The organism is Nonomuraea sp. NPDC059023, from assembly GCF_042740095.1.
Classification (GTDB): Bacteria; Actinomycetota; Actinomycetes; order Streptosporangiales; family Streptosporangiaceae; genus Nonomuraea.
On the sequence record NZ_JBHYIO010000015.1, the window covers coordinates 57,250 to 113,161 of the forward strand.

Here is a 55,912-nt window from a genome sequence, read left to right on the forward strand (position 1 = left end):
AGAAGCCAGCCGTCCGGCGGTGATCCGCCCGGTGAGCGGAGCCGGGGCCACCCCCAGCCGCCACAGCCGCCCCGCCCAGAGCGGCTGGTCGCCCCAGACCGGCATCGTCACCGCGGGAACCCCCGCCCGCAGCCCGGCCGCGGTGGTCCCGGCGCCCGCGTGGTGCACCACCGCCGCCATGCGCGGGAACAGCCACTCGTGCGGCACTTCTCCCACGCCGAGCACGTCGTCGCCGAGCGGCCCCGTCACGCCGGTCTGCACGACTCCGCGCAGCCCGGCCAGGCGCAGCGCGGCCAGGGCCAGTTCGGTGAAGCGCTCGGCCGCGGCGCCGCCATGACTGCCCGAGCCGACGAACACCGGCGGCGGCCCGGCGTCGAGAAAGCCGGCCAGGTCGCCCGGCGGCGTCCACGCGGGCCGGGGCGCCGGCCACCAGTAGCCCGGCACCTCCAGCCCGGGGCGCCAGTCCGCCGGGCGGGGCAGGACGCTCGGGCTGTAGCCGTGGAAGACCGGCCAGCGGCTCGACTCGCGCCGCCGGTAGACCGCCCGCGAGCTCATCGGCGCCAGCCCCAGCCGGGCGCGCAGCTCCTTGGCCGAACCGGAGTGCGCCGGTGAGGGCCCGGCGAACATGAGGCGGGCCGCCGCGCGGTTGCCCCACCTGCCCAGCGAACGGCGGGAGGCGCCCATGACCGGCGGGAAGTCGCCGGTCGGCTCCACCGGCTGCAGGTGTACGCCCATGCTCGGGATGCCCATGGCCTCGGCCACGTGGTACCCGGCGGACGCGGAGACGCCGAGGAGCAGCAGGTCCGCGCCGGCCGTGGCGACGTCCACGATGCCGTCGGTCACCTGCCTGGCGTATGCGGCGAAGGCGGCCCAGTTCATGGTGCCGAGCAGCGCCGACGGGTCGCCCGGTATCGCGCGGAAGTCCAGCCCCGCGTCGGTGACCAGGCTTGAATAGGGTGCGTGGGCGGCGATCGCCACCTCGTGGCCCGCCGCGCGGATCCGCGCCCCCAGCCCTGTGTAGGGGGCTACGTCACCCCTCGTGCCCACTCCTATGATCACAACGCGCATGCTTTTTACAATGCAGTCGCATGGCAAAGGAGTCAAGATGCCCAAAGTCGTCGACCACGAGCTACGGCGCCGCCAGATCGCCGAAGCGGTGCACCGGCTCATCGACACCCACGGCATCGACGGCGTCAGCCTGCGCGAGGTCGCCGCCGAGGCCGGGGTCAGCATGGGGCTGGTGCAGCACTACTTCACGACCAAGGACGAGATGCTGCTGCTGGCCATGGACCATCTGCACCTGCGCATCACCGAGCGGATCGGCGAGGTGAGCGGCTCGCCCAGGGAGATCCTGCGGGCCGGAATTCTGGAGCTCCTGCCGCTGGACGACGCCCGGCGGACCGAGGCGCGGATCGGGATGGCGTACCTGGCCAGGTCGGTCGTTGTGGACGACCTGGCCGAGGTGCTGCGCAACGGCCTGCCGTTCGTGCTGGGGTTCTACGCGAGCGTGATCAGAGCCCTGCGCCCCGACCTGGACGCGGAGCAGGAGGCGAGCGCGTTGTTCGCCATGGCCCAGGGGCTGGTGCACCCGGCTCTGATCGGCCACTACAGCCCGCGGGCGGTGGAGACGATCGTGGACCGCTACCTGGACCGGCTGCTGGACTAGAGCGGGAGGACGGCCACCGCCTCCACCTCGACGAGCTGGTCGGCGTAGCCGAGCGCGGCCACGCCGAGCAGGGTGCTGGGGGCCTCGTGGCCGCCCATGTACTCGCGGTAGACCTTCCACGCGGCGACCAGGTCGGCCTGCCTGGTGGAAGCGATGTACACGGTGGTCTTGGTGATGTCGGTCAGCTTGGCGCCCACCTCCTCCAGGGAGATCACCAGGTTGCGCATCACCTGGTCGGCCTGCCCGGCCACGTCGCCCACCGCCACCGTCGCGCCGTCGCGGTCGAGGGGGCAGGCGCCGGCCACCCAGATGTTGCGCACCGGGGCGTCGGCCACCGAGGCGTAGGCGTATTCGACCCGCGCCAGGCGGTCGCTGTACTCAAGACGAACACTCATGATCTCTCCTTAGTCCGGCCAGACAGGGGAACGGCCCAGCATCGCGACGATCCGGTCCAGCCGTGTACCCCCGGGCCACGCTACCTCCGGGGCGAAGGCGGCGCCGGGAGCCGTACGGGCCTGACCTCCGGGTACGGCCGCGGCCACGGGGAGCGCGGCGTCGAGCAGATCGGCATCGAACTCCACGGCCACGCCCAGCGCCCTGGCCACGTCCCAGGCGTGGACGACGTAGTCGATGAAGTGGAAGCCGATCGCCCGCTCCGCGGGCACGACCACGCCCAGCTCCGGCAGCGGGAACTCGGCCACGACGTCGCCGGCGAAGGCGGCCAGCACGTGTCCCGCCGCCGCGCGGTAGGCGCCGGCCGGGTCCTCGCCCAGGTCGCGGAGCCGCCACCCGTCGAGCCCTTCCTCGCCTCTGGAGGCGGCGGCGAAGCCGTAGTGCTGGGCGGTCATGTGCGTGAGCAGGTCTCGCAGGGTCCATCCGGCGCACGGGGTCGGCCTGGCGAGGTCGGCCGCGCGTACCTGGTCCACGAGCGCGACGCCCGTCCGGACGGCGCGGGCGTCCATTTCGATAAGCATGTGCCTATCATCTGCATGGGCTTATCGTAAGTCAATCGATATCGTGGCGGGGTGACCGAACGCCGCGACCTCGCCGCGATGCTCCATCCGCTGGTGAAGGCCCTGATCGCCGCGGAGATCCGGGTGCTGGAGCCGCATGGGATCTCCATGTGGGCCTATGTGGTGCTCAGCGCGCTGGACGACGGGCCGGTGCGTACCCAGGCCGCGCTCGCGGAGGCGGTCGGCGCGGACAAGACGCGCATCATCGGGACCCTCGACCGGCTCCAGGAGGCCGGGCTGATCACCCGTGAGCCGGATCCCGGCGACCGCAGGGCCCGGCTCCTGGCGATCACCGACGAGGGCCGGCGCCGGCGGCGGGCGGCGCGGGCCGACATCCAGGAGGGCGAGGAACACCTGCTCGCGGCCCTGTCCCCCGGCGACCGCGAGGCTTTTCTCCGGGTGGCCGAGACGCTGGCCAATAATGTGGCCCCGTGACCCAGGACCCCACCGAGATCAGCCATTGGCGGGCCCTCCGTCTCCTCCAGGCCCGCATGGACGAGGACATCGCCCGCCTCTACACCGAGGCGCGCATCGACGGGCTCAAGCCCAGCTACGTGATGGAGCTGATCAAGCTGCATCTGCGGGGGCCGATGACCATCAAGGAACTGGCCGAGGCCGTGCGGCGCACGCACTCAGCGCTCAGCCAGAAGGTCGCCGCCATGCGGCGGGCGGGGCTGGTCGAGACCGTCACCGGCGCCGACGCCCGCAGCAAGCAGGTCATGCTGACCGAACGCGCCACCGGCATGATCGACCGGCTGATGGCCGAGTGGCGCGCCACCGAGAGCGCCCTGGCCGAGCTCGAGTCCGAGATCCCCTACCCGCTCGGGCAGGTGGTCCTGGACATCGAACGGGCGCTGGAGCGCCGGAGCTTCCACGACCGCATCGCGGAGAAGCTCGCCGCCGACCCCGCGTGGATCAGCCAGGAGGGCTGAAGACGGCCCGCATGCGGGCGCGCAGCCAGGCGTGCGCCGGGTCGGCGTCGTGGCGGGGATGCCAGGCCTGCGAGAGCTCGATCGGGGGCAGGTCCACCGGGATCGGGAAGGTCACCAGGCCCAGGAGTTCCACCGCCGACCTGACCTGCCACTCGCCCGCCATGCCGACCAGGTCGGTCTCCCGCGTCAGGAGAAGGGAGGCGATGAACGTCGGGACCGTCCCCCGCACCCGGCGGGAGAGACCCACGGCGGCCAGCGCGTCGTCGATCGGGCCGCGGGTACGCCCTCTGCGCGAGGCGATGACGTGCTCGGCGGCGGCGTAGCGCTCCGGTGTGACCGGGCCGTCCAGCAGCGGGTGCCCGGCCCGCACCACCCCCACGGGACGGTCGCGGACCAGCGGCTCGACCAGGGTCTCCGGCTCCGGGTCGGTGATGACGGTGACCTCCAGGTCGGCCAGGCCCTCGCGCAGCACACGCTGGTCGCCCGGCCCCTCGGGGATGAAGCGCAGCCGTACCCCCGGCGCCGTGACGGCCAGTTCGGTCAGCAGGGGCGCGGCCGCGGCCTGGATCACCGCGTCGGAGGCCCGCACCACGAAGTCGCGTACCAGCGTCGCCGGATCCGGCTCGCCCGGCGGCGTGAACACCCGCCGCGCCGCCTCCACGACCGCGCGCACCTCCGCCCGCACGGCCAGCGCCCGCGGCGTCGGCACCATCCGCTGACCCGACCTGACCAGGATCGGATCGCCCATCGCCACCCGGATCCGGCCGAGCGTCCTGCTCATCGCCGGCTCGGACAGGTGCAGCCGCCGCGCGGCCCCGGAGACGCTGCCCTCGTCGAGCAGCACGTCGAGCGCGATCAGCAGGTCGAGACTCGGTTGCGTTTGACGCATATATCCCCTGTCAAAGTTGCATTTGAGGTTAAGCCGGACTCCACCCTACGGTGAGTCCGCGGAATCCATCCACCTCATGCCAAGGGGACATCCATGCCCGTCACCAGGCCCGGCCCGGTTCTCGCCGTCATGTCGGCCGCCGTGGTCGCGGCGATCGCCCTGGTCGCCGCCGTCAACCTCGCCCTGCCCACGCTCGCCGCGAGCGGCCTGCACCCGTCGCCGGCACAGCTCGTCTGGATCGTCGACTCCTACGTCCTGGTCTTCGCCTGCCTGCTCATCCCCGCAGGCGCGGCGGGAGACCGCTTCGGCCGCAAGGGCGTGCTGCTGACCGGGCTCGGCGTGTTCGCGACCGGTTGCCTGGCCGCCGCGCTCGCCCCGAACGTGGCCGTCCTGATCGCCGCCCGCGCGCTCAGCGGTGCGGGCGCCGCGATGATCATGCCCGCCTCACTCGCCCTGTCCGTCCACGCCTACCCGCCGGAACGACGCGGTCACGCCGTCGCCGTCTGGACCGCCGCCACCGGCGTCGCCGGAGTGGCCGGCAACGTCGGCGGCGGGCTGATCATGCAGTTTCTGCCCTGGCAGGCGCTCTTCGCGGTGATGGTGCCGGTCGCCGCGGTCCTCGCGGTGCTCGCCGCCCGCCTGGCGCCCCGCGTGACCCGGCACGAAGCCGCACTCGACCTGCTGGGCGCGGCGCTGCTGACCGCCGCCTCCGTCGCGCTCGTCGGCGGCATCATCGAGGGCCCCGAGGCGGGCTGGACCAGCCCGGGGGTGCTCGCCGCCCTCGCCGGCGCGCTGCTGCTGCTCGCCTGGTTCACCATCCACCAGACCCGTACGGCCCAGCCGCTCCTCGACCCGAGGCTGTTTCGCGCCGCCGGGCTGCGCGCGGGCACCCTGGGCGTGGCGGTGACGTTCTTCGGGATGTTCGCCCTGTTCTTCGTCAACGCCCGCTATCTCCAGGAGATCAAGGGTTTCTCCCCCTTGCTGACCGGGCTGGCGATCCTGCCGATGACGGTCCCGATGATCGTGCTCTCGCGGATGTCGGGCCGCCTGCCCCGGCTGCCCGCGGTGGCCGCCGGGCTGGCCGGGAACGTGGCCGGGCTGGTCCTGCTGTCGTTCGCCGACGCGGCGATGCCGTACCCGGTCTATGCGGCGGGGCTCGTGGTGATGGGCGCGGCCATGGGGTTGTGCCTGCCCGTGCTCTCCCACGAGATCATGGCGGCGCTGCCGTCCGAGCGGGCCGGGCTCGGCTCGGGGCTCAACAGCGCCGCCCGCGAGCTGGGCAGCGCCGTCGGCGTGGCGGTCATGGGAACGGTCGCAGCGGCGAGCGGCACCGGCGCCGCCTACCTGGTGGTGGCCGCCGTCGTGCTGGCGGGCGGCGCGGTCTCGCTGGGGTGGCTCGCGAGCCGGCCGGCGAGACCGCGTTCGGGTGATCCCGTGGCTCAGTACTCGTAGGCGCCGGCCTCGATGGCGCCGTCCTTGCCCACGGCGGCTCCGGCCAGGTCGAGGTCGTCGAACTTGGTGGCGCCCAGGCCGATGGCCGGGCTGCCGGCGCGCAGGCGCAGCGGATGGGCGGGGTCGAAGCGCGGGTCGGCGTACTTGCTGTCCGGGCTGTGCGGCATCTGGTACTGGCCGCCGAAGAAGACGTTGCGGTGGTTGTCGGTGAAGCCGGACTCGGAGTACGCGCTCTTCTTGGCCGCGTAAACGATGTTCTGCGACATCGACAGGTGCCGGTTGGTGCAGCCGGCGTCGCAGACCACGCCCTCGGCCGCCGGGTTGGTCAGGTGGATGGAGTTGTTGTCGAAGGCGGTGGCGAAGACCGGGCCGTTGGGCTCGGGGCGGCCGTCCTCGTGGACGGGACCGCGGGTGACCAGGCCGCCGCGGCCCTTGGCGCCGGAGATGGCGTTGTACTCGAAGACGTTCCCGGTGGAGACGCCGTCCTTGTCGTCGCTGTAGGTGCCGAGTTCGGTGAAGGTGTCGTTGTCGACCGAGATGTTGTGGTGGACGCGGTTGCGGGAGCCGTAGAAGATCTCGACGGCGGCGCCGTCCCACACGTAGTCGTGGCTGGGGGCGATCGAGCCCTTCATCGTGTTCCAGCCGATGTTGGAGTCGTCGCCGTGCACGAGGATCGCGAACGCGCCGGAGTCGTCGTTGTCCGGCACCGGTGTGTTCTTGCTCATGTGGTTGTTGTTGACGAACTCGTTGGCGGTCACCGCCGCGTACTTCGTACCCTCTTCGATGAAGACGCCCGCGGCGGCGCCGGTGATGTAGTTGCGCTCGACCACGTTGTCATCGCCGCGCACCTTGACGCCCGCCCAGGCGCAGCGACCTTCGTCGCCGTCCACGCCCACCTGGAGGTTGTAGACCTCCAGGTGGTTGCCGGCGAGATCCACGCAGGCCTCGCCGTCGCCCTTCACGACGGGCCTGGCGCCGGTGCCGTAGGCGTCGATCACGATGGGGGCGGCGGCGGTGCCCGACTCGGTGACGGCCAGCTGGCCCGTCCAGGAGCCGCCGCGGCGCAGCAGCAGCCTGGCGCCCGCGGGCAGGTCGGCCGCGGAGGCCTTGGCCAGGGTCTTCCAGGCCGTGGCGGGCGAGGTGCCGGCGCCGGAGTCGTCGACCGCGGCGCTGTCGAGGTAGTAGACGGGGGCGGCGGACGCCGAGGCGGAACTTGCTCCGAAGCCGGCGCTCGCCAGCGCGAGGGCGACGGTCACGCAGATCCTTAACACGGAAGGCCTCACCTTCTCGACAAAGATCGGTCAGCCGCCACCCTAGGCGATATCGGGAGCGCTCCCAAAGGTTGACGCGTCCGCCTCGAAGAAGGCCAGGATCACCGCGGCCACCGCCAGCGCGGGCTCCGACCTCTCCGCGGGCTCGGGGGCGCCGAACGGGCCGAGCGGTGAAACCCCTCGAACTCCCGCCAGGCCAGCCCGCGCGGCGCCTCCCCCGCGCGGCCTCCTGCTCGCGATCGCGGCCGTGCCGGTCCTGCGCTACAACCTGCGGAGCAGGTAGGTGTCCATGATCCAGCCCTTGCTCTCGCGAGCCTCCGCGCGCAGCCGCCGGATCTCGCCGGCGACCTCGGGCACCGGCCCCTCGACCCGGATCTCGTCCGGCGTGCCCAGGTAGGCGCCCCAGTAGATGTGCCAGTCCGCCCCCAGGTCGCCGAAGGAGCAGTGCGCGTCGAGCATGACCAGGACGTCGTCGGCCGGCGGCCCCTCCGCCGCCAGGCGGCGGCCGGTGGTGATCTGGACCGGACGTCCCACGCGGGTGAGGCTGGCGCGGTGGGTGGCGGTCAGCGCGGAGACGCTGGTGATGCCGGGCACCACCGCGTACTCGAAGGCCACCCGGCCCGCCGCGAGGATCTCCTCGACGATGGCCAGCGTGCTGTCGTACAGGCCCGGATCGCCCCACACCAGGAAGGCCCCGGTCTGCCCGTCGGACAGTTCCTCGGCGATCAGCCGCTCGTAGATGGCCGCCCGGCGCGAGCGCCAGTCCTCGACCGCGCCGGTGTAGGCGGGCGTGGTGCGGTCCCGCTCCGGATCCTCCGCCTCCACGATCCGGTACGGCTGCCGCCCATGCTCCTCGATCATCCGCTGCCGGAGATCGACCAGGTCGTGCTTGGCCGCGCCCTTGTCCAGGACGAAGAAGACCTGCGCCGCGGCGATGGCCTTGACGCCCTGGAGCGTGAGGTGGTCGGGGTCACCGGCGCCGATGCCGATGATGAGGATGCGTTTCACCGGAGAGAATCTGCCTTCGGAGGAGATGTCGGGCGCGATTACGATATCCCCGGTCGGCCAGAAGGAGACGTGTGAACCTGTTCGAGCAAGGTGACGGCTTTGCAGCATTCTGGGAAGAACGTCACCTCTGTACGCTCACCACGGTCCGGCCCGACGGCACCCCGCACGTGGTCCCGGTCGGGGTCACGCTCGACCTCGCCGAAGGCATAGCCCGGGTGATCACCTCCGGGACGTCGCAGAAGGCCAGGTACGCCGCCCGGGGAGCCCGGGTCGCCGTCTGCCAGGTGGACGGGCGGCGCTGGTCGACGCTCGAAGGCCGGGCCGTACTCAGGGACGAACCCGAGCAGGTCGCCGAAGCCGAGCGGCGCTACACCGCCCGCTACAAGCCGCCGCGCGCCAACCCGGCCCGCGTGGTCATCGAGATCCACGTCACCCGCGTCCTGGGCAACGTGTGATCACCGTCGTCGGCATCGGCGCGGACGGCTGGGCGGGGCTGACGCCCGGCTCGCGGGCCGTACTCGAACGGGCCGAAGTGATCATGGGAAGCGCCCGGCAGCTCGGCACCCTGCCGCCGTCCGGGGCCGAGCGCGTCACCTGGCCCTCGCCGCTGCTGCCCGCGCTCGGCGGCCTCGTCGAGTCGTACCGCGACCGCGTGCTCTGCGTGCTGGCCAGCGGCGATCCGATGTTCTTCGGGATCGGCTCGACGCTGGTCAGGCTGCTCGGCGCCGGACGCCTCACGGTGCTCCCCCACGTCTCCTCGTTGTCGCTGGCGTGCGCGCGGCTCGGCTGGCCGGTCGAGGGCGTCGAGGTGATCAGCCTGGTGGGCCGGCCCGTGGCCGCGCTCAACGCCGCGTTCGCGCCGGGGCGGCGCCTGGCCGTGCTCGGGCCGGGACGCACCTCCCCCGCCGACGTCGCCGCCCTGCTCACCGCGCGCGGCTACGGCCGCAGCACGCTCACGGTCCTGTCCGACCTCGGCTCCACCACCGAGACCAGCCTGAACGGCACCGCCGCCACCTGGGCCGGCGAACCCGGCTCCGCCCTGAACGTCATCGCCGTCACCTGCCGCCCCGATCCCGGCCTGGAGCCGCTGGCCCGCGTACCCGGCCTGCCCGACACCGCGTTCGAGCACGACGGGCAGCTCACCAAGCGCGAGGTCCGCGCGGTCACCCTGTCGCGGCTGGCCCCGCTGCCGGGCGAGCACCTCTGGGACGTCGGCGCCGGAGCGGGCAGCATCGCCATCGAATGGATGCGCGCCCACCCCTCCTGTACGGCCAGCGCCGTCGAAAGCCACCCCGCCAGAGCCGCCGCCATCCGCAGGAACGCCGAGATTCTGGGCGTACCCGGCCTGGAGATCGTCGAGGCCCGCGCGCCCGACGGGTTGTCCGGGCTGCCCGAGCCGGACGCGATCTTCGTCGGCGGCGGGCTCACGGCGCCCGGGATGCTGGAGACGTGCTGGTCCGCGCTGCGCCCCGGCGGACGGCTGGTGGCGAACGCGGTCACGCTGGAGTCGGAGGCCCTCGCCGTCCGCTGGCAGGCGGAACGCGGCGGCGACCTGGTGCGGCTGTCGGTGCAACGGGCCGGACCCGTGGGCGGGTTCACCGCGTGGCGGCCGATGATGCCGGTGACCGTGTGGTCGGTCGTGAAACCCGAGGAGGATGCGTCGTGACCGTTTATTTCATCGGAGCCGGGCCGGGGGCGGCCGATCTGGTCACCGTTCGCGGGCTGCGGGTGCTCGAGCGGGCGCCGGTGTGTCTCTACGCCGGGTCGCTGGTGCCGCGGGAACTGCTGGAGTCCTGCCCGGCCGGGGCCCGGCTGGTGGACACCGCGAACCTGACGCTCGACCAGATCGTCGCCGAGTTCGCGGCCGCGCACGCCGCCGGGCACGACGTGGCCAGGCTGCACTCGGGTGACCCGTCGGTGTTCAGCGCCGTGGCCGAGCAGATGAGGCGGCTCGACGCGATCGGCGTGCCGTACGAGGTGGTGCCGGGGGTGCCCGCGTTCGCCGCCGCCGCGGCGTCGCTGGGCAGGGAGCTGACCGTGCCGGGCGTCGGGCAGACCGTGGTGCTGACCCGCGTGTCCGGGCGCGCCACGCCGATGCCGCCGGGCGAGGACCTGGCCACGCTGGGGGCGAGCGGCGCCACGATGGTGCTGCACCTGGCCGTGCAGCGCATCGACCAGGTGGTCGAGGAACTGCTGCCGTCCTACGGCGCCGGGTGCCCGGTGGCCGTGGTGGCGCGGGCCAGCAGGGACGACGAGCTGATCCTGCGCGGAACCCTGTCCGACATCGCCGCCCGGGTGCACGAGGCCGGGGTGAAGCGCACGGCGGTGATCGTGGTGGGCCGCGTGCTGTCGGCCTCGGAGTTCCCCGACAGCCACCTGTACAGCGCCACCCGAGCCCGCCCATGACGCCGCCCACAGATCCGTCCACGGACCCACCCGCGGGTCCGTCCACGGGTCCGTCCGTGGACCCGGCCGTGGACCCGTCTGCGGGTCTGTCCATGGGTCTGCCTTCGCGTCCCGTCGCGGGTTCGCGCGAGGGTGGGGTGCTGATCCTCGGGGGTACGGCCGAGGCCAGGGCGTTGGCCGCCGAGCTGGTGCCCTCCGGCATGCGGGTGGTGTCGTCGCTGGCCGGGCGGGTCACCAATCCGCGGTTGCCGGTGGGTGAGGTGCGCGAGGGCGGGTTCGGAGGGGCTGAGGGGCTGGCTCGGTGGATCGTGGCCGAGAAGATCGAGAGGCTCGTTGATGCCACTCACCCGTTCGCCGAGCGGATGAGCGCCTCGGCCGCCGAGGCCGCCGCCCTGGCCGGGGTGCCGTTACTGGTGCTGCGCCGTCCCGGCTGGCGCGAGGGGCCGGGCGACCGGTGGCGCCGGGTGCCCTCCCTGGCCGCGGCGGCCGAGGAGCTGGGCCGTGCGTTTCCCGGCGGGCGGGTGTTCCTGACGACGGGGCGGCGGAGTCTGCCGGTGTTCGCCGGGCTCACCTCGATGTGGTTCCTGGCCAGGTCGGTGGATCCGCCCGAGCCGCCGGTGCCCGCGAACGCGCACGTGGTGCTGGATCGCGGGCCGTACACCGTGGAGGGTGAGCGCGCGCTCATCGGCGGGTACCGTCTCCACGTGCTGGTCACCAAGGACAGCGGCGGCGCCATGACGAGCGCGAAGCTGGTCGCGGCCCGGGAGACCGGACTCCCGGTGATCATGGTGGATCGGCCGCCGCCGCCCGCGGGGGTGCGGCTGGTGGAGAGTGCGGGCGCGGCGGCGGCCTGGGTTCAGGCCGGGTAGCGGCGCGGGGTGTAGACGGCGCCGCTCTCACTCACCCGGGTGGTCGAGGAGCCGATGATCAGCAGGCAGCGCATGTCCACGTCGGCCGGGTCGAGGGCGGCCAGCGTGGTGACGGTGATCGACTCCCGCGGCCCGCCGACGTCACGGCCGATCACCACCGGAGTGCCGGGCGCGCGGTGCTCCAGCAGCAGGTCACGCGCGGCGCCCACCTGCCAGGTACGGCTGCGCGAGGCCGGGTTGTACAACGCCAGCACCAGATCGGCCCGCGCCGCGGCGCGCAGCCGGTCGGCCACGACCTCCCACGGCTTGAGCAGGTCCGACAGGGACAGTACGCAGTAGTCGTGCCCCAGCGGCGCCCCCACCCGCCCGGCCACGGCCTGCGCTGCGGTCAGTCCCGGCACCACCCGCACCGGCACGTCCGGGAAGTCGGAGGCCGCCTCCAGCACCGCGCTGGCCATCGCGAACACGCCCGGGTCGCCGGAGGAGACGACCGCCACCCGGGCGCCGTCGCGCGCCATCTCCAGCGCGTGCCTGGCCCGCTCGGCCTCGACCCGGTTGTCGGTGCGGTGGCGGCGCTGGCGCGGGTTCGGCTGGACGCGGTCCACGTAGGGGCCGTAGCCGACCAGGTCGGTGGCGGCGGCCAGCGCCTCCTGCGCCTCGGGCGTGAGCCACGGCCGCCCGGCGGGCCCGAGCCCGACCACGACGACCTCGCCCGGCCCCTGCCCGGCCGGCTTCTCCGGCACGAACGTGTGCTCGGCCGGGCTCGGCAGCAGCGCCAGCGAGAAGTACGGCACGCCGTCGGGATCCACGTCCTTCAGCGGCGCGACCCGCTGGGCGTCCATGGTGGCGCGTTCCACGTACCAGGCGTCGTCCAGCCGTCCTGCCTCGGCCAGCGCGTCGCGTACCTTCTCGAAGGTACGGCCCAGCTTCAGCACCGCCGCCGAGTCGGTGGCGCGCAGCTTCTCGGCCAGCACCTCGCCGGGCAGGGTGCCGGGCAGCACGGTCAGCGTCTCGTCCCGCTCGACCAGCGGACGGCCGAGCACCGCCGACGCCCCGCTGATCGAGGTGACGCCCGGCACCACCTCGGTCGGGTAGCGGTGGGCCAGGCGCTTGTGCATGTGCATGTAGGAGCCGTAGAAGAGCGGGTCGCCCTCGCTCAGCACCACGACCGTACGCCCCGCGTCGAGATGTGCGGCGAGCCTGGCGGCGCACTCGACGTAGAAGTCGTCCAGCGCGCCCTGGTAGCCGCCCGGATGGTCGGTGGTCTCCGTGGTCAGCGGGTAGAGCAGCAGCTCTTCGATCTGCCCTTCCCGCAGGTACGGCAGGGCGATCGAGCGGGCGATGCTGCGTCCGTGCCGGGCGGCGTGGTAGGCGATGACGTCGGCCTCACCGATCAGCCTGGCCGCCTTCACCGTGATCAGCTCCGGATCCCCGGGTCCGAGCCCCACCCCGAAAAGCCGCCCGGCACCCGCCACCCGCTCGCCGTCCCCGGCCAGATCCCTGCCCGCCGCGCGCTCGTTGTGTTCCATCACTCCACCTCGCTCGCGATGGCGTTGACCGCCGCCGCCGTCATCGCGCTGCCGCCGCGCCTGCCGCGCACCACGAGGTGCTCGAGCCCGCTCTCGGCCAGCGCCTGCTTGGACTCGGCCGCGCCGATGAACCCCACGGGAATCCCCAGCACCGCCGCCGGTCTCGGCCCGCCCTCCGCGACGATCTCCAGCAGCCGGAACAGTGCCGTGGGCGCGTTGCCGATCGCCACGACGGCACCGTCCAGCCGGTCGAGCCAGTACTCCAGCGCCGCCGCGCTGCGCGTGGTGCCCAGCTTCTCGGCCAGCTCGGCCACGCCGGGCGCGCCGAGGGTGCAGATCACCTCGTTGCCGGCGGGCAGCCTGCTCCTGGTCACGCCGGAGGCCACCATCATGGCGTCGCACAGGATCGGCGCCCCGGCCCCGAGCGCCGTGCGCGCGTCCCCGACCACGTTCGGCGACCAGCCGAGGTCGCCGACCAGGTCGGTCATCCCGCACGAGTGGATCATCCGCACCGCCACCTGGGCCACGTCGGCCGGGAGCCCGGACAGGTCCGTCTCGGCGCGGATGGTGGCGAACGACCGCCGGTAGATCTCGGCGCCGTCGCGTATGTAGTCGCTCACTTCTGCCTTTCTTGGTATCCGTCGCCGGTCGCGACCATCTCGATGACCCGGCCCTTGGGCAGGCCGCAGCGGCGCTCGCAGCCCGCCCAGTGGACGGGCAGTTCCGGGCGGCGCTCACGGGTGGCCACCCACTGGGCGGCGTCGTGCTGGACGTCGGCCAGGGACTTGGCGCAGCCGGGGCTGCCGGTGCACGCGCTCACCCCTGTCCAGGGCGAGTCCGGGTCGGTGACCAGGCCGGATCCGGTCAGGTCGGGCTCTTCGGCGAGGTCGAGGAGCACGACGGTACGCCACGGCGTGAGCCGTACCGGGACATCGAGGGTGGCGAGCAGGCGCGCCTGGGCCGCGGTGAGCCGCCCGAGCGGGACCACGGCCTCGACCGCCACCCGGCCGTCCGGCAGCGCGATCACCCCGGCCCCGCGCGCCCGCACCGGGGACGCGCTCGCGGCGGTGCCGGCCTGGACGCGCATGGCGGTGAGGCGGGTGGCGGTGAGGCGGGCTGCGGTGAGGTGGGTGGCGACGCGGGCGGGGCCGTCGGGGAGTTCGGCGATGCGCCAGGCGCCGCTGTCCGCGCGCTCGGCCAGGAAGGCTCGCGCGGCGGCCAGGAGGGTGTCCACCCCGGCGCCGGGGATCGCGAAGGGCGTACCGGCCAGCAGGATGCCGTCCTCGACCAGGGTGACGTCGGCGCCCAGCGAGGCGACGTCACCGGTGCCGTCGTCCAGGGCGAACAGGAAGCGGCCCGGCAGCTCGGCCAGGGCGGGGTCGGCGCACAGGGCGCGGTCCAGGGCCTCGACGAGGGGGTGGGTGGCGAAGCCGGTCAGCCGCCCGCCGAGCGGCGAGGCGACGATGTTGCGCACCCGCTCGTGCGTCGGCGAGGGCAGCAGGCCCACAGCGGCCATCCGATCGGCGAAGATCGCCGGAGATTCCACGGCGCGCACCTGGACGTTGGCGCGCGAGGTCAGCTCGATCCCGCTCGTGCAGAAGGCGGCCAGTTCACGGAGCTGAGCTGGGGTGATGGCACCGCCGGGCAGGCGGATCCTGGCCAGCGGGCCGTCCGCGGCGGCGTGCGTCTGTAGCGCTCCCGGACAGGCATCTGGGCGGAGACGTCCGGAAAAGTCGGCTATGGACACGATGAGGATGGTAACGCCAGTAGGCTCACCCTTAGGCGACGGCAATGGGAGGAAGCCGGTGAGAAACCGGCGCGGTCCCGCCACTGTGACCGGGAAGCGAACCCCACCACAGGCCACTGTCCAGCGATGGGCGGGAAGGCCGGGGTGAGCATCGATCCGGGAGCCAGGAGACTCCTGCCGTCGCGACACCTGCGAACGGGGCGAGGACCCCGAGGGAGGACTGCGGCGTGCCTGGCGTTCTGCTGCTCTCTACATCCGACACCGACCTGCTGAGCGCGCGCGCCAGCGGCGCGGACTACCGCCTGGGCAACCCCGCCAGGTTGCTCACCGACGACCTGCCCGCGCTCGTGGACGGCGTCGACCTGATCGTGGTCCGGCTGCTCGGCGGCCGCCGCGCGTGGGAGGAAGGCCTCGACGCGCTGCTCGCCGGTCCACGCCCGGTCGTCGTGCTCGGCGGCGAGCAGGCCCCCGACGCCGAGCTGATGGAGCTGTCCACGGTGAGCGCGGGCGTCGTCGCCGAAGCGCACGCCTACCTCGCGCACGGCGGCCCCGCCAACCTCGCCGAGCTGCACGGCTTCCTGTCCGACACGGTCCTCCTGACCGGGTACGGCTTCGCCCCGCCGGCCCCCATGCCCTCCTGGGGCCCGCTGGAGCGCGACTCCAAGGCCACCGAGGGCCCCGTGATCGGCGTCCTGTACTACCGGGCCCACCACGTGGCCGGCAACACCGCGTTCGTGGAGTCCCTGTGCCAGGCGATCGAGGAGACCGGCGGCCGGCCGCTGCCGGTGTACTGCTCCTCGCTCAGAACGGCGGAGCCCGCGCTCCTGGACGTCCTGCGCACCGCCGACGCCCTGGTCGTGACCGTCCTGGCGGCGGGCGGCTCCCGTCCGGCCACCGCGGGCGCGGGCGGCGACGACGAGGCGTGGGACGTCGGCGCGCTGGCCACCCTGGACGTCCCGATCCTGCAAGGACTCTGCCTGACCAGCGGCAAGAAGGAGTGGGAGGACAACGACGACGGCCTGTCCCCGCTCGACGCCGCCTCGCAGGTGGCCATCCCCGAGTTCGACGGCCGGATCATCACGGTGCCGTTCTCGTTCAAGGAGATCGACGAGGACGGCCTGACCGTCTACACGGCCGACCCGGAGCGGGCCCGCCGCGTGGCCGGGATCGCGGTACGCCACGGCCTGCTCAGGCACACGCCACCGGCCGAGCGGCGGCTCGTGGTCATGCTGTCGGCGTACCCGACCAAGCACTCCCGGGTCGGCAACGCGGTCGGCCTGGACACCCCCGCGAGCACGGTCCGGCTGCTGGCCAGGCTGGCCGAGGCCGGCTACGACCTCGGCGAAGGTTTCCCCGGGGTCGCCGAGCAGGACGGCGACGCGCTCATCCACGCGCTGATCGCCGCCGGTGGTCAAGACCAGGACTGGCTGACCGAGGAGCACCTGGCGGGGAACCCGGTGCGCATCCCCGCCGCCGACTACGAGCGCTGGTACCGCACGCTACCCGCGGACCTGCGCGCCGGCATGGAGCGGCACTGGGGCACGCCGCCCGGCGAGCTGTTCGTCCACGAGGGCGACATCGTGCTGGCGGCCCTGCGCGCGGGCAACGTGGTGGTCATGGTCCAGCCGCCGCGCGGCTTCGGCGAGAACCCGATCGCCATCTACCACGACCCCGACCTGCCGCCCAGCCACCACTACCTGGCCGCCTACCGCTGGCTCTCGGCGGACTTCGGCGCGCACGCGATGGTGCACGTGGGCAAGCACGGCAACCTGGAGTGGCTGCCCGGCAAGTCGGCCGGGATGTCGGCCTCCTGCGGCACCGACGCCGCGATCGGCGACCTGCCGCTCATCTACCCGTTTTTGGTCAACGACCCGGGCGAGGGTACGCAGGCCAAGCGGCGGGCGCACGCGGTGCTGGTGGACCACATGGTGCCGCCGATGGCCAGGGCCGAGTCCTACGGCGACATCGCCCGCCTGGAACAACTCCTGGACGAGCACGCCTCCATCGCCGCCATGGACCCGGCCAAGCTGCCCGCGATCAGGGCGCAGATCTGGACGCTGATCCAGGCCGCCCGGCTCGACCACGACCTGGGGATGGCCGACCGGCCGCACGACACCGAGTTCGACGACTTCATCCTGCACGTGGACGGCTGGCTGTGCGAGGTGAAGGACGCGCAGATCCGCGACGGCCTGCACGTGCTCGGCCAGGCGCCGGAGGGGCCGGCCCGGGTGGGGCTGGTGCTGGCGATCCTGCAGGCCAGGCAGATGTGGGCGGGCAAGGAAGCACTGCCGGGCCTGCGCCAGGCGCTCGGGCTGACCGAGGACGGCACCGCGTCGCTGAAGGACGTGGACCGGGTCGAGGCCACCGCCCGCGCGCTGGTGGAGGCGATGGAGGAACGCGGCTGGACGGTGGAGGCCGCCGCGGCCGTGGCGCCCGGCCCCGAGGTGGAGAGCGTCCTCCGCTTCGCCGCCACCGAGGTCGTGCCCAGGCTGGCGCGTACCACCGACGAGATCGACCACGTCCTGCACGCCCTGAACGGCGGCTACGTCCCCGCCGGCCCCAGCGGTTCGCCGCTGCGCGGCCTGGTCAACGTGCTGCCGACCGGCCGCAACTTCTACTCGGTCGACCCCAGGGCGGTCCCGAGCCGGCTGGCGTGGGAGACCGGGCAGGCCATGGCCGACTCGCTCCTGGAGCGCTACCGCACCGACACCGGCGACTGGCCGCGCTCGGTGGGCCTGTCGGTCTGGGGCACCAGCGCGATGCGGACCGCGGGCGACGACGTGGCCGAGGTCCTGGCGCTGCTGGGCATCCGCCCGGAATGGGATGAGGCCTCCCGCCGTGTGGCGGGCCTCGCGCCGATCCCGCTGGAGGAGCTCGGCCGCCCCCGCATCGACGTGACCGTCCGCATCAGCGGCTTCTTCCGCGACGCCTTCCCGCACGTCGTGGCGATGCTCGACGACGCGGTACGGCTCGCCGCCGGCCTGGACGAGGACGACGAGGACAACTACGTCCGCGCCCACGTCAAGGAGGAAACGCACGGCGACGAGCGCCGGGCCACGATGCGCATCTTCGGCTCGGCCCCCGGCGCCTACGGGGCGGGCATCCTGCCGCTCATCGACAGCCGCAACTGGCGCGACGACGCCGACCTGGCCGAGGTGTACGCGGTGTGGGGCGGCTACGCCTACGGCCGCGACCTGGAGGGCGTGCCCGCGCGCGCCGACATGGAGAGCGCCTACCGCCGGATCGCCGTCGCCGCCAAGAACGTCGACACCCGCGAGCACGACATCGCCGACTCCGACGACTACTTCCAGTACCACGGCGGCATGGTCGCCACCGTCCGCGCGCTGACCGGCAAGGCCCCGGCCGCCTACGTCGGCGACAGCACCCGCCCGGACGCCGTCCGCACCCGCACCCTGTCGGAGGAGACGTCCCGGATCTTCCGGGCCCGCGTCGTCAACCCGAACTGGCTGGCCGCGATGCGCAGGCACGGCTACAAGGGCGCGTTCGAGCTGGCCGCGACCGTCGACTACCTGTTCGGCTACGACGCCACCACCGGCGTCATGGCCGACTGGATGTACGACAAGCTCGCCGCCGCGTACGTGCTGGATCCCGAGAACCAGGCGTTCATGGCCAAGTCCAACCCGTGGGCGCTGCACGGCATCGCCGAACGGCTGCTGGAGGCGGCCGAGCGGGACATGTGGGAGCACCCGGACCCGGAGATCCTGCGGGGTGTGCAGGAGGTCTACCTCAAGACCGAGGGCGACCTGGAGGACGACACCAGCCGCTGAGCGAGCACCGGGCTGCCCGCCCAGTGCAGGTGCAGGTAGGAGGCGGTGAGCAGGGCGTCGCCGTAGCCGTCGGCGCCGCCCTCCCACCGGTACAGCGCCCAGCCGCCCAGGTCGGCGGTGGTCCGGTGGAACTCGTGGCCCCTGAACCGCTCGCCCGGCCGGGTGAGCAGCGACCGGCTGACCGCCGTGGCCTCCCGGTAGCCGAGCGTCAGCCTGCCCGTCATCCGGGCCTTGCCGGGGACCCTGCCGCACATGCGCCGGCCGTCGAGCTCCTCGCACAGGTACAGCAGCCCGGCGCACTCGGCGGCGATCGGCCCGTCGAACGCGGCGACCTGGGCGCGCAACGGCTCGTTGGCGGCCAGCTCGGCGGCGTAGACCTCGGGGAAGCCGCCACCGATGATCACCGCGCCGGTGCCTTCCGGGAGCTTCTCGTCGTGCAAAGGGTCGAAGACGGCGATCTCGGCTCCGGCCGCGCGCAGCAGCTCGACGTGCTCGGTGTAGCCGAAGGTGAACGCCGCTCCGCCCGCGACCGCCACGATCTTCGGATCCGGCCGCTCGGTGCCGGCGGCCGCCGGGTTCCAGGGGGTGCCGGGGAGGGCGGGGGCGGTGGCGGCGAGCCGTACCAGAGCGTCGAGGTCGCAGGAGCGGGACACGAGCTCGCCCAGGCGCGCCACCGAGGAGACCGCTTCCGCCTCGCGTTCCGCGGCCGGGATCAGGCCCAGGTGGCGGGAGGGGGTGGCCACGGCGTCGTCGCGGCGGATGGCGCCCAGGACCGGGACGCCGGCCGCGTCCAGGGCGGCGCGGCACAGCTCCTCGTGCCGGTCGGAACCGACGCGGTTGAGCACCACGCCGCCGACGCGTACGCGCGGGTCGAACGTGGCGAAGCCGTGCACCACCGCGGCCACGGAACGGCTCTGCCTGGCCGCGTCCACCACCAGCACGACCGGCGCGTCCAGCAGCCTGGCGACGTGCGCGGTGGAGGCGAAGTCCGTCTCCCCCTTGCCGTCGAACAGCCCCATCACGCCCTCGACCACCGCCACGTCGCACCCCGCCGCGCCGTGCAGGAACAGCGGCGCCACCCGCTCCTCCCCGGCCAGCCACGGGTCGAGGTTGCGCCCGGGGCGGCCGGTGGCCAGGGCGTGGTAGCCGGGGTCGATGTAGTCGGGGCCGACCTTGTGCGGCGAGACCCGGAGCCCGCGCGCCCGCAGCGCCGCCATGAGCCCCGTGGCCACCGTCGTCTTCCCGCTGCCCGACGACGGCGCCGCGACGACCAGCCGCGGGATCACCACTCGATGCCTTTCTGCCCCTTCTGCCCGGCGTCCATGGGATGGCGTACCTTGCCCATCTCCGTGACCAGGTCGGACACCTCCAGCAGCCGCTCCGGCGCGTCCCTGCCGGTGATCACCACGTGCTGGTTGCCCGGCCGCCTCGCCAGCGTGGCGAGCACGTCGTCCAGATCCAGCCAGCCCCACTTCAGCGGGTACGTGAACTCGTCCAGCACGTAGAAACGGTAGGTCTCGGCGGCCAGGTCGCGCTTGATCTGCTCCCAGCCCTCGCGGGCGTCGGCCGCGTGATCCTCCTCGGTACCGGGACGCTGGATCCACGACCAGCCCTCGCCCATCTTGTGCCAGCTCACCGAGCCGCCCTCGCCCGACTCGCCCAGCACGAGCAGCGCCCGCTCCTCGCCGATGCGCCACTTCGCCGACTTCACGAACTGGAACACCCCGATCGGCCAGCCCTGGTTCCACGCCCGCAACGCCATCCCGAACGCCGCCGTGGACTTGCCCTTCCCCGGGCCCGTGTGCACCATCAGCAACGGCCGGGTACGCCGCTGGCGCGTGGTCAGCCCGTCATCCGGCACGACGTCCGGCTTGCCCTGCGGCATCTCAGCTCGCCTTCCTGTGCTCGCGGACCACCGTTCCCAGATCGTCCAGCGTGACCACCTCGGCGGCCAGCCGGGCCGCCAGCCGTACGGCGAGGCCCAACCGGACCGGACCGCTCTCGCAGTCGACGACCACGCACGCCACGCCCCTGAGCAGCCCGGCCGCCGCGTCCACGTCACCGCCCGCCGTCGCCCGCCCGTCGGTCACCACCACGACCAGCGGACGCCGGTCGGGATCGCGCATCCGCTCTACCCGCAGCACCTCCGCCGCCCTGGCCAGCCCCTCGGCCAGCGGCGTACGCCCGCCGGTCGGCAACGACCGCAACCGCGCCGCCCCCGCCTCCACCGACGACGTCGGCGGCAACGCCACCTCCGCGCCCCTCCCCCTGAACGTCACCAGCCCCACCTTGTCCCTGCGCTGGTAGGCGTCGAGCAGCAGGCTGAGCACCGCCGTCTTCACCGCGGTCATCCGCCTGCGCGCGGCCATCGAGCCGCTCGCGTCGACCACGAACAGCACGAGGTTGCTCTCCCTGCCCTCCCGCACGACCTCGCGCAGATCGCCGCCGCGCAGCAGCAGCCCGGCTCCGGTCCGCCCCCGCTCCTTCTGGTACGGCGCCGCCGCCAGCAGGGTCGCCGGCAGGTGCAGATCCTTGACCTTGCCGTGCGGCACCCGCGCCCCGGTCGCCCTGCCACGCGGCGTACGCGCCCGCGACCTCCGCCCCGAAGCACCCGCCCCGAGCCCTGGCACCTTCAACACCGGCACCCGATAAGGCGCCCCCACCCCAGCCACCGCCACTACCCCGGCCCCAGCCTCATCCCGCGCGTCGGGCCCCGGCTCGGCTCCTGGCTCGTCCCTCTGGCCGACCTGGAAGTTGTGCCCGGCCTCCCCCTGGTCAGGCTGGGAGTTGTGCCCGGTCTCCCCCCGGCCCGGCTCCTCCCCCTGGTCAGGCTGGGAGTTGTGCCCGGGGTCGGGGTCGCCCTGGTGGCCGGGGCCGTCGGGGTCGGGCGGGGTGTCCGGGGTGTCGCCGCCGTCCGGGTCGTCGTCGCCCCGGTGGCGGTCCAGGAGTTCCTCCAGCAGGTCCTCGTCCAGCCCCGGCGCGTCGAACGGGTCCCGGCGCCGCCGGTGCGGCAGGGACAGCCGGGCCGCCACCCGCACGTCCTCCTCCGTCACCCGGTCCCGCCCCTGCCAGGCCGCGTGCGCCATGGCCGCGTTCGCCGTGACCAGGTCGGCGCGCAGGCCGTCCACCTCGAACCCCGCGCACACCGCCGCGATCTGCAGCAGCCGGGCGTCGGGAAGGACGACCCCGCCGCTCAGCAGCGCCCTGGCCCGCAGGATCCGCTCGCCGAGCGCGGACTCCTGGGCGGTCCATCGCGCCACGAACGCCTCGGGTGAAGCGTCGTAGGCCATGCGCCGCCGTACCACCTCGGCCCGTTCGTCCGGGTCCCGCGACGCCTTCACCTCGACGGTCAGTCCGAACCGGTCGAGGAGCTGGGGGCGCAGCTCGCCTTCCTCCGGGTTCATGGTGCCGACCAGGAGGAAGCGGGCGGCGTGCCGTACCGACACGCCTTCGCGCTCGACGTAGCAGGTGCCGAGCGCGGCGGCGTCGAGCAGGAGGTCCACGAGGTGGTCGTGCAGGAGGTTGACCTCGTCGACGTACAGCACGCCGCGGTGCGCGCCCGCCAGCAGTCCCGGCTCGAACGCCTTCACGCCTTCGGTCAGCGCGCGTTCGACGTCGAGCGAGCCGACGAGCCGGTCCTCGGAGGCGCCGACCGGCAGTTCGACCAGGGAGGCGGGCCGCCGGTGGCGTTGTTCGCCGGGGTCGTGCGGCCCGTCGGGGCAGTCCGGGTCCGGCGCGGCCGGGTCGCAGGCGAACCGGCAACCGGCCACCACGTCCACCGACGGTAGCTGGGCGGCCAGCGCGCGGACGATCGTCGACTTGGCGGTGCCCTTCTCCCCGCGGACGAGCACGCCGCCCACCCGGGGCGAGACGGCGTTGAGCACCAGCGCCAGCTTCAGGTCGTCGAGCCCGACGACCGCGCTGAACGGGTAGGTGGCGATCAAGAGGTGACCTTCCGGTGTTCGAGGGCGTCCCGGTTGACGTGGGCGACCCGCCAGCCGCCGCGGGTGACGGCCAGTTCGGTGGTGGACAGTGGCGCGAGGTCGAAACGGGCGGCGTGCAGCGGGGGCAGGCCGAGCGCGTGCCCGAGCGCGGCGCGGATGGCTCCCGAGTCGCAGATGACCAGGAACGGCCGCCCGCGCCGGCCGTCGAACCTGGCCCGCGTCTCGTCGAGCCACCCCGTGACGCGCGCCGTCATCTGGTCGAGGCTCTCGCCGCCGTGGGGCGCCGCGCCGGGGTCGGCGAGCCAGCTCGCGAGCGCGTCCGGCTCGTCCTGGGCGACCCTCGTGTACGGCAGGCCGCCCCACCGGCCGTGATCGGCCTCGGCCAGGGCGTCGACCACGATGGGCGCGAGCCCCATGGCCGAGGCGGTCTGCAACGCGGCCACCGACGGCGCGACGAACGCCGCCCCCGCCTGCCCGGCCGTCAGCATCTCCCCAAGCCCACCGGGCTCCGCGTCGCCGGACACGCCGGGCTCGCGGAGTTCGCCGGGCTCGCGGAGCTCGCGGAGCTCGGGCCGGGTGCCGGGTCCCGCGTATGACGCCGTCCTGGCCAGGTCGGCGGTCCCGGCCAGAAGGGCGGCCTTCGCCAGGCTGGCGCGATCGGCCTGCTCCGGTGCGGGGAAGCAGGCTGTGCGCATGCCTGGTGTGCTGGCATGCCGTACGAAAAGCACTCCGCTCAGCTCGGTGCGGCGGCTGGGACGGCGGCGGTGGTCCGGCGGGCGGCGCGCTCGCCCGCCCAGGCGAACAGCGCCCCGAACGCCGCCCAGAACACCAGCTGCGTCCCCAGCGACGCGAGCCGGAACTCCCAAAGCAACGTGGCGGGAAAGCCCGCGGGCACCTCGTCGACCCGCGGCAGCAGCGCCAGCGCGGCGACCACCGGCACGAGGAAGGTCATCACGGTGACGCTCCAGCGCGCCCACGGACCGCCGGTGACCCGGCGCCCGCTCGCGACCGCGATGGCGACGGCGGCCAGGCCCACCAGCACCATGACCACGTAGAGCAGGGTCCGGCTGCCGATCGTGTGGGGGTCGCCGACGGCGGGCGGGTTGGCGGGATATTTCAGGAACGGCAGCAGGACGATCGCCAGAAAGGCCGTGCCCGCCGCGGCGAACGCGAGCGCGGGGTCCGACCTGGGGCCGACCCGGCCGCGCAGCCCGGCCACGACCAGGCCGAAGATGCCGCCGACGGCGAGGCCGTAAAGGCCCGTCGCGAGGAACAGCCCGGCCTTCTGCACCGGCCGGCTGACCTCGGCCTCCTCACCATGATGATCGTCGGCCGGCGCGGCCGGCGCTGCCGCCGCCGCGGCTTCTTCCAAGGCGATCGCGCTGTCCACGTGGGGCTCCCCCGCCAGGAAGGCGAAGGCGCCCGCGAACAGTCCGGCCAGCAGGCCCAGGAGCAGACCTCTGACCACAAGGGTGCGCACCATCGTGCCCGGCCCCTAGTGGCAGGGCACGCCGAGCAGGTGACGCCCGTCGTGCATCAGCTCGTGCAGGAAGGTACCGGTCTGCGAGACCGCGCCGTTGTCCATCAGAACCAGGTACGCGATCAACAGGAACAACGGCACGCTCAGCAACCAGGGCCGCAAACGGGGAAAGGGCACGGACGTCGAAGTGGTCCCACCACTCATCAAGGCCTCCTCAGGGATGACGCGTCCCAACAGGTGAGGTCACGGCCGTTAGGTGACCTGGCTCCCGGGATCTACGTCCCGGATACAGTGGCGCGTCCGCACCGGCATCTCACCGGATTTCCCCTGACAGCCGTGAAATCTACCGGAACGTATCCTTTCCTCCGGTTCTCGTCAACAGTCACGTGATCTTCGAAAGGTCGATGATCACGGTTTTGCCCCCGAGCGGATAGTGAACGAGCCGGCCGTCGCCGACGCCCGGTTGAACGATCTGCATCCCGCCATCGTCACCGGGCCGGGTGCCGAGGTCTCCGGAGCGGCCCGTGGCCAGGTCGAGCAGCGCCTGACCGCCGCCGGCCGAGTCGAACCGCACCGTCATGAACCGGTCCGCGGCGAGTCCGATCACAGGGGCCTCGGGCAGGTCCCGCTCCTGGGTGCCGTCGCGCAGGCGCATGAAAACGGTCCGGTCCGGCCTGTGGCCGACGCAGGTGAGCACGCCGCACCGCACCCAGATCTCGCCCGCGCGCGTTTGCCGCGCACCCGCGACCAGGCCCGATGCAACCTGATCAGCGCCTCCTGGGTCAGGTCGGCCGCGTCGTGCGGGTTGCCGCTGAGCACGTATCCATAGCGCAGGAGCGCGTCGGCGCGCTCGGCGACGAACGCCGCGAAGTCGTCCACCCTGGCCTCACCCTTCCTCGGTCCATCACATCCCAGACGCACGGAGGCCGGATTCTGTTGAATGTGAGGTGAAACGCTTTACCTACTAGTTCAGTTGCCATTGCCGGTGCCACGATCTACGTTGGGCCGAATGACAGACGAGCTGGACCGGATGTTCGCCGAGTTCCACGGGGAGATCGCCCGACTCCAGGGACTCCAGCAAGAGATCGAGCGGGTACGCGGCCGCGGTGAGGCCGCCGAGGGCCGGGTCGTCGCCGAGGCCACCATGACCGGCGCCCTGGCCGGGCTCACCATCGACCCCCGCGCCATGCGGCTCGGCTCCGACGAGCTGGCCGCCGCCGTCCTCCAGGCCGCCGCCGCTGCCGCCCGCGACGCCGGTGACCAGGCCAGGGCGCTGGCCGAGCCGTTCACCCCCGACGTGCTGCGATGAAGATCAACCCCACCCGCGCCTCCATCTACGGCTTCGGCGCCCTCGGCATCACCGCCTTCGTCTTCCAAATGCTCGCGGTCGACTACCCGGAAGGCGACCCCGACCGCGCCCGCCAGGCCCGCGACACCTGGCTACGGCTGGCCGAACGCGTGGAGAAGAGCTCCGGCAACACCTACCCCGCCGCCGAGTCGGTCTGGCGGCGCAACAGCGGCGAAGGGGTGGACGCGTTCAAGCGGACCGTCACCGAGGGCCTGTACCCGATGCCGCCGGCCCTCGGCTACCCCGGCAAGCTGGCCGCCGCCTGCCGCGCGAACGCCGAGGCCTGCGACGACTTCGCGGAGATCGTCGAGACCGTACGGCACGCCTACTGGACCATGGCACTGGCCAACCTCGCCAGCTTCATCTTCATCACCACGTTCCCGTGGCAGGCGGGGGCGGCGTACCAGATCACGCAGTTCCTCATGCGCAGGGCGCAGGCGAAGCTGCTGTCGAAGCTCCTGGAGCACGCGGTCGCGCGGGTCGTGCTGGCCAAGCTGACCGAGTACTCGATCGGCAGCGCCTTCTTCGCCATCGGCGACGTGGGCGTGGTCGCCGGGGTCAAGGCGGCGCGCGGCGAGGACCCGGGCTCTCTGGGCGACAACGCCCGGCAGGCGCTCAAGGAGTTCGCCGCCTCGGTGGCCTTCTACGGCGCCTTCGACGCGGCCATGCCCGCGGCCAGGGCGATGACCAAGAACCTCGACCTGCAGTACTTCATCGGCCGCATGGCCGGCGGCTCCGTCGGCTACGGCCCCAGCTACGACGCCATGAACGGCCAGGGCGGCGAGGACCTGATCCCGACCTGGAAGGAAACGCTGGGCCGGATGCTCCTCTACTTCACGATGGCCCACAAACCCGCGGGGTGAGCAGGATGGAAATCGACCGCGCCCGGCTGCGCGCCGTCGCCGAGGCTTACGACACCGAGCGCCGCGACCTGGCCGACCACGTACGGCGGGCCGCCGCGGAACTGACCGCCATCGGCGCCTTCTGGGGCGGCACCCAGGAGGGCGTCACGTTCTTCAAGGGCGACGGCGGCGCCCGCGGCTACGAGGCCCACACCGACCAGATCGCCAAGGGCCTGGTCCATCTGGACGAGGCCCACGAGCAGCTTGCCGAGCGCCTGCGCCTCATGGGCGACCTCGTCCGGGTCGCCAACTGGGACAGCATCGCCGACCTCCTGTCCAAGCTCCCCGAGCCGGACGAGAACCCCAAGGTCTGGGGCTCACCCGCTGAGCCCGAGTAGGAACGCCGCCGGGACGGCCGCGACGGTGAGCGCCACCGCCCACCACCGCGGCGCCGGCCCCGCCTGCCTCAGCACGCTCACCCCGAGCGGCGCCATGGCCACGACCAGACCGGCGACGGCGAGCAGGGACGGCAGGTCGGTGCTGCCCTTGAGCACGCCGAGCGGCAGCCCGGTGGCCAGCGCGAGCGCGACGCAACGGGCCACCCCGGCCGCGCCGGGACCGAACGCCTTCGCGCGGAAGGCGCCGACCGCCAGCACGATCCAGCCCGCCATGATGACGACGTTGACCGCCTTGAAGACGTGGAAGGCGCCGTAGGTGCCGGCCACGGCCCTCTGCGCGGCCTCAAGCCCGAGCGCGTCGACCATCTGGAACGCCAGGTGGCCGGCCCCGGCGTGGAAGACCCGGCCGAACAACCCGAGCACCACCAGCGTCACGCCCCACCGCGCCCAGCCGGGGTGCGTGGCGGAGATCCGCCGGGCCAGCGCGACCGCGGCCGGCCACAGAAGTACGAGCCCGGCGGCGAACAGGCTGTAGGACAGGGTCATCGTGCCGGGCTGCCGGGCATAGGCGGCGAGCTGGCCGGGGAAGAAGTCGTCCTGGCCGATCCGGGTCAGCACCCCGGCGAGGAGCAGGAGCGGGCCGAGCAGCAGCCCGGCCGCCTCGACCCACGGGCCGGGGAGAAAGTGTGTCCGCGTCATGCCGATCATTCAATCGGCGCAGGTCAGCGGGCACATTGGCACAGAGGCGAGTATTACGGGTACACCTAGCACTACCCCCCGGCCGGTCGTTGGGGGGTAGATGCGGCACTGGTTCGCCCGGGAGATCGTCGACGCGGGGAAGCTCCGGCTGTTCTGCTTCTTCGTGCTGTTCCTGCTCACGTTCCTGTTCATCAGGTTCAGCGTCCGGATGATCAGGAAGCGGGTGCGGTGGTGGCCGGGGAACGTCACCCCGGGCGGGATGCACATCCACCACGTGGTGTTCGGGCTGGTGTTCATGTGCCTGGGCGGGATCGGCGGGCTGGCCGTACAGGATGGAAGCTCTGCGCCCGCGGGGGTGACCGCGGCGGTGTTCGGCGTGGGGGCGGCGCTCGTGCTCGACGAGTTCGCGCTGGTCCTGCATCTGCAGGACGTCTACTGGACCGAGCGGGGGCGGCTGTCGGTGGACACGGTGTTCATGGCGCTGGCGTTGTGCGGGCTCGGACTGCTCGGGATCAGCCCGCTGGAGGTCGACGAGTTGTTCACCGGCCAGGACCTGATCAACGGCGGGCTCGTCGTCACGGCGAACATCCTGTTCGCGGTGCTCAGTCTGAGCAAGGGGAAGATCTGGACCGGGCTGATCGGGGTCTACCTCACCCCGCTCGCGCTGGTCGGCGCCATCCGGCTGGCCAGGCCGGGCTCGCCGTGGGCGCGCTGGCGGTACCGGGAGGGGTCGCGCAAGCTGCGGCGGGCCGAGTGGCGCGAGCACAGGATCCGCGAGCCGATCGAACGGTTCAAACACACGGTTCAGGACGCGATCGCCGGCCGGCCCACCCCTTAGCCCTGATGGCGTTTTTTGCCCCGTACATTGGACGTCGCCCTTGACGACGGACCGCGAAAGAGTGACCGATGAACGACAACGACCTGCTCGCGGCCCGGTTCGAGTCGCATCGCGGGCACCTGCGGGCCGTGGCCTACCGCATGCTGGGCTCGCTCAGCGAGGCCGAGGACGCCGTCCAGGAGGCGTGGTTCCGGCTCAGCAGGACCGACGTGAGCGACGTCGAGAACCTCGCCGGCTGGCTCACCACCGTCACCGGGCGAGTCTGCCTCGACATGCTGCGCTCGCGCGAGTCCCGGCGCGAGGACCCCATCGGTGAACGGCTGCCCGACCCGATCGTGAGCGTCGGCGACCATGTCGACCCGGAGCACGAGGCCCTGCTGGCCGATTCGGTCGGGCTGGCGCTGCTCGTGGTGCTCGACACGCTGGCGCCCGCCGAGCGGCTGGCGTTCGTGCTGCACGACATGTTCAGCGTGCCGTTCGAGGAGGTCGCGACGATCGTCGAACGCTCCCCCGCCACCACCAGGCAACTCGCCAGCCGGGCCCGCCGCCGGATCCAGGGCGCCCGCGTCGCTCCCGACCCCGACCTGGCCCGGCAGCGCGAGGTCGTCGCCGCGTTCCTGTCCGCCGCCCGGGACGGCGACTTCGGGGCGCTGGTCTCCGTGCTCGACCCGGACGTGGTGCTGCGCGTCGAGGGCGCCGACGTGCCGATCGGCACGCTGCGGGTGATCCGCGGGGCCGCCGAGGTGGCCGGCCAGGCGATGTCGTTCCGCGCGATGGCGGACCGCTACGTGCCGGTGCTGGTCAACGGGGCCGTGGGCATGATGTCCGCACCGAACGGCAAGCCCAAGATCGTCGCCGCGGTCACCGTCTCCGGCGGAAAGATCGTGGCCATGGACATCCTCGCCAGCCCTGAGCGCCTGCGCCGCCTCGCCTCCTTGCCCTCGCTGCCCCGCGACCAGGACCGACGTTGACCCCGGCTGCCAGCCTCGCGGCCGGGGAGGACGTACGATCAGCGGGTGACCGAAAAGACCGAAACCGTACCTGGCTGGCTCGCTCCCGAAGAGCTGGAGTCGATTCGCGGACGCATGCCGATCCTCTACATCGACGCCGTCCCCGTGCGAGTCGACGAGACCGGTGTCGTGACCCACGTCGGCCTCCTGCTGCGCATCAGCTCCGACGGCGAGGTCAGCCGGGCGCTGGTCTCCGGCCGGGTCCGGCACCACGAACGGGTCCGCGACGCGCTGATGCGGCACCTGGAAAAGGATCTCGGGCCGGTGGCGCTGCCGAACATCCCGATCTCGCCACAGCCGTTCACGGTCGCGGAGTACTTCCCGACGCCGGGCGTCACGCCGTACCACGACCCGAGGCAGCACGCGGTCTCGCTGGCCTACATCGTCCCGGTGTCCGGTGACTGCCGCCCGCGGCAGGACGCGCTCGACCTCGTCTGGTTCACTCCCGAGGAGGCGTCGTCCCCGATGGTGCAGCAGGAGATGGCCGGCGGGCAGGGCGTCCTGCTCAAGCAGGCACTAGCACATGTGGGACGCTTGACCTGATTTGTAAGCGACGCGTCACTCTGCGCTTAACTCGGAGTCACGTTAGCCTGTCAAGCTCGGTCGCATGCGACGACTGGGCTTCATCATCGTGACCGCGTTGACGACCCTGACGACCCTCACGCCGGCGGTCTCCGCCGCCGCCGACCCCACCAACGTCGCCCATCGGGGCGCCTCGGCCGACGCCCCGGAAAACACCCTCGCCGCCTTCAGGCTCGCCGGCCGGCAGGGCGCCGACATGTTCGAGCTCGACGTCCGCGAGACCAAGGACCATCAGCTCATCCTCCTGCACGACCCCACGCTGACCAGGACCACCAACGTCGAGAACGTCTTCCCCGACCGCGCGCCGTGGCCGCTGAGCGCCTTCACCCTGGATGAGATCCGCAGGCTCGACGCGGGCTCATGGTTCGGTTCCGGTCACTCCGGCGAACGTGTCCCGACCCTCGGCGAGACCCTGCGCACCATGAAGGGCCGCGGCATGGGCCTGCTCCTGGAGATCAAGGACCCGGACCAGTACCCCGGCATCGAGCGCCGCGTAGCCGCCGAACTCCGCAGGAACTCCTGGTGGCTGCAGCCCGGCCGCCTGGTCGTCCAGTCCTTCGACTGGCGCTCGATGCGTACCTTCCACCACAGGATGCCGCGCATCCCGGTAGGCCTCCTCGGCACCCCCGCGGTGAGCCAGCTCCGCACCCTGTCCCGCTACGCCACCCAGATCAACCCGCCCTACCAGTACGTCACCCGGGCGTACGTCAACCGCATCCACAGGCTGGGCATGAAAGTCTTCACCTGGACCGTCAACGACCGCGCCGAGTGGCGCCGCCTGGCCTCCCAAGGCGTCGACGGCATCATCACCGACCGGCCCGGCATGGCGGGACTCACTCCTTGACCGGAATCCGCCGCACCCGCATGATCTCCGCGCCCTCTCTCCGCCACCCCTCCCCTTCTTCGGTACGGCCCAGCCGCCGATAGACCTGCCCGAGCACGATGGCGATCCTGCCCCGGGTGAGCTCGTCATCGTGCGCCAGGCCGGCGGCCGCCTCCAGCACGTGGGCCGCCTCCTGGTTCCGCCCGGCGGCGGCCAGCGCCCGTCCTCGCTGATAGGTCAGCAGAGCCTTGCCCTGGGCGTCGCCCAGCACCTCATAGGCCCGAACGCCCTCGTCAAAACGTTCAGCCGCGGCGTCGGGGTTGCCCCGGGCCAGTTCGAGCAGCCCCCGCGTCTCGACCATCACCGCCCGCACCTCAGCCACCTTCCGAGCGACAGCCCCACCCTCAGCACCCCCACTCCCCACGGCCCCCGCGCCACTGGCGCTCCCGGTGCCCATGGCGCCCCCAGCGCCCCCGACGTTCCCGGTTGTTGTGGTGTTTTCTGGGTTTTTGTTCCCGGAGCTTCCGGCGCCCGTAGGCTCTGGTGCCTTGGCCAGGTCGGCTGCCCGGTCCACCTCGGCGGCGGCCTTGTCCAGTTCGGTCGCGGCCGCCGAGAAGTCCGACAGCTCGATCAACGCCCTGGCCGTCTGATCACGCATCCGCGCCTCAGCCGCCCAGTCACCCAGCCGGTGCGCGGACAGGGTCCCGAGCCTGCTGGTCTCCAGCCAGTCGGCGTAGTGCTTGCGGTTGGCATAGAGCGCCCACATGGCCTCGGCGCTCCGCCGTACCAGCTCATCCCACCCCGCGGTGGAGGCCTGCCGCAGCAACGCCAGCAGATTCCCCCGCTCACTCTCCAGCCAGTCCAGCGCCTCGCCAGGACCGTCGAACACCCCCGGCTCCCCAGGACGATCCAGGACCAGGCAGTGAGCGGCGGTGACCATGCGCGAATACCAGGCCACCGCCCGCCGCAAAGCCTGGTCCCGCTCGGCCGCGGGCTCCCCTTCGGCGGCGTGCGCCGCGTGCCCCCGGACCAGCTCATGCAGCCGGTACCGCTCGGGCAGCGCCTCCACCACCAGGTACGTCTCCAGAAGCGCCCCGATCAACGGCCGCACCTCACCACCCGCGAGCGCGCCGGCCAGAGCAGCGGTGAAATCGCTCCCAGGCAGCAGCCCCAGCAGCCGGTAAAGGCGCGCCGCGTCGGGCGGCAGTCCGCGATACGCGGTCTCGAACACCGCTTCCACAACGGGTTCCCTTCCGCGGCGAACCGGCCGGGGCGTTGCGGACCCCGATGGTCGCCACGGAAGAAGTCTCGCGTTCACCCACAACAAGAGCAAGACCGCTTGAATAGACCGTGAATTCCCACCCCGGATCGAGAGGTCAAAGCCATGATCCGCGTCGCCACCCTGAACGTCTGGGGCAGGCAGGGCCCCTGGCCGTCCCGCCTGGCCCTGATCCGCCAGGAACTCACCGACCTCAGCCCGGACGTCATAGGCCTCCAAGAGGTCTGGCGCCACAAGGGCCGCTGCCAGGCGGAGGAGATAGCCGGCGACCTGGGCTACGAAATCGCCTACGCCCCCGCCTTCACCGCCGAGGACGGACGCATCCAGGGCAACGCCATCCTGACCCGCCTCCCCATCCGCGACCAGCACCACGTCCCCCTCCCCGTAGGAGGCCACGAGCCAAGAGCCCTCCTTTACGTCCAGGCCGGCGACCTCCCCGTCTACGTCACCCACCTGAACTGGCAACCCGACCACAGCGCCATCCGCCAGGAACAGGCCCGCTTCATCACCGCCCACATGACCGGCTCCCCCGCGGTCCTGCTGGGCGACTTCAACGCCACCCCGGACTCCCCCGAAATCCAATACCTGAGCAGCCAGTTCACCGACGCCTGGACCAGCGCCGGCGACGGCACCCCCGGTGACACGTTCTCCCGCGACAACGCCTTCGTCAGCCAGTACGACGACGAACCCACGAGACGCCTGGACTACATCTTCACCAGCGCCCACCCGGCCCGAACCTGGCTGACCTTCACCACCCCGAAAGACGACATCTGGCCCTCCGACCACTATGGCCTCGCCTGCGACCTAACCCTTACGTAACGCGATCCCCTCACGGGCCTCAGTCGAGATTGTTGCGCTGACGAACGAGGTTCGCGATGGCCAGAATCTTCGGCCGACCAGTTGCCTTGAAGGAGAGCCCGTGCCGGAAGATTTCAGGGATCCAGTATTGATCTTCTTCGCGGAAAACGACCCCATTGGCGGCAAGAACCTCCAGGTTCTCATTGGAAAGTCTCACCGCTTCAGGACTGAACGGGATTCGTTTTTGCTCCACACCTAGAGCGTCAAGGTGCTTGAGAAGCTCTCCGACCTGTGGACTTTCATCGCTGATTGCCTTGATCTTCTCCTTGCTGCATTGCACCAAGGCCTTCCTCATCGCGGCCGGCGCGAGCAAGCGGTCTGTCGAGCGAGTGTCTGCGATCGACTGGTCGGCTGATTCCTTGAGAAAGGTGACAATATCGCGAGCCTGAATCTGACCATTGAAATCCGATAGCGCAGCAAGGAACCAGCCGTCCGACCGCGCTTCACGAGAACGCAGTGATCCCATTTTCTCCCCCCACACGGGAAGAAGCCATTCACTGAGTCGCTGATCTTTGGCGGAAACAACCTCATCCGAGGTCAATCCCGGAAGAGCCTTAGAGCGTTGCGTCACCCAGAGAGCGAGCCTGAGAGCTTCGGCCGGATTCCACTTGAGTTCATACTCGCTGTATCGAGCGAAGAACTGTCTGTAGTTCTGCTTGATGGCCGCCTGAACCAGATCACGCCGCACAAAGATCACCAGTCCGAGCGGCCTACCGCGCAGGCTCCGCAACCAGTCAAGGCAGTCGGTCAGTAGAACTCGGAGTGCCTGGACCTGGGCACTGTCATCGGAGAAGTTTTGAAGGAGATCCTCGAGTCCATCTATGAGGAAGATTCTCCTGTTAAGACTACCGAACTCGGCCAGCTTCTTCTCAACGTCAACGGGGCTGGTCTTGATCCCTATGGCACGCGCCATGCAGGTGAGCCAAACCTGCCTCCATTGTAGATCTGTCAGCTCCGAGCGCAGCGACTCATCGATGACATCGCGCAGGTCAAGCTGGCTATACGATTCCGAGTCCGTCGAGACAGAAGCGCTGCGCTGGATTTCTTCAACTCGGCGCCTGGTGGCGTCATTGAGGTTCTTGGAGACGAAAACCGGCGCCAACAAGGCGTCTAGAGCCACTTCCTCGACGCCCACGTCACGTGCGTACGTTCGCCAGGTTCTACGGAAGCACATCTGCGTCTGGGTAAAGGTCTTCCCAGAGCCTTTTGCGCCTGCCACCACGCACAACGGCGGCTCCGTCCGATGCGACGTCAGCAGATTTCGGAGCGACTCTGTAGGCAGGAAGGCGGTATCGTCCGCTGTCTCGGCATAGGCCAGCCGTCGAGCGAAGTCGCTCAGGGCCTCACGGAGAGGCACGAGGTTGTCCCGCAGGTTGACACGGAGCGACTCAACAGCATGCGCTTCATCGGCAAGAGCCGAACTATTCGACGGAGCAAGACCTTCCGCCAATGACGCGAACATCTCTACAAGTTGATGGCGTCGAGCAAGCTCCACGACCTCCTCCCAGGAGGACGGAAGAGCTAGAAGCCCGTCTTGAAAGACGCTAAAGATCGGCTCCAGTATAAGGTCACCATCGACGGTCCGGTCCTCATTGTCCTCTGGACGCGGTTCGAGTGTTTCGGCGATGGCATCTCGAAGCATTGCGGCGGCCTTGGCCGCTTGGTCGCGATGTCCCTGTTCTCTGAACTGAGTTACGACAGCAATGCTCGATGGATCGTCACCTCGGCTCGGGGCTCTTCGGCCGAGCTCTTGAATGGTTCGAATCGAACCATAGAGCGATTGGTTGCTAATGGTGGTGACGAAGATGCGCTGAACTCGCGGATCCAGCAGCACCGGAGCGGCAAGTTCACTGCTACCAGCGCGAAGATCGATCAGAACCGTATGCGCGTCCAGACGGCACGCAAGTTCGGCAATGGATTCGGTGAGAAAGTAGATAGACCGGTCGGGGGTCAGGAGGTCGGTGGGTTCAAGTCGAGACGGTGCGATGTCATGCAGCGAACGACGAGTGGGCATGATGATCACGTTGTCCAGCGTCTGGTTCAACAGATACGTCGCACCCAACGACACCGCATCTGACGGGCGACCATCCTCGGAGGAGTGCAGCAGCGCGAGGAAATCTTCATAGCTGAAGTCAACACGCCGCCCCCGAGATGCGAACATCCAGGTGATTCCCGGCGCCTCAAGGTCAGCGTCAATAAAAAGCACCCGCTCCCCACGCCGGGCAATGGCGTCCGCGAGGGCCACACCGTGCAGGGTGCGCCCCACCCCGCCTTTGAAGGAGTGCAGCGCGGCGATTCGCACGTTGCCGGGGAATGGCTGATCGGGAGGAGGCAAGGGTTGACCGAGGGCACGGACGACGCGCCGCTCGCGCCACCGGGGCTCCCGCCTTGGGAGATCGGGGTCTCGGTGGGAGACCGTGATCGGTAGGAGTCTTGTGGAAGGCCGTCCAGGAACATCGTCGAGACGAAGCGAATAGATCTGTTCGTGGACCACAACCGAGCCGACGCCAAACTTCTCGCTCAGCCAAGACAAAGCGGCTTCCGATGAGGCCTGTGGATCGATCCTGAGTTCGAGGCCATCCCAGAAGGCATCGCACTCGTGAAGCCAAGCGGGCCATTGGTTCTGCGTCGCGAGCGTCGCCAGGTGGGCGTCCACATCCATCCATGTGTAGAGACGCTCCGGCACCTTGGTCCACAGGTCTGGCATGATCATGCCCTCAATTCTTGCTGACACCAGTCCAGCAGGTCACGTAGGACCGCGAGAGCCTCTTGCTCGTGCTCCTTGCGAAGGGCGTGCCCGTACCGCCACGCCTGATGCAGGTCGCGGAACTCGACCTTTACCTTTGCCATGTTGTGGCTCGCACAGTGTTGCATCCGTGCGCATAGATGGGGAGGCAGCCGCAACTCCTTGGCAAGTTTCTGCAAGTCATGGCTTCTGAGGTGTTCGGGAAGTTGAGCCGTCGAGCGTAGGTTGAGACGACCGAGAAGAGCCGCTTTCAGGCCGCACTCAGCGCCATAGAAAAGAAGCACTGCTGCTGGAGAGCCTTCTGAAAGATGTTCAGCCGCTTGCTGATGGGCGCTGGAACTCGCAAAAAGTTGGCGTCTGCCGACATCTACGGGCACGTTGCGTAATCTATCGAGACTGGCCGTGTCCAGCAGGCGCTCCGCTGAAGATACGGCAACTGATCTGCCGAGTCGGGCCGCTTTAGCACCCCATATGAATCCAAATACCGCCAAAACGGCCAGCGACGGGGGTCTTCCCCTGGCGATGGCCCGCCCATGACGCAGTCCTGCCGCTGATCCAGGGTCGATGAGAAGTGAACGGCTCTATTTCTCTGAACACCCCGCCATCGGTGCACTGCTGCCCAGGGCGGGCCAAGCGGCGGGCCATCTTCAGGTGCGCCCCATGCCCGCCTCTACCTGACCCGCGAAGACTCACCAGTCTCGCGGCGTCTGCAACGCCTTGATGCGCGCAGCCCAGCGGGCACCAGGAGCGGAGTTCGCGGAGCTTGCCTTTCAACTGCCTGGTGTACGGCTCGCCAGAACGACCGTCTCCTGATCGTCCCGACTGGGCCGGTAGGACCCACTCGTCCGCCTCGGGAATCGAGGAAGAGCTCGGGTGAGACCCGGCATACGCACCGTTTGGCCAGCTCAGCGTGGCACTACGGGAAGTAGCTAATTGGATGCGAAGAGTGAAGGCTGGTGAAGTCCGTCCCACGACAGAAGGGAAGCTTCATGCGCCCGATCCCCCTCATGCTGGCAGCCGCCGCCGCGACGCTCGCGTTCGTCGGCACCGGCCCCGCCTTCGCCGCACCAGGCGTCGTGTTCCTCCACTCGCCGAGCGGCGTGCAGAAGACCGTCGAGAACCCTCAGCCTCAAGAGTGCCACGTGGGCACCGGTCCCGGCTCTCTGGTGCGCAATGCCACCGAGGGCACCATCCTGGTCTTCCCTGACTCCGCGTGCCGGACCAGGATCTTCAACCCGGTCGAGCCCGGCGAAGTCCGGGTGGACAACGTCGGCAGCTTCATGGCGCTCGACTGACCGATGACACCGGATCAGGCGGCCATGGTGAGGGCGGCCGCCTGATCCGGTTGTGTCGTGCTCTATTGGCGCGGTGCCTCAGGGCCCTGGCCATCGCGTCGGCGATAGCGTGATCGAGACGCGCGGAGCGAAGCGGAGCTCCCTTGTCCGGGGCGGGATCCAACTGCCCAACCACTTAGCCGGGCAACGGGCGGGGCCCAAACCGAACGCGCGGAGCGAAGCGGAGCACCTTTGTCCGGGGCGGGATCCAACTGCCCAACCACCTAGCCGGGCAACGGGCGGGGCCCTAGGCAGAACGCGGGGAACTCTTCTTCAGATTTCGCAGTTGGTTTCGGTGTCTGGGTCGGGGCCGCCGTCGCAGTCGTCGGCTGTTCCGGTGCCGCCGTCCAGGTGGTCGTTGCCGTAGCTGCCGCGTAGCGTGTCGTTGCCTGCTCCGGCTTCCATGGTGTCGTTGCCTGTTCCGCCGTTCAGGGTGTCTGTCAGTGGGCCGCCGTACAAGGTGTCGTTGCCGCTGCCGCCGGTCAGCGTGTTCGCTCCTGGGCCGCCGTAGACCGTGTCCTGGCCGGCGTCGCCGTACAGGATGTCGTTGTCCCAGTCGCCGAACACCTCGTCGTCGCCGGAGCCTCCGGAGACTGTGTCGTTGCCCTTGACGCCGCTGACGAAGTCGTTGCCTATACCGCCGTAGACGCTGTCGTTGCCGTCCCAGCCCATGATGGTGTCTTCGCCTGCGCCGCCGCTCAAGACGTTGGCGGCGGCCGTACCCTCCAGGTGGTCGTTGCCGGAGCCGCCTGTGACGTTCTCGATGCCGGGCAGGCCGTCGTTCTCTCCTGGTTCGCCGCATGGGCACGCTGTCAGCTTCACCGTCACGGCGGCCGTACGGGAGGCGTAGCTGACGGTGTCGGTGCCGGTGCCGCCGTCGATGGTGTGACGGCCTGGCCCGGAATGGATGACGTCGTTGCCGGTGCCGCCGCTCACAAGGGAGCCGACGCTTCCCGGGTAGCCGTACGCTATGTCGTTTCCGGCTCCGAGGCCGATCAGGGCATGGTTGGGGCCGGTCGGGTTGACGATGTCGTCCAGGTCGCCGACGTCGATGATGAGCTGGCCGCTGAACGTGGCGGCGGCCGTGCATTCGACGAGTGTCAGGTCGGCCGGGTCGGGGTGGGCGCAGCCGTTCAGCGGAGTGATGGGGACGATGTCGTCCACGAGGTAGGTGTCGGCGTCCGGTGCGGTGAAGGTCACGTGGTTGACCTGGCCGGGCGCGGCCTTGTACTCAAGCTCGCCGGACATCACTCGGGCGAAGGTGTCCGCACCGGAAGCGGCGTACGCGGGCGTGGCGCCGAGCGCTACTAGGAGGGCCGCTGTGGCGGCCATGGCTAACGTGCTGGCTGGTCTCATGGTCGGACTGTGCGCCCGTCCCATTGCTCCGGACTTGCAGGCCGCTGACAGTTAGGGCGGATGCCCGATACCGCCGGAAGCCCGGGAAATCTAGCGTTTTGACCTGCAAGAATTCCCGCTTCGAGGAGCGACATGAACACCGCGATAGCCGTCCAAGGGCTTCACAAGAGCTTCGGCAAGGCGCCCGCGCTGAACGCGCTCGACCTGACCGTCCACACCGGCGAGGTGCACGGCTTCCTTGGCCCGAACGGCTCGGGAAAGTCGACGACGATCCGGATCCTGCTCGGGCTGATGCGGGCCGACTCCGGCTCCGTACGCCTGCTGGGCGGCGACCCCTGGAAGGACGCGGCCGAGCTGCACCGGCGGCTGGCGTACGTGCCGGGCGACGTGAGCCTGTGGCCGTCGCTGACCGGCGGCGAGGCGATCGACCTGCTGGGCCGGATCCGGGGCGGCCAGGACCGGACGCGGCGCGCGGAGCTGCTGGAACGCTTCGAGCTCGACCCGCGCAAGAAGGCCAGGACGTACTCCAAGGGCAACCGGCAGAAGGTGGCCCTGGTGGCCGCGTTCGCCTCCGACGCCGAGCTGCTCATCCTGGACGAGCCCACCTCGGGCCTGGACCCGCTGATGGAGGCGGTCTTCCAGCAGTGCGTGGCCGAGCAGAAGGCGCTGGGCCGCACGGTGCTGCTGTCGTCGCACATCCTGTCGGAGGTGGAGGCGCTGTGCGACCGGGTGAGCATCATCCGCGCGGGCCACACGGTCGAATCGGGCACTCTGTCCGAACTTCGCCATCTCACCATGACCCAGATTTCCGCCGAAATTTCGGGGAAAATCCCGGCGCTCCCCACCGCCCGCAACCTCACCACCAACGGCCGGAAGATCAGCTTCCAGGTCGACGACCAGGACCTCGACACGACCATGCTGACCCTCGCCCAGTCCGGCATCGTCAGCCTGACCAGCACCCCGCCCTCCCTCGAAGACCTCTTCATGCGCCACTACGCGGCCGAGAAATCCAGCCACTCCGTGACCGAGAGAAGCAGCCACTCCGCGGCCGGGAAGGGCAACTGATCATGCACGGCACCTGGACCCTCATCAAGCTCGTCATCCGCCGCGAACGCCTCATCACCCCCGCCTGGATCCTCCTGCTGGCGATCGTCGCCGCCGGCCAGGCCAACAGGTACGCCCAGACCTTCTCCACCCCCCAGTCCATAGCCGACTTCGCCCGCGAGATGACCGTCAACAAGGCGCTGACCGCCTTCGCCGGCGAGGTCTACTCCCCCACGATCGCCGGCATGGCCGTCTGGAAGAACGCCGACCCCATCTACACGATCCTCGCCCTGATCGCGATCCTCACCGTGATCAGACACACCAGGGGCGAGGAGGAGTCCGGCCGCGCCGAACTGGTCGGCGCCGGTGTGATCGGCCGCCTGGCCCCGCTGACCGCGGCGCTCGCCGTCACCGCCACCTCCATGCTGCTGGCGGGGTTCGTCACCGCGTTCTCCATGATCATGCTCGGCTTCGACGTCACCGGCTCGCTCGCCTTCGGCGCCGCCATCACCGGCGTCGGACTCGTCTTCACCGGCGTAGGCGCGCTGGCCGCCCAGCTCACCGAGGGCGCCAGGACCGCGATCGGCCTGGCGGCCATGGGCCTCGGCCTGTCGTACCTGCTGCGCTTCGTCGCCGACGGCGGCGCGGGGACCGCGATGAAGTGGGCCTCACCGCAGGGCTGGTCGCACCTGGTCCAGCCGTACGCCGCCAACAACCTGGCCGCGCTCCTGCCCAGCCTGGCCCTCACGCTGGCCACGATGGCCGCCGCCTACCGGCTCAACGCCCGCCGCGACCTCGGCCACGGCATCCTCGCCCAGCGTCCCGGCCCGGCGCACGCGCGCCACCTGTCCTCCGCACTGTCCCTGGCCTGGCGCCTGCACAAGGGCCTGCTGACCGGCTGGAGCATCGGCTACGCCGTCGCCGGCCTGGTGCTCGGCGCCCTGGCCCTGTCGATCCCCGAAGTCTCCCGGCAGGGCGCCGCTGTCGAGGAGTTCCTGCGCCGCTACACCGGCTCCCCCGAGGCCGGCATGACCGACGCGTACCTGTGGCTGATCAGCCTCTCGCTCGGCTACGTCGCCGCCCTCTACCCCCTGCTCACCCTGCTACGGCTGCGCGCCGAGGAGGCCACCGGCCGCGCCGAACTCCTGCTGGCCCACCCCGTCGGCCGCCTGCGCTGGGCGTGGAGCCACCTGGTGTTCGCGCTGGCCGGGCCGGTCGTCATCCTGGTCCTCGCGGGCCTGGCGATGGGCGTGGCCGTCGGCGATCCGCTGTCGGTGCTGCCCGGCACGCTGGTGCAGGTTCCGGCCGTCTGGGTGCTGGCCGGGGTGGGCGTGCTGGCCTTCGGGGCGCTGCCCAGGGCGGCCGCCGCGATCAGCTGGACGGCGTTCCTGTTCGTCAACCTCTTCGGCGAGGTGCTCGGCCCGATCATCGGGATCGACTACTGGATCGCCAAGTACTTCGTCCCCTTCCCCAACCTGCCGATGGTCCTGTCGGGCGAGGCGTTCAGCGCCGTTCCTCTTCTGATCATGACCGCGCTCACGGCCGCGCTCACCGCCGCGGGACTGACCGCACTCAACCGCAGGGCCCTGGTCTGAGTACGTCAGGACTCCAGGTAGGCCAGAACCGCCAGCACCCGGCGGTTCTGGTCGTCGCTGGGCGGCAGCCCGAGCTTGGCGAAGATGCTGGACGTGTGCTTGCCGATCGCCTTCTCGGTGACCACCAGCCGGGCGGCGATGGCGTGGTTGGACAACCCTTCTGCCATCAGCCCCAGCACCTCCCGCTCCCGCGGCGTCAGGGCGGCCAGCGGCTCGTCCCGCCCGCGCCGGGTGAGGAGCTGGGCGATGACCTCGGCGTCCATGGCGGTGCCGCCGGCGGCGACCGTACGGACCGAGTCGACGAACTGCTCGACGTCCCCGACCCGGTCCTTCAGCAGGTAGCCCACGCCACCGGATCGGTCGGACAGAAGCTCGTGGGCGTAGAGCTGCTCCACGTACTGCGACAGGATCAGCACCGGCAGCCCCGGCACCCGGCGGCGGGCCTCCAGGGCGATGCGCAGGCCCTCGTCGGTCTGGGTGGGCGGGAGCCGTACGTCGACGACGGCCACGTCGGGGCGGTGCTTGAGCAGGGCGGCGAGCAGCATCGGGCCGTTGTCGACCGCCTCGACCACGTCGAAGCCGTGCGTGGACAGCAGGCGGATCAGGCCGTCCCGGAGGAGTGCGAGATCTTCCGCGATGACAACACGCACGGCAACTCCATGGTCAGTTCGGTCGGCCCGCCGGCGGGGCTGGCCACGGTGAGGGTGCCGTCGAAGGCGGACAGGCGGCGTTCGATGCCGAGCAGGCCCGTCCCGGCGGAGGGTCGCGCGCCGCCCCGGCCGTCGTCGCGGACGGTGAGCCTGATCCGGTCGCCGGGGTAGCGCAGCCGTACCCAGGCGCGGGTGGCCTGACTGTGGGCGGCCACGTTGGAGAGGGCCTCGGCGGCGGCGAAGTACAGCGCGGACTCCACCGGCGCCTCGGGACGGCCGGGCAGGTCGAGGTCGAGTTCGACCGGCACCGGGCAGAGCATCGCGGCGGCCCGGATGGCGCCGGTGAGGCCGCGGTCGGCGAGCACCGGCGGGTGGATGCCGCGCACGAGGCCGCGCAGGTCGTCCAGCGCTTGGGCGGCCGAGCGCCAGGCCTCCTCGACGAGTTCGCGGGTCTGGGCCGGGTCGGTGCTCTTCCTGGCCAGGCCGAGGTTCATGCGCATGGCGATGAGCCTGGCCTGGGCGCCGTCGTGCAGGTCGCGTTCGATCCTGCGCAGTTCCGCGGCCTGCGCGTCGACGGCGGCGGCGCGGGAGGCGGTCAGCTCCCTGATGCGCCGCGCCTCGGGCGTCTCGCCGAGCAGCACCAGCGCCAGGTAGTCCTGGACGCGCAGGGAGGTGTAGGCGGTCAGCGCGCTGAGCAGGGTGATCGCGATGATCGACAGCGTGAACGCGATCGTCAGGTTCTTCGACGGGTACGGGGTGTAGACCCTCCAGATGACCCCGATCATCGAGAGCATGCTGCCGATCGCCAGGGCGGTGCCGGGCCCGAGCACCCCGTGAGCCGCCAGCCAGGCGATGACGCGCAGGTCGCCGGGGTCCGGCTCGCGTACCCGGCCCAGGGTGCGGGCGGCGCGCAGGATCGGGCGCGGCGCGAACGGCAGCGCGAGCAGCAGCGCCAGCGCCGCCACCCCGGTGAGCACGTTGCGCGCGGCGCGCACCGCCCAGCCCCGTCCGATCCTCTCCACTCCTGCAGTCTGCCCTCTCCCCGGCGGTGCGTCGGTAGGCCTAGGCCTACCCCCGGAGTGGGAGTGCGCCCATGGCCTGCGCGTACGCGGCGCGCGAGCCTGGAGCGGTGATCGAGATACACGGGCTCACCATCAAGTACGGCGCCGCCGTCGCCGTGGACGACCTGACCTTCGCCGTGAAACCCGGCCAGGTGACCGGCTTCCTGGGACCCAACGGCGCGGGGAAGTCGTCCACGATGCGCGCGGTGGTCGGCCTGGAGGCGCCGCACGCGGGCGTCGCGCTGGTGGACGGCCGGCCGTACGGGATGCTCGGCAGGCCGCTCGAGCAGGTCGGCGCGTTGCTGGACGCGTCCGCCGCGCACGGCGGGCGCACGGCGCGCGCGCACGTGGCGTGTGTGGCGCGCAGCAACGGCATCGGCGCCCGGCGGGTGGACGAGGTGCTGGAGCTGGTGGGCCTGGCCGGGGTCGCGGGGCGGCGGGTGGGCGGGTGCTCGCTCGGCATGCGGCAGCGGCTCGGCATCGCGGTGGCGCTGCTGGGCGATCCGGGGGCGCTGATGTTCGACGAGCCGGTCAACGGGCTTGATCCGGAGGGGATCCGGTGGATCCGCGGACTGCTGCGCACGCTGGCCGGGGAGGGCCGCACGGTGCTGGTGTCCAGCCATCTGATGGGCGAGATGGAGAAGACGGCCGCGCACGTGGTGCTCATCGGGCGGGGGCGGCTGATCGAGGACACCTCGATGGCCGCGCTGGTCGGGCGGTTCGGGTCGCTGGAGGACGCGTACATGGAGCTGACGGAGGCGAGCGTGGAGTTCGCGGCGGGGGGACGGGCATGATCGGGGACGCGATCGCGGCGGAATGGATGAAGTTCCGCACGCTGCGCTCGAACCACTGGCTGCTGGCGGCCTCGCTGCTGTCGGTGCTGATCAGCGTGGGTCTGGCGGCCATGGTGGTACGCGGCTTCGCCGGGCAGGATGCGGCGGATCGGATGCGGTTCACCAGCATCGGCGACGGGCTCGGGCCGGGGTTGCAGGTGGCGCTCTTCGTCATGGGCGTGCTGGGGGCGCTGGCGGTGACCGCCGAATACTCCACCGGGCAGATCCGGACGAGCCTGACGGCGGTGCCGAAGCGGCAGGTGCTGTTGCTGGCCAAGGTTCCGGTGCTGCTCGGGGTGGGGCTGGTGGCCGGGCAGGTGCTGGCGTTCTCCATGCACTACGGCGCGATGGCGGTGCTGGGCGAGCACGCCGGGCAGGTGCTCATGGACGGGCGCACGCTGGGCACGCCGCTGTCGGAGCCCGGCGTGCTGGGCGGCGTGCTGCTGTCGGGCGTGGCCATCGGGCTGGTGACGCTGGTCGGGCTGGGCATCGGGGCCGTGGTGCGCTCCACGGCCGGGACGCTGGTGGTCCTGATCATGATCGTGCTCGTGCTGCCGACCGCCGCGGCCACGCTGCCGCAGCCGTGGCAGGCGCGGGCCGGCTCGGTCATGCTCGACCGTCTCGTGGGCGACGGGCTGCTGCCGCCGGTCGCGGCGCTGGCGCTGCTGCTGGCCTACCCGGTCGCGGCGCTGAGCGCGGGTGCGGTCGCGATCGCGCTCCGGGGCAGAAGGACGCACCCGATGATCGCCGGGCTCGCCGCCACCGGCGTCCTGCTGGCCATGGTCGTCGTGGTACGGCCCGCGCAGGCCTCGGACTTCGCCTGGAAGCCCTGCAAGAAGGACATGGAGTGCGGGGCCGTACAGGTGCCCGTGGACTGGAACAAACCGCAAGGGCGAAAGATCACCCTCCCCCTGGTACGGCTGCCCGCCACCGGATCCCACCGCCGGATCGGCACCCTCTTCGCCCTGCCCGGCGGCCCCGGCGGTTCCGGCATCGAGGACCTGGAGAAGAAGGGCGCGGTCTTCGCCCAGCTCCGCCAGCGGTTCGACGTGGTCAGCTTCACCCCGCGCAATGGCCTCGACCTGGGCGTCCTGTCCAAGGACTGCCTGCTGGGCGGCCCCTGGATCCGGCTGCCGTCCAACGAGGCGGAGTTCGATCGCCAGGCCGCGGTCAACCGGGCGGCGGCCGAGAAGTGCCGCGCCCAGGACCCCGAGCTTTTCGGCAACCTCAGTTCGGCCTCCGTGGCCAGGGACGTCGAGGCGATCAGGATCGCGCTGGGCGAGGAACGGCTCAGCCTCCTCGGCACCTCCTACGGCGGCGTCACCGCCACGAACTACGCCCGCCTCTTCCCCTCAAGGGTCCGCGCCATGGTCCTCGACGGCGCGGTCAACCTGCTGAACGAGCGGCGCCTGCGCCACCAGGTGATGGAAGGGCAGCTCGTCAAGTTCGCCGCGTGGTGCGCGGGCACCACCGAGTGCGTGCTGAACGGCCAGGACGTGGCCAAGGCCTGGCGGGAGGTGGCCTCGGCCGAGCGCATCCCGGTCAAGGGCCGGGAGGTCTCCTACGACGGCTTCGACGTCCAGATCGCCGCCGGGCCGCACTTCATCTCCCCCGGTACCGACCACTTCCGCTGGAAGGAGCTGGCCAAGGCGATCGTGCTGGCCAGAGCCGGCGACGCGTCCGGCTTCGCCGACTACGTCAAGGCGGGCACCGGCAGCCTGAAACCGCCGTCGCCGGTCGGCATGAACATGACCCACTGCCTCGACGGCGTCGGCTTCCGCGAGTACGCCGACTTCACCGAGGCCAGGAGCCGCAACGAACGGCTGGCGCCCAGCTACCCGCGGCACGAGCTCTGGCACGGGCTCGCCTGCCCCGGCTGGCCCGAGCCGCCGGGGAACCCGCCCCGGCCGCTGCCGTCCACCGGCCTGCCGCCCCTGCTCGGCGCCGCGAGCTGGACGGAACCCGACGTGGACGATCTGGTCCGGCAGGTGCCGGGCTCGGCGACGATCCGCTTCGACGGCCACGGTCATGGCCTCTACCTCAGTGCGGAGCCCTGCACGATCGGGCACGTCAACAGGTATCTCACCTGGCTGAAGCTGCCTCCGCCCGGGGCCGTCTGCCGGTCATGACCAGCGGCGCAGGAGCGCCTCCGCCTCGGCGAAGCCGGCGACGACCGCGGCGGCCGGGCGCTCCTCGCGCACCATGCCGGCCGCCTGGCCGGCATAGATGCAGGCGGTGTCGTAGTCGCCGGCGGCGCGGGCCGTCCTGAGTTCGGCCGCCGCCTGCTCGTCCTCGGCCAGTTCGTCCTCGCGGCCGTGCCAGGTGTCGAAGAACTGGTTGCGGAGGGCGCGGCCGCCGTACTCCCAGGGCCAGGCGAGCCGCTGGGCCACGTCGAACACCCGCCCGTAGGCGGTGTCCTCCTCACCCGCTTCGAGAATCCGCCGCTTGGCCGGGGCGGACCCCCGCGCCTCCGTACAGGCCAGGAACGCCGTTCCCACCCAGGCGCCCTCGGCGCCCGCGGCCAGGACGGCGGCCAGTCCCCGCGGGCCCGCGATGCCGCCGGCGGCCAGCACGGGCACGCTCACCGCGTCCAGCACGCTCTGCAGCAGCGGCAACGTGGCCACCGTGTCCCTGCCGTGCCCGCCGCCTTCGCCGCCACGCGCCACGACGGCGTCCACCCCGGCGCGCTCGGCCTCAACGGCCTCCCGCGTGGTCCCGGCCTGGGTCACCACGACGATGCCCGCAGACCGCAAGGGCTCCACGTACGGCGCGTAGTCCCCGAAACTCACCGACACCAGGCTGGGCCGCGCCGCGATCACCGCCTCCACCTGCGCCGGGTTCCGCGGGAGCGTCCACGCCATGAGCCCGATCCCGAACGGCAGGCCGCCGGCGAGCGCCGCCTGCTCCGCGATCCACTCCGGCGGGTCCGACGGGCCCACCCCGAACATCCCCAGAGCCCCGGCTCCGGACACGGCCGCCGCCAGCCGTCCCCCGCCCGCACCGGCCATCGGTGCCCCGACCAGGGGCACCTCCCGTCCGAACCGCTCGGTCACCCAGGTACGCATGCACCCCAGGCTAGAGGGTGAGGAGGGCGGTGATCCTGGCGCCTTCCGCCGCGTCCGTGTGTTCGTGGTCCCTGCGGCGCGATCCCAGAACCGGGAGGTAGCGGCGGGCCGCGTCGGTGTCGACGTGGTCGAGGAAGGCGGCCAGCAGGTCGGGGCGCAGTTCCTCCAGCGCCGGGTCCAGCGGAGCCGAGGCCAGCACGATCCACGTCGAGGCCACGTCCGCGGCGGCGGCGCCCCTGGCCGCGTCGGCCCAGTCGATGACGATGGGGCCATCGGCGGTCAGGAGCACGTTGGCCGGATGGAGGTCCAGGTGGAGCAGGCGGTTGCCGGGGCAGCCGTCGGCGGCCGGCAGCCAGCCGGGGGCGCGGATCGCGCCGAGCCTGGTGAGCAGGCCGGCGAGCAGGCGGCCGTGGCCGGGCAGGTGGTTCGGGTGAGCGCGGGCGTCGTCGGCCACGCTCACCCCGTCGAGGTGCTCCATGAGGATGTCGGGGCCGTCGGCGTCGTACACCTCGGGAGCGGGGAAGCCGTGCCGCCGCGCGTGCCGCATGATCGACGCCTCGCGCTCAAGGCTGCGGCCGTCGCGGGCGCGCCGGATGACCTTGCCGGAGCCGGAGGCCAGGATGTGGCAGTCACGGCCGGAAGCGATCAGGTTTCCCGCATGCATGCCATTAATCCTAAGCACGGATCGGCAAAAACCGCACTGGCCAGAAATTGCGGTAACTAGTGGTCAGTGACATCGCCTACCTGGCCTGATGTCCGGTATTCGCAGAGAACTTCCTGCCATAAGCCGCCTAATGCATATGGGGCTATGGTGGCGACGACAGCCGATTTAAATCGAATTATTGGGCTGCATTCAATAAGGCACCTGAGGAGGTGCGCGTTGCTGGAAGTAGTCGATCTTGTCAAGCGTTATGGCCCGGTCACGGCATTGGACGGTTTCACCCTGAGCGTCGCGTCCGGCGAGATCGTCGGACTCGTCGGGCACAACGGTGCGGGGAAGACGACCTTCGTGGAGATCGTCTCCAACCTGCTGCGCCAGGACAGCGGCCACGTGACCATCGACGGCAAGCCGCCGGCCGACGTGCGCGGCCAGGTCGGTGTGGCGCCCCAGCACATCGCGCTCTATCCCACCGTGACGGTCCGCGAACACCTGGTGTTGTTCGGCCGGCTCGGCGGGCTGCGGCGCGCCGCCTTGGACTCCGCCATCGACGACCTCGCCGTACTGCTCCGCCTCACCGATCTGATGGACCGGCGCACCGGCCGGCTTTCCGGCGGGCAGCAGCGCCGTATCCAGGCCGCGACCGCGCTCATCCACCGCCCGCGGCTGATGCTGCTGGACGAGCCGACGGCGGGCGCCGACCTGGAGACCAGGCAGGCGATCCTCGACGTCGTCAAGCAGCGCGCCGGCGAGGGCGCCGCGGTCGTGTACACCACCCACTACCTCCCGGAGATCACCGAGCTCCAGGCCACGATCGCGGTCGCCCGCGACGGCCGCGTGATCGCCCGGGGCACCTACGACGAGCTGATCGAGGGCCTGCCCGGCGAGGTACGCCTCACCCTGGACAACGAGGAGGAGATCAGCGTCTCCACCACGGAGCCCACGGCCACGCTCATCGACCTGCTCAACCGGGCCGAGCGCCCGGTCAGCGCGGTCGACCTGCGCAACCCGTCCCTGGACGACCTCTACCACTCGCTGGCGGCCCGCGATGCTTCTTGACGCCGCTCCCCGGGCGGGGGGCATGTTCTACCGGATCGCCGCCATCGCGCGGCACAACTGGATCGTCCGCCTGCGCGACCCCGGCCAGATCATCAGCTACATCGCCATGCCGATGGTGCTCATGCTGGTGCTCAAGCCCCTGTACGTCAGGGCGCTGGACGCCGGCTCCACCCAGGTGGCCACCGGCCTGATGGTGATGTTCTCGGTCTTCGCGATCGGGCTGGCCGGCAACTCCATCCTGTCGGAGCGCACCTGGCGTACCTGGGACCGGCTGCGGGTCAGCCGGGCACCGGCGGTCGAACTGCTCGTCGGCAAGACGTTCCCGATCTTCCTGGTCATGGTCCTGCAGCAGACCATCCTGGTGATCTACGGCGTGATCGCCATCGGCCTGCCGTTGCCCGCCGAACCCTGGTGGGTGGCGCTGGCCATCCTCATCTGGGCCTTCGCGCTGCTGGCGATCGGGGCCGCGCTGGCCACGCTGGTGCGCAGCCACGGCGAGCTCAGCGTGATCTCCGACGTGGGCGCGCTGACGCTCAGCTCGCTCGGCGGCGCGCTGGTGCCGCTCAGCATCATGCCGGAATGGGCGCAGATCGCCGGTCACGCCTCGCCCGGGTACTGGGCGCTCACGATGCTGCAGGCCGCGGTCGCCGGCAACGAGTCGGCGATGCTGCTGCCCGCCTCCGTCCTGCTCGCGATCGGCCTGCTGGCCGGCGCCTTCGCCGCCCGGCGGCTGGCCCGCGGCTGGAGCCGCGGCAAGTTGATGTAAGGGCCCGACCAGAAGCACAAGCCAATTCCGTGAAGAGGGGCATGTTGATGGACCAGCACCACTCACCGGGCGAATCCGATGTCGCGATCATCGGCATGGCCGGCCGGTTCCCAGGGGCCTCCGACGTGGGGACGTTCTGGCGCAACATCAGCTCGGGCGCCGAGTCGTTCACGACGTTCACCGACGAGGAACTGATCGAGTCCGGCGTCAGCCCCGCGACCTTCCAGCAGCCGAACTACGTGCGCATCCGGCCGATCCTGGAGGGGATCAAGGGCTTCGACGCCGCGTTCTTCGGCTACAACCCGCGCGAGGCGACGCTGGCCGACCCGCAGCAGCGCATCTTCCTCGAGTGCGTCTGGGAAGTGCTGGAGTCGGCCGGGTACGCCCCCACCGACGGCCGCGGCAGCGTCGGCGTGTTCGCCGGCATGAACATCAGCGGCTACCTCCTCACCCGGCTCGGCGCCTTCAACATGGGTATCGACACCTCCGCCCTGATGATCGGCAACGACAAGGACTCCCTGGCCACGAACGTCTCCTTCCGCCTGGACCTGAACGGCCCGAGCCTGTCGGTGCAGACGTTCTGCTCGACCTCTCTGGTGGCCGTCCACCTGGCCGGGGAGAGCCTGCGCCGCGGCGAGTGCGACATGGCCATCGCCGGCGGCGTCTCGGTGCGCATCCCCGACCGCATGGGCTACCTGTGGGAGGAGGGCGGCCAGGAGTCGCCCGACGGGCACGTGCGCACCTTCGACGCGCAGGGCCGCGGCAGCATGTTCGGCGACGGCGCGGCGGTGGTCGCGCTGAAGCGGCTGGACGACGCCGTGCGCGACCGCGACACCGTGCTCGCGGTGATCCGTGGCTCGGCGATCAACAACGACGGCGCGATCAAGTTCAGTTACCTGGCCCCGAGCATCGACGGCCAGCGCCGCTGCGTGTCCGCCGCCCTGAAGCGGGCGGGCGTGGACCCCAACGACATCTCCTACGTCGAGGCGCACGGCACCGCCACCGAGGTCGGCGACCCGATGGAGGCCGCCGCGCTCACGCGGGCCTTCGGCCAGACGAAGAAGAAGCAGTACTGCGTGCTCGGCTCGATCAAGCCGAACGTCGGCCACCTCGACCGCGCCTCCGGCGTCACCGGCCTGATCAAGGTGATCCAGTCGCTGCGCCACGAGCTCATCCCGGGGACGCTGCACTACACCTCCCCCAACCCGGAGATCGACTTCGACAGCAGCCCGTTCCGCGTGACGGCGGAGAACACCCCCTGGCCGCGGGAAGCCGAGCGCGCGCGCATCGCCGGCATCAGCTCACTGGGCATGGGCGGGACCAACGCGCACGTCATCCTCACCGAGGCGCCGGTGCCCGCGCCGCGCAAGCAGCGCGCCCGCCGCTGGCAGATCCTGCCGGTCTCGGCCAAGTCGGCCGCCGCCGCGGAGAACTCCTGCGCCAGGCTGGCGGAACGGCTGCGCGACAACGACGTGGACCTCGGCGACGTGGCCTACACGCTGCAACTGGGCCGGCGCGTCTTCAACCACCGCAAGATCGTCATCGCCGACTCGACCGGCGAGGCCGCCTCCCGGCTGGCCGACCCGGCCGGTTCGCTGGGCCGTAACGACGCGACGGTCGGCCGCAAGGCCGGGTTCCTCATCGCCGGGGTCGGCGAGCAGTACCCGGGCATGGTCGCCGAGCTGTACGCCGAGGAGCCCGCCTACCGCGCCGACGTCAACGAGTGCCTGACGGTGCTCGGCCTGACCGAGCCCGGCCAGCTCTCGGACATCTTCGTGACCCCGTCGGGCGAGAGCGAGGACACCGCCGGCGACCTGGCCAGGCTGCTGGGCCGCAGCGCGCCGGCGCCCGCCTCCGCCACCGAGGCGCACCTGGTCCAGCCGGCCGTCTTCGTCGCCGAGTACGCGCTGGCCCGCCAGTTCATCCGCTGGGGGGTGCGGCCCGAGGTCATGGTCGGCTACAGCCTCGGCGAGTACGTGGCCGCGTGCCTGTCGGGCGTGCTGTCGCTGGAGGACGCGCTGAAGCTGGTCGCCTACCGGGCCAAGCTGATCACCTCGCAGCCCGAGGGCGCGATGCTCGCCGTCGCCGCCGACGAGCGGCGGCTGAAGACGGTTCTCGGCTCACTGTTCTCCGACGAGCTGGACGTGGCCGTCAGGACCGGTTCGCAGGTCGTGCTGGCCGGACCGGTCGAGGCGGTCGAGTCGGCCATGGAGAAGCTGCTGGAGGTCAAGATCGGCCACCGGCGCCTGGAGACCACCCACGCCTTCCACTCCCGGATGCTGGCCCCCGTCGCCGACGAGCTCACCACCTGGATCAGCGACAACATCACGCTCAACGCCCCGGAGATCCCCTACGTCAGCAACGTCACCGGCAAGCTCGCCACCGCCGAGGTCGTCACCGACCCCGGCTACTGGGCCCGCCACATGTGCGAGACGGTGGAGTTCGGCGCCGGTCTCGAGCACGTGCTGAGCGTTCCCGAGCTGGCACTCGCCGAGATCGGCCCCGGCCAGTCGCTGGGCGCGCTGACCCGCGGCCACGCCGCCTGTGACCGCGACCAGTGGCCGCTGATCGTCACCACGCTGCCCGCCGCCGGCGACCGCCAGGACGCCAACGCCGCCGTCGCCGCCGCGCTGGGCCGCCTCTGGCTGACCGGCGTGCCGGTCGACTGGGAGGTGCTCCACGACGACGAGGGCTGGCGGCCCGGCCGCGTACCGCTGCCGACCTACCCGTTCGAGCGGCAGGACTACTGGCTCGACATCGACCTGAACTCGTCCATGATGGGCGGCGGCAGCGGCGCGGCGCTCTTCGACGAGAGCGACCCGACGAGCATCGCCAAGGCCTTCCCGCGCCTGCCGGACACGGAGTGGATCCACACGCCGGTGTGGAAGCAGACCGCGCACCGCCCCGCCCGCGCCGACGAGGCCACCCGCTGGCTCGTCTACACCGACGACGGCCTCGCCGACACGCTCGCCGCGCGGCTGCGCGCCGAGGGCCGCGAGATCGTTCAGGTACGGCCAGGCGAGCGCTTCACCAGCGACGGCGACGTGCTGACCGTCCGGCCCGGCTCCCCCGAGGACGCCGTGTCCGCGCTGCGCGAGCTCAACGGCCGCGACTGGCTGCCCGAGCGCATCGTGCACATGTGGAACGCCGAGCACGGCAGCGAGCCGATCGACACCTGCCTGCAGCGCGGCCTGCACAGCGTCGTGGCCTTCGCCCGCGCCGCCGGCGACCTGGGCCTGCCGGGCTGGTGGCTGGACATCGTCACCAGCGGCAGCCACCACGTGCTGCCCGGCGACCGCATGACCCCGGAGCGCGGCACGCTGCTCGGCCCGGCCCGGCTCATCCCGGTCGAGTACCCGAGGGTGAAGACCCGCCTCATCGACATCGACGAGGTCAGCGCCCGCGAGGTCGTGTCCGAGCTGCTCACCGAGCCGACCGACCAGGTCGTCGCGCTGCGCGGCGGCAGGCGCTGGATCCCCGACTACGAGTCGCTCGACGCCGCCTACATCGAGGCGGCCCCGCCCGCGGCGACGGTCCGCAAGGGCGGCGTCTACATGGTGACCGGCGGTCTCGGCGGCATCGGCCTGGCCATGGCCGAGCGCCTGGCCGAGGACTACCAGGCCCGCCTCGTCCTGCTCGGCCGCACCCCGGTGCCGCCGCAGGACCAGTGGAACCAGATCCTGGCCGCCGACAGCACCGCGAGCGAGGTGCGCCGGCGCATCGAGGGCCTGCGCCGCCTGCAGTCGGCGGGCATCGAGGTGCTCACGGTCGCCGCCGACGTCTCCAAACTGGATGACGTACGGCGGGCCGTACGCGAGACCCTGGACCGCTTCGGCGAGCTGAACGGCGTGCTGCACGCGGCCGGTGTGCCCGCGGTGGGCCTGATGCAGTTCAAGACCGGCGCCGACATGGACCGCGTGCTGGCCCCGAAGGTGGCGGGGACGCTGGCCCTGGCCGAGGTGCTGAAGGACGTGCCGGTGGACTTCCTGGCGCTGTTCTCCTCGACCACCTCGGCGACCGGCGGCGGCGCCGGCCAGGTGGACTACTGCGCGGCCAACGCGTTCCTGGACTCCTTCGCCTTCAGCGACGCGCTGCCCGGCGTGGCGCTGGCCTCGATCGACTGGTGCGAGTGGGAGTGGAACGGCTGGACCGACGGCCTGGAGAACTACGACGAGGGCTCCAAGCAGTACTTCGAGTGGTACCGCGGCGAGTTCGGCCTGTCGTTCGACGACGGCTGGAAGACGCTGCAGCGGGTGCTGGCCAGCGGCCAGCGGCACGTGGTGGCCTCCACGCAGGAGTTCGCCCCGCTGGTGGCGATGAGCCGCCGCTCGTCCATCGAGAGCCACCAGGCGACGGTGAAGAAGATCCGCGACGCGTTCGGCAGGCACCCGCGGCCGGACCTGTCGACGGCCTACGTCGAGCCGCAGAGCGAGACCGAGACCAAGATCGTCGAGGTCTGGGAGGAAGCGCTCGGCCTGGAGCAGGTCGGCATCCATGACAACTTCTTCGAGCTCGGCGGCAACTCGCTGCTCGGCATGGAGATCATCGCCGACGTCAGGAAGGCCCTGGAGCTGTCGTACCTGCCGCCGCACATCCTCTACCAGGCGCCCACGGTGGCCTCCCTGGCCGAGGCCGCCACCGCGCAGGACAGCGGCGACGACGACGAGCAGGACGACGCCAGGGACCAGCAGCGCTCCAGGATCGCGCAGCGCCGCAACATGCTCAGGAGTGGGAGGAACAACGTATGACGGAGACCACCGACTATGACTCAGCCATCGCGCTGATCGGGATGTCCGGGCGGTTCCCCGGGGCGAGCAACGTCGATGAGCTGTGGAGCAACCTGCTGGCCGGCGTCAAGGGCCTGCGGAAGATCACCGAGGAGGAGCTGACGGAGTCGGGCGCCGAGCCCGGCACGCTGGCCGACCCCCGTTACGTCCGCGTCGGCGGGCCGGTGGACAACCTGGCGATGTTCGACGCCTCGGTCTTCGGGATCAACCCGCGTGAGGCGGAGTCCATGGACCCGCAGCACCGGCTCTTCCTGGAGTGCTCGTGGGAGGCGCTGGAGAGCGCCGGCTACTGCCCGACGGACGTGCCGGGACAGGTGGGCGTGTTCGGCGGCTGCGGCTTCCCCGACTACATCGTCAAGAACATCAACCACCTCATCTACCAGCCCGGCGGCGCGCTGCTCATGGCGGTCGGCAACGAGCGCGACTCCCTCGCCTCGCTGGTCGCCTACAAGCTGGGCCTGCGCGGCCCGGCGATCTCCGTCCAGACGTTCTGCTCGACCTCGCTGGTCTCCGTCCACCTGGCCTGCCAGAGCCTGCTGACCTACGAGTGCGACATCGCGCTGGCCGGCGGCGCCTTCACCCCGCTGCCCCAGCCCTCCGGCTACCTGTACGAGCAGGGCGGCATCATGTCGCCCGACGGGATCGTGCGCAGCTTCGACGCCGAGGCCGGCGGCACCGTCATGGGCAGCGGCGCCGGCGTGGTCGCGCTCAAGCGCATGTCAGAGGCGCTGGCCGACGGCGACGTGATCCACGCGGTCATCCTGGGCTCTGCCGCCAACAACGACGGCCGCATGCGGGCCGGCTACACCGCGCCGGGCGTGGAGGGCCAGGCCGAGGTGATCGAGTCCGCGCTGGGCGTGGCCGGGGTCAAGCCCGAGACGGTCGGCTACGTCGAGTGCCACGCGACCGGCACCATGCTGGGCGACTCGATCGAGCTGGCGGCCATGAACCGCGTCTTCCGCACCGGCCGTGACACGCCGTGCGTGCTGGGCTCGGTCAAGCCGAGCCTGGGCCACCTCGACCGCGCGTCGGGCGTGACCGGCCTGATGCGGGCGGCCATGAACCTGAAGAACGAGCTGCTGCCCGGCACCCCCAACTACCAGACGCCCAACCCGGCGCTGGCCTCGGCGCAGGACCGGTTCACCGTCCTGACCGAGCACCAGGCGTGGCCGGAGGGCCCGCACCCGCGGCGGGCCGGCGTCAGCTCGTTCGGGCTCGGCGGCACGAACGCGCACGTCGTCCTGGAGCAGGCGCCGCCCCGCGAGGAACGGCCGGCGCGTCCCGGCCCGCACCTGCTGGTGTACTCGGGCGGCGACGACCAGGCCCTCACGGACGTGACCACCCAGCTGCGCCGCTACCTGGAGGACGAGGACGGCGTGGACCTGGCCGACGTGGCCTACACGCTCCAGGTCTCGCGCGGCGGCTTCGCCAAGCGCCGGGCGGTCGTGGTCCGCGACCGCGACGACGCCATCGCCGCGCTGTCCGACCCGTCGCGCTGGATCGACGGCAAGACGCAGCGCCGCCACGCCAAGGTCAAGCTGATCCGGCCGGCCGGCGAGGTCCCGGACAGCTGGTGGGCCGGCCTGCGGGCCGCCGCCGCCGAGCTGGCCACCGGGGAGGCGGCCGCCAAGCTGCGGGCCGTACCGGATGAGACGGCGGGTGAGGACGACCCGAGCGGCCGTGAGGCGGCGCTCACCGCGTTCGCCTACAGCCTGACGGCGCTCGGCATCCGCACCCTGCGCGACGGCAAGGACCAGGCCAACGGCGTCGAGGAGCTCGTGGTCGAGCCCGACGGCGAGCAGCCGGCGGCCGAGTGGGTGCTGGCCGCGCTGGCCAAGCTGTGGCAGGGCGGCGTCACCGTCGACTGGCCCGCGCTGCACAAGGGCGAGGGGCGGCGCGTGCTGCTGCCGACCTACCCGTTCCAGAAGCGCAGGTTCTGGGTCAAGCCGCTGCCCGGCCAGGCGCAGGCGCCGGTCGCCGAGGGCAAGAACTTCGACCGCTCCCAGTGGACGTACCTGCCCACGTGGAAGCAGCGTCCGCTGTCCACCACCGACCTGGACGAGCAGCTCAGGCTGGCGGGACCGTGGCTGGTGTTCACCGCCGACGCGCGCGGCGAGGCGCTCGTCGGGCGGCTGAACCAGGCCGGCGCCGAGGTGACCGCGGTACGGCCCGGCGAACGCTTCGAGCAGGACGACGCCGGCGACTTCACCATCCGGGCGGACAAGTCCGACGACGTGGCCGAGCTGATCTACTCGCTCGTGGCCGGCCCCCGCGCCATCGTGCACGG

The 55,912-nt window shown here is 71.4% G+C and carries 52 protein-coding genes and 2 riboswitches (2 of these 54 running past the window's edge); of the genes, 26 read left to right on the forward strand and 26 right to left on the reverse strand.

Features of this window, described 5'->3' with window-relative positions; translation table 11 throughout:
- Positions 1-1,068, reverse strand: the 5' portion of a protein-coding gene (locus ACFWYW_RS25270) for a glycosyltransferase (RefSeq protein ID WP_379611758.1). It extends 123 nt beyond the left edge of the window; only the first 1,068 of its 1,191 coding nucleotides appear in the window; it begins with the start codon at positions 1,066-1,068; its stop codon lies beyond the left edge, outside the window.
- Positions 1,069-1,105: 37 nt separating this feature from the next.
- Here ACFWYW_RS25270 and ACFWYW_RS25275 point away from each other — a divergent pair, with 37 nt between their 5' ends.
- Entirely contained in the window at positions 1,106-1,666 is a 561-nt protein-coding gene (locus ACFWYW_RS25275; protein WP_379611759.1) for a TetR/AcrR family transcriptional regulator, read from the forward strand.
- On the opposite strand, the gene ACFWYW_RS25280 is transcribed toward ACFWYW_RS25275, so the two are convergent.
- Together ACFWYW_RS25280 and ACFWYW_RS25285 are read right to left on the reverse strand one after the other, a co-directional pair.
- A complete protein-coding gene (locus tag ACFWYW_RS25280; RefSeq protein ID WP_379611761.1) occupies positions 1,663-2,061 on the reverse strand; it encodes a RidA family protein in 399 nt (132 codons plus the stop codon). The genes ACFWYW_RS25275 and ACFWYW_RS25280 overlap by 4 nt on opposite strands.
- A gap of 9 nt (positions 2,062-2,070) precedes the next feature.
- Positions 2,071-2,640, reverse strand: coding sequence for a TIGR03086 family metal-binding protein (locus ACFWYW_RS25285; RefSeq protein WP_379611762.1), 570 nt, complete (start codon positions 2,638-2,640; stop codon positions 2,071-2,073).
- A 51-nt stretch (positions 2,641-2,691) separates the two neighbouring features.
- On the opposite strand from ACFWYW_RS25285, the gene ACFWYW_RS25290 reads away from it, so the two are divergent.
- Positions 2,692-3,114 carry a MarR family winged helix-turn-helix transcriptional regulator gene (locus ACFWYW_RS25290; RefSeq protein WP_379611763.1) on the forward strand — a complete coding sequence of 141 codons (423 nt, stop codon included), beginning with the start codon at positions 2,692-2,694 and terminating at the stop codon, positions 3,112-3,114.
- Entirely contained in the window at positions 3,111-3,611 is a 501-nt protein-coding gene (locus ACFWYW_RS25295; protein WP_379611764.1) for a MarR family winged helix-turn-helix transcriptional regulator, read from the forward strand. The genes ACFWYW_RS25290 and ACFWYW_RS25295 overlap by 4 nt, the downstream gene beginning before the upstream one ends.
- On the opposite strand, the gene ACFWYW_RS25300 is transcribed toward ACFWYW_RS25295, so the two are convergent.
- Positions 3,595-4,500, reverse strand: coding sequence for a LysR family transcriptional regulator (locus ACFWYW_RS25300; RefSeq protein WP_379611766.1), 906 nt, complete (start codon positions 4,498-4,500; stop codon positions 3,595-3,597). The genes ACFWYW_RS25295 and ACFWYW_RS25300 overlap by 17 nt on opposite strands.
- 93 nt (positions 4,501-4,593) lie before the next feature.
- Between ACFWYW_RS25300 and ACFWYW_RS25305 the strand changes: the two genes are divergently transcribed.
- Positions 4,594-5,952 (forward strand): MFS transporter, encoded by a 1,359-nt coding sequence (locus tag ACFWYW_RS25305; protein ID WP_379611767.1) that lies wholly within the window; start codon positions 4,594-4,596, stop codon positions 5,950-5,952.
- On the opposite strand, the gene ACFWYW_RS25310 is transcribed toward ACFWYW_RS25305, so the two are convergent.
- Together ACFWYW_RS25310 and cobF are read right to left on the reverse strand one after the other, a co-directional pair.
- Positions 5,940-7,208, reverse strand: a complete 1,269-nt coding sequence (locus tag ACFWYW_RS25310; RefSeq protein WP_379611768.1) for a right-handed parallel beta-helix repeat-containing protein — start codon at positions 7,206-7,208, stop codon at positions 5,940-5,942. The two genes, ACFWYW_RS25305 and ACFWYW_RS25310, sit on opposite strands and share 13 nt — an antisense overlap.
- A gap of 276 nt (positions 7,209-7,484) precedes the next feature.
- Positions 7,485-8,231, reverse strand: a complete 747-nt coding sequence (cobF, locus tag ACFWYW_RS25315) for a precorrin-6A synthase (deacetylating) (protein ID WP_379611769.1) — start codon at positions 8,229-8,231, stop codon at positions 7,485-7,487.
- A gap of 71 nt (positions 8,232-8,302) precedes the next feature.
- Between cobF and ACFWYW_RS25320 the strand changes: the two genes are divergently transcribed.
- The 4 genes from ACFWYW_RS25320 to ACFWYW_RS25335 all read left to right on the forward strand — a co-directional run bounded on the left by ACFWYW_RS25320 (position 8,303) and on the right by ACFWYW_RS25335 (position 11,506).
- A complete protein-coding gene (locus ACFWYW_RS25320) occupies positions 8,303-8,686 on the forward strand; it encodes a PPOX class F420-dependent oxidoreductase (protein ID WP_379611770.1) in 384 nt (127 codons plus the stop codon).
- Entirely contained in the window at positions 8,683-9,897 is a 1,215-nt protein-coding gene (cbiE, locus tag ACFWYW_RS25325) for a precorrin-6y C5,15-methyltransferase (decarboxylating) subunit CbiE (protein ID WP_379611771.1), read from the forward strand. Before ACFWYW_RS25320 ends, cbiE begins: the two co-directional genes overlap by 4 nt.
- On the forward strand, positions 9,894-10,637 hold the full coding sequence (cobM, locus tag ACFWYW_RS25330; protein WP_379611772.1) for a precorrin-4 C(11)-methyltransferase: 744 nt from the start codon (positions 9,894-9,896) through the stop codon (positions 10,635-10,637). The genes cbiE and cobM overlap by 4 nt, the downstream gene beginning before the upstream one ends.
- Before the next feature lie 92 nt (positions 10,638-10,729).
- Positions 10,730-11,506 (forward strand): cobalt-precorrin-6A reductase, encoded by a 777-nt coding sequence (locus tag ACFWYW_RS25335; protein WP_379611773.1) that lies wholly within the window; start codon positions 10,730-10,732, stop codon positions 11,504-11,506.
- On the opposite strand, the gene ACFWYW_RS25340 is transcribed toward ACFWYW_RS25335, so the two are convergent.
- The 3 genes from ACFWYW_RS25340 to ACFWYW_RS25350 form a co-directional block, all read right to left on the reverse strand.
- A complete protein-coding gene (locus ACFWYW_RS25340) occupies positions 11,494-13,035 on the reverse strand; it encodes a precorrin-2 C(20)-methyltransferase (protein WP_379611774.1) in 1,542 nt (513 codons plus the stop codon). The genes ACFWYW_RS25335 and ACFWYW_RS25340 overlap by 13 nt on opposite strands.
- A complete protein-coding gene (locus tag ACFWYW_RS25345) occupies positions 13,035-13,655 on the reverse strand; it encodes a precorrin-8X methylmutase (protein ID WP_379611775.1) in 621 nt (206 codons plus the stop codon). The genes ACFWYW_RS25340 and ACFWYW_RS25345 overlap by 1 nt, the downstream gene beginning before the upstream one ends.
- Entirely contained in the window at positions 13,652-14,782 is a 1,131-nt protein-coding gene (locus ACFWYW_RS25350; protein ID WP_379611777.1) for a precorrin-3B synthase, read from the reverse strand. The genes ACFWYW_RS25345 and ACFWYW_RS25350 overlap by 4 nt, the downstream gene beginning before the upstream one ends.
- Positions 14,774-14,979, forward strand: a riboswitch (cobalamin riboswitch). It overlaps the preceding gene by 9 nt.
- Before the next feature lie 30 nt (positions 14,980-15,009).
- On the opposite strand from ACFWYW_RS25350, the gene cobN reads away from it, so the two are divergent.
- On the forward strand, positions 15,010-18,570 hold the full coding sequence (cobN, locus tag ACFWYW_RS25355; RefSeq protein WP_379611778.1) for a cobaltochelatase subunit CobN: 3,561 nt from the start codon (positions 15,010-15,012) through the stop codon (positions 18,568-18,570).
- Here cobN and ACFWYW_RS25360 read toward each other — a convergent pair.
- The 8 genes from ACFWYW_RS25360 to ACFWYW_RS25395 all read right to left on the reverse strand — a co-directional run bounded on the left by ACFWYW_RS25360 (position 18,525) and on the right by ACFWYW_RS25395 (position 24,915).
- Positions 18,525-19,856, reverse strand: a complete 1,332-nt coding sequence (locus tag ACFWYW_RS25360) for a cobyrinate a,c-diamide synthase (protein WP_379611779.1) — start codon at positions 19,854-19,856, stop codon at positions 18,525-18,527. The two genes, cobN and ACFWYW_RS25360, sit on opposite strands and share 46 nt — an antisense overlap.
- Positions 19,853-20,455 (reverse strand): cob(I)yrinic acid a,c-diamide adenosyltransferase, encoded by a 603-nt coding sequence (gene cobO / locus ACFWYW_RS25365; RefSeq protein ID WP_379611780.1) that lies wholly within the window; start codon positions 20,453-20,455, stop codon positions 19,853-19,855. Before cobO ends, ACFWYW_RS25360 begins: the two co-directional genes overlap by 4 nt.
- 1 nt (position 20,456) lies before the next feature.
- Complete coding sequence (locus tag ACFWYW_RS25370; RefSeq protein ID WP_379611781.1) at positions 20,457-22,514, reverse strand: putative cobaltochelatase; 2,058 nt, start codon at positions 22,512-22,514, stop codon at positions 20,457-20,459.
- Positions 22,511-23,209 (reverse strand): histidine phosphatase family protein, encoded by a 699-nt coding sequence (locus tag ACFWYW_RS25375; protein WP_379611782.1) that lies wholly within the window; start codon positions 23,207-23,209, stop codon positions 22,511-22,513. The genes ACFWYW_RS25370 and ACFWYW_RS25375 overlap by 4 nt, the downstream gene beginning before the upstream one ends.
- 38 nt (positions 23,210-23,247) lie before the next feature.
- The gene (locus ACFWYW_RS25380) at positions 23,248-23,997 is read right to left on the reverse strand and encodes a CbtA family protein (protein ID WP_379611783.1); all 750 of its coding nucleotides are present in this window, start codon (positions 23,995-23,997) and stop codon (positions 23,248-23,250) included.
- A 12-nt stretch (positions 23,998-24,009) separates the two neighbouring features.
- Positions 24,010-24,171, reverse strand: a complete 162-nt coding sequence (locus ACFWYW_RS25385) for a CbtB-domain containing protein (RefSeq protein WP_379611784.1) — start codon at positions 24,169-24,171, stop codon at positions 24,010-24,012.
- Between the two features lie 56 nt (positions 24,172-24,227).
- A riboswitch (cobalamin riboswitch) is annotated at positions 24,228-24,365 on the reverse strand.
- A gap of 11 nt (positions 24,366-24,376) precedes the next feature.
- Entirely contained in the window at positions 24,377-24,649 is a 273-nt protein-coding gene (locus tag ACFWYW_RS25390; RefSeq protein ID WP_379612001.1) for a hypothetical protein, read from the reverse strand.
- Positions 24,598-24,915, reverse strand: a complete 318-nt coding sequence (locus ACFWYW_RS25395; RefSeq protein ID WP_379611785.1) for a sigma factor — start codon at positions 24,913-24,915, stop codon at positions 24,598-24,600. Before ACFWYW_RS25395 ends, ACFWYW_RS25390 begins: the two co-directional genes overlap by 52 nt.
- Positions 24,916-25,003: 88 nt before the next feature.
- Here ACFWYW_RS25395 and ACFWYW_RS25400 point away from each other — a divergent pair, with 88 nt between their 5' ends.
- The 3 genes from ACFWYW_RS25400 to ACFWYW_RS25410 are packed head-to-tail and all read left to right on the forward strand — an operon-like array spanning position 25,004 to position 26,582.
- A complete protein-coding gene (locus tag ACFWYW_RS25400; RefSeq protein WP_379611786.1) occupies positions 25,004-25,303 on the forward strand; it encodes a YbaB/EbfC family nucleoid-associated protein in 300 nt (99 codons plus the stop codon).
- Positions 25,300-26,205, forward strand: coding sequence for a hypothetical protein (locus ACFWYW_RS25405; protein ID WP_379611787.1), 906 nt, complete (start codon positions 25,300-25,302; stop codon positions 26,203-26,205). Before ACFWYW_RS25400 ends, ACFWYW_RS25405 begins: the two co-directional genes overlap by 4 nt.
- A gap of 5 nt (positions 26,206-26,210) precedes the next feature.
- Positions 26,211-26,582 (forward strand): hypothetical protein, encoded by a 372-nt coding sequence (locus ACFWYW_RS25410; RefSeq protein ID WP_379611789.1) that lies wholly within the window; start codon positions 26,211-26,213, stop codon positions 26,580-26,582.
- Here the strand turns inward: ACFWYW_RS25410 and ACFWYW_RS25415 are convergent.
- Positions 26,562-27,281: a hypothetical protein gene (locus tag ACFWYW_RS25415; protein WP_379611791.1), complete on the reverse strand. Its 720-nt coding sequence runs from the start codon at positions 27,279-27,281 to the stop codon at positions 26,562-26,564. The two genes, ACFWYW_RS25410 and ACFWYW_RS25415, sit on opposite strands and share 21 nt — an antisense overlap.
- Positions 27,282-27,381: 100 nt before the next feature.
- Here ACFWYW_RS25415 and ACFWYW_RS25420 point away from each other — a divergent pair, with 100 nt between their 5' ends.
- From ACFWYW_RS25420 to ACFWYW_RS25435, 4 genes are all read left to right on the forward strand, one after another.
- Positions 27,382-28,119 (forward strand): hypothetical protein, encoded by a 738-nt coding sequence (locus tag ACFWYW_RS25420; protein WP_379611793.1) that lies wholly within the window; start codon positions 27,382-27,384, stop codon positions 28,117-28,119.
- Positions 28,120-28,187: 68 nt separating this feature from the next.
- Positions 28,188-29,090 (forward strand): sigma-70 family RNA polymerase sigma factor, encoded by a 903-nt coding sequence (locus ACFWYW_RS25425; RefSeq protein WP_379611794.1) that lies wholly within the window; start codon positions 28,188-28,190, stop codon positions 29,088-29,090.
- A 45-nt stretch (positions 29,091-29,135) separates the two neighbouring features.
- Positions 29,136-29,672 carry an NUDIX hydrolase family protein gene (locus ACFWYW_RS25430; protein ID WP_184971135.1) on the forward strand — a complete coding sequence of 179 codons (537 nt, stop codon included), beginning with the start codon at positions 29,136-29,138 and terminating at the stop codon, positions 29,670-29,672.
- 64 nt (positions 29,673-29,736) lie between these two features.
- Positions 29,737-30,555 carry a glycerophosphodiester phosphodiesterase gene (locus tag ACFWYW_RS25435; RefSeq protein ID WP_379611795.1) on the forward strand — a complete coding sequence of 273 codons (819 nt, stop codon included), beginning with the start codon at positions 29,737-29,739 and terminating at the stop codon, positions 30,553-30,555.
- Here the strand turns inward: ACFWYW_RS25435 and ACFWYW_RS25440 are convergent.
- On the reverse strand, positions 30,545-31,774 hold the full coding sequence (locus tag ACFWYW_RS25440) for a hypothetical protein (RefSeq protein WP_379611796.1): 1,230 nt from the start codon (positions 31,772-31,774) through the stop codon (positions 30,545-30,547). The two genes, ACFWYW_RS25435 and ACFWYW_RS25440, sit on opposite strands and share 11 nt — an antisense overlap.
- A gap of 144 nt (positions 31,775-31,918) precedes the next feature.
- Here ACFWYW_RS25440 and ACFWYW_RS25445 point away from each other — a divergent pair, with 144 nt between their 5' ends.
- On the forward strand, positions 31,919-32,632 hold the full coding sequence (locus tag ACFWYW_RS25445; RefSeq protein WP_379611797.1) for an endonuclease/exonuclease/phosphatase family protein: 714 nt from the start codon (positions 31,919-31,921) through the stop codon (positions 32,630-32,632).
- Between the two features lie 19 nt (positions 32,633-32,651).
- Here ACFWYW_RS25445 and ACFWYW_RS25450 read toward each other — a convergent pair whose 3' ends face one another.
- Together ACFWYW_RS25450 and ACFWYW_RS25455 are read right to left on the reverse strand one after the other, a co-directional pair.
- Positions 32,652-35,384 (reverse strand): KGGVGR-motif variant AAA ATPase, encoded by a 2,733-nt coding sequence (locus tag ACFWYW_RS25450; protein ID WP_379611799.1) that lies wholly within the window; start codon positions 35,382-35,384, stop codon positions 32,652-32,654.
- A complete protein-coding gene (locus ACFWYW_RS25455; RefSeq protein WP_379611800.1) occupies positions 35,381-35,794 on the reverse strand; it encodes a hypothetical protein in 414 nt (137 codons plus the stop codon). Before ACFWYW_RS25455 ends, ACFWYW_RS25450 begins: the two co-directional genes overlap by 4 nt.
- Positions 35,795-36,406: 612 nt before the next feature.
- Here ACFWYW_RS25455 and ACFWYW_RS25460 point away from each other — a divergent pair.
- Entirely contained in the window at positions 36,407-36,712 is a 306-nt protein-coding gene (locus ACFWYW_RS25460) for a hypothetical protein (protein ID WP_379611802.1), read from the forward strand.
- A 312-nt stretch (positions 36,713-37,024) separates the two neighbouring features.
- On the opposite strand, the gene ACFWYW_RS25465 is transcribed toward ACFWYW_RS25460, so the two are convergent.
- Complete coding sequence (locus ACFWYW_RS25465; RefSeq protein WP_379641082.1) at positions 37,025-38,083, reverse strand: calcium-binding protein; 1,059 nt, start codon at positions 38,081-38,083, stop codon at positions 37,025-37,027.
- Positions 38,084-38,239: 156 nt separating this feature from the next.
- Here ACFWYW_RS25465 and ACFWYW_RS25470 point away from each other — a divergent pair, with 156 nt between their 5' ends.
- Both ACFWYW_RS25470 and ACFWYW_RS25475 read left to right on the forward strand, forming a co-directional pair.
- Positions 38,240-39,172, forward strand: coding sequence for an ATP-binding cassette domain-containing protein (locus tag ACFWYW_RS25470; protein WP_379611806.1), 933 nt, complete (start codon positions 38,240-38,242; stop codon positions 39,170-39,172).
- 2 nt (positions 39,173-39,174) lie between these two features.
- Complete coding sequence (locus tag ACFWYW_RS25475) at positions 39,175-40,746, forward strand: ABC transporter permease (RefSeq protein WP_379611807.1); 1,572 nt, start codon at positions 39,175-39,177, stop codon at positions 40,744-40,746.
- Between the two features lie 5 nt (positions 40,747-40,751).
- Here the strand turns inward: ACFWYW_RS25475 and ACFWYW_RS25480 are convergent, their stop codons facing one another.
- Both ACFWYW_RS25480 and ACFWYW_RS25485 read right to left on the reverse strand, forming a co-directional pair.
- Positions 40,752-41,396: a response regulator gene (locus ACFWYW_RS25480; RefSeq protein ID WP_379611808.1), complete on the reverse strand. Its 645-nt coding sequence runs from the start codon at positions 41,394-41,396 to the stop codon at positions 40,752-40,754.
- Complete coding sequence (locus ACFWYW_RS25485) at positions 41,348-42,418, reverse strand: sensor histidine kinase (protein ID WP_379611809.1); 1,071 nt, start codon at positions 42,416-42,418, stop codon at positions 41,348-41,350. Before ACFWYW_RS25485 ends, ACFWYW_RS25480 begins: the two co-directional genes overlap by 49 nt.
- 107 nt (positions 42,419-42,525) lie before the next feature.
- On the opposite strand from ACFWYW_RS25485, the gene ACFWYW_RS25490 reads away from it, so the two are divergent.
- Together ACFWYW_RS25490 and ACFWYW_RS25495 are read left to right on the forward strand one after the other, a co-directional pair.
- Positions 42,526-43,251, forward strand: a complete 726-nt coding sequence (locus ACFWYW_RS25490) for an ABC transporter ATP-binding protein (protein WP_379611810.1) — start codon at positions 42,526-42,528, stop codon at positions 43,249-43,251.
- Positions 43,248-45,419 carry an alpha/beta fold hydrolase gene (locus tag ACFWYW_RS25495; RefSeq protein WP_379611811.1) on the forward strand — a complete coding sequence of 724 codons (2,172 nt, stop codon included), beginning with the start codon at positions 43,248-43,250 and terminating at the stop codon, positions 45,417-45,419. The genes ACFWYW_RS25490 and ACFWYW_RS25495 overlap by 4 nt, the downstream gene beginning before the upstream one ends.
- Here the strand turns inward: ACFWYW_RS25495 and ACFWYW_RS25500 are convergent.
- Together ACFWYW_RS25500 and ACFWYW_RS25505 are read right to left on the reverse strand one after the other, a co-directional pair.
- Complete coding sequence (locus ACFWYW_RS25500; protein ID WP_379611812.1) at positions 45,414-46,355, reverse strand: NAD(P)H-dependent flavin oxidoreductase; 942 nt, start codon at positions 46,353-46,355, stop codon at positions 45,414-45,416. The genes ACFWYW_RS25495 and ACFWYW_RS25500 overlap by 6 nt on opposite strands.
- A gap of 10 nt (positions 46,356-46,365) precedes the next feature.
- Positions 46,366-47,019: a phosphotransferase gene (locus ACFWYW_RS25505; RefSeq protein WP_379611813.1), complete on the reverse strand. Its 654-nt coding sequence runs from the start codon at positions 47,017-47,019 to the stop codon at positions 46,366-46,368.
- A 216-nt stretch (positions 47,020-47,235) separates the two neighbouring features.
- Between ACFWYW_RS25505 and ACFWYW_RS25510 the strand changes: the two genes are divergently transcribed.
- The 4 genes in view from ACFWYW_RS25510 to ACFWYW_RS25525 are tightly spaced (at most 41 nt apart) and all read left to right on the forward strand, a layout consistent with a single transcriptional unit that may run on beyond the window.
- Positions 47,236-48,072, forward strand: a complete 837-nt coding sequence (locus ACFWYW_RS25510) for an ABC transporter ATP-binding protein (RefSeq protein WP_379611814.1) — start codon at positions 47,236-47,238, stop codon at positions 48,070-48,072.
- Positions 48,073-48,094: 22 nt separating this feature from the next.
- Positions 48,095-48,838: an ABC transporter permease gene (locus ACFWYW_RS25515; RefSeq protein WP_379611815.1), complete on the forward strand. Its 744-nt coding sequence runs from the start codon at positions 48,095-48,097 to the stop codon at positions 48,836-48,838.
- Between the two features lie 41 nt (positions 48,839-48,879).
- Positions 48,880-53,586, forward strand: coding sequence for an SDR family NAD(P)-dependent oxidoreductase (locus tag ACFWYW_RS25520; protein WP_379611816.1), 4,707 nt, complete (start codon positions 48,880-48,882; stop codon positions 53,584-53,586).
- On the forward strand, positions 53,583-55,912 hold the 5' portion of the coding sequence (locus ACFWYW_RS25525; protein WP_379611817.1) for an SDR family NAD(P)-dependent oxidoreductase. 1,531 nt of this gene lie beyond the right edge of the window; 2,330 of the gene's 3,861 nt are visible here — the first part of the coding sequence; the start codon lies at positions 53,583-53,585; its stop codon lies beyond the right edge, outside the window. Before ACFWYW_RS25520 ends, ACFWYW_RS25525 begins: the two co-directional genes overlap by 4 nt.

Excerpts from the sequence above, each read along its gene's own strand:
- ACFWYW_RS25390 (WP_379612001.1), bottom strand. The coding sequence starts at position 24,649 with ATGCGCCTGCGCGACGGCACCCAGGAGCGGGACCTGCCCGAGGCCCCT.
- ACFWYW_RS25445 (WP_379611797.1), top strand. The coding sequence starts at position 31,919 with ATGATCCGCGTCGCCACCCTGAACGTCTGGGGCAGGCAGGGCCCCTGG.
- ACFWYW_RS25375 (WP_379611782.1), bottom strand. The coding sequence starts at position 23,209 with ATGCGCACAGCCTGCTTCCCCGCACCGGAGCAGGCCGATCGCGCCAGC.
- ACFWYW_RS25280 (WP_379611761.1), bottom strand. The coding sequence starts at position 2,061 with ATGAGTGTTCGTCTTGAGTACAGCGACCGCCTGGCGCGGGTCGAATAC.
- ACFWYW_RS25460 (WP_379611802.1), top strand. The coding sequence starts at position 36,407 with ATGCGCCCGATCCCCCTCATGCTGGCAGCCGCCGCCGCGACGCTCGCG.
- ACFWYW_RS25405 (WP_379611787.1), top strand. The coding sequence starts at position 25,300 with ATGAAGATCAACCCCACCCGCGCCTCCATCTACGGCTTCGGCGCCCTC.
- ACFWYW_RS25305 (WP_379611767.1), top strand. The coding sequence starts at position 4,594 with ATGCCCGTCACCAGGCCCGGCCCGGTTCTCGCCGTCATGTCGGCCGCC.
- ACFWYW_RS25475 (WP_379611807.1), top strand. The coding sequence starts at position 39,175 with ATGCACGGCACCTGGACCCTCATCAAGCTCGTCATCCGCCGCGAACGC.
- ACFWYW_RS25495 (WP_379611811.1), top strand. The coding sequence starts at position 43,248 with ATGATCGGGGACGCGATCGCGGCGGAATGGATGAAGTTCCGCACGCTG.
- ACFWYW_RS25275 (WP_379611759.1), top strand. The coding sequence starts at position 1,106 with ATGCCCAAAGTCGTCGACCACGAGCTACGGCGCCGCCAGATCGCCGAA.
- ACFWYW_RS25435 (WP_379611795.1), top strand. The coding sequence starts at position 29,737 with ATGCGACGACTGGGCTTCATCATCGTGACCGCGTTGACGACCCTGACG.
- ACFWYW_RS25425 (WP_379611794.1), top strand. The coding sequence starts at position 28,188 with ATGAACGACAACGACCTGCTCGCGGCCCGGTTCGAGTCGCATCGCGGG.
- ACFWYW_RS25420 (WP_379611793.1), top strand. The coding sequence starts at position 27,382 with ATGCGGCACTGGTTCGCCCGGGAGATCGTCGACGCGGGGAAGCTCCGG.
- ACFWYW_RS25450 (WP_379611799.1), bottom strand. The coding sequence starts at position 35,384 with ATGATCATGCCAGACCTGTGGACCAAGGTGCCGGAGCGTCTCTACACA.
- ACFWYW_RS25335 (WP_379611773.1), top strand. The coding sequence starts at position 10,730 with ATGGGTCTGCCTTCGCGTCCCGTCGCGGGTTCGCGCGAGGGTGGGGTG.
- cobO (WP_379611780.1), bottom strand. The coding sequence starts at position 20,455 with ATGCCGCAGGGCAAGCCGGACGTCGTGCCGGATGACGGGCTGACCACG.
- ACFWYW_RS25380 (WP_379611783.1), bottom strand. The coding sequence starts at position 23,997 with ATGGTGCGCACCCTTGTGGTCAGAGGTCTGCTCCTGGGCCTGCTGGCC.
- ACFWYW_RS25505 (WP_379611813.1), bottom strand. The coding sequence starts at position 47,019 with ATGCATGCGGGAAACCTGATCGCTTCCGGCCGTGACTGCCACATCCTG.
- ACFWYW_RS25465 (WP_379641082.1), bottom strand. The coding sequence starts at position 38,083 with ATGGCCGCCACAGCGGCCCTCCTAGTAGCGCTCGGCGCCACGCCCGCG.
- ACFWYW_RS25515 (WP_379611815.1), top strand. The coding sequence starts at position 48,095 with ATGTTCTACCGGATCGCCGCCATCGCGCGGCACAACTGGATCGTCCGC.
- ACFWYW_RS25410 (WP_379611789.1), top strand. The coding sequence starts at position 26,211 with ATGGAAATCGACCGCGCCCGGCTGCGCGCCGTCGCCGAGGCTTACGAC.
- ACFWYW_RS25300 (WP_379611766.1), bottom strand. The coding sequence starts at position 4,500 with ATGCGTCAAACGCAACCGAGTCTCGACCTGCTGATCGCGCTCGACGTG.
- ACFWYW_RS25340 (WP_379611774.1), bottom strand. The coding sequence starts at position 13,035 with ATGGAACACAACGAGCGCGCGGCGGGCAGGGATCTGGCCGGGGACGGC.
- ACFWYW_RS25400 (WP_379611786.1), top strand. The coding sequence starts at position 25,004 with ATGACAGACGAGCTGGACCGGATGTTCGCCGAGTTCCACGGGGAGATC.
- ACFWYW_RS25285 (WP_379611762.1), bottom strand. The coding sequence starts at position 2,640 with ATGCTTATCGAAATGGACGCCCGCGCCGTCCGGACGGGCGTCGCGCTC.
- ACFWYW_RS25500 (WP_379611812.1), bottom strand. The coding sequence starts at position 46,355 with ATGCGTACCTGGGTGACCGAGCGGTTCGGACGGGAGGTGCCCCTGGTC.
- ACFWYW_RS25415 (WP_379611791.1), bottom strand. The coding sequence starts at position 27,281 with ATGACGCGGACACACTTTCTCCCCGGCCCGTGGGTCGAGGCGGCCGGG.
- ACFWYW_RS25520 (WP_379611816.1), top strand. The coding sequence starts at position 48,880 with ATGTTGATGGACCAGCACCACTCACCGGGCGAATCCGATGTCGCGATC.
- ACFWYW_RS25470 (WP_379611806.1), top strand. The coding sequence starts at position 38,240 with ATGAACACCGCGATAGCCGTCCAAGGGCTTCACAAGAGCTTCGGCAAG.